Genomic DNA, 57,671 nt, shown 5'->3' with positions numbered 1-57,671 from the left:
CGCGACCAGCTTGCATAACGGTTCACGTTGAGCACCGACAGCTGATCGGAAATCCCCATCAGGCTGCCTACCTCGGCCGGAGAGAGCTTCTTGAGCAGGTCGATCAGCTCGGCCGAACGCGGTACGAAGGCGGGCGTGGTGTGCAGGTCGGTGGTCGGGGGCGTATCGTAGTCCAGAGACTTGGCGGGAGACAAAACAATCAGCATGAGGCGTTCATCCAATGATCAGGTTGGGACAGGGTGGCCGCCATCATACCGAAAGCGCGCCGCTTGCGCCGCAGGCCCCCGGCCGCCGCTGCCGAAGCGGCAATTTGAAAGGCAAAACAGTGGCTGTTGCCGCTTTGGAGCGACATCAAGGCCTCCTAAACTGCTGCATGGAATCCTGCCGTCCAGGGCCGCCCCATCGCACCGCCGTACTCCACCCCATCATTCCGAGACCGAGGACAGACCATGAAATGGTTCTACGACCTGCGCATCGCCCGTAAGCTGATGCTGACCTTTGCCGCCATCCTGCTGCTGACCGCCGTGCTGGGCGTGTTCTCCATCGTGCAGCTGTCGCGGGTCAACGATGCGTCCACCGAAATCGCCACCAATTCCCTGCCCAGCGTGCGTTATCCGCTGGAAGCCAAGGTGGCGCTGGCGCGCATCCGCTCCGTGCAACTGCAGCACATGCTGGCAGGCAACGAAGGCAGTGTGGAAAGCAATGAAAAGCTCATCGGCGACCTCTTCGGCGAACTCGGCAAGATCCTCGACAAGTACGCGCCGCTGGTCAACTCACCCGATGAAAAGACCAACTTCGACGCCCTCAAGGCCGACCTGGGCATCTTCACCAAGATCCACCAGGACATCGTCGCCCAGATCCGCGCGCAAAAGATCGACGATGCCCGCGAACTCCTGATCAAGCAGGCCACGCCCGTCTATCTGCGCCTGTTCGCCGAGCTCGACAAGGCCGTCAACATCAATGTCGAAGCCAGCGACCAGACCGACCAGGAAGCCCAGACCCGCTATGAAAACTCGCGCATCATGATCGCCTCCCTGCTGGCCGCCTGCATCGGCCTGGGCATGGTGCTGGCGATCTGGGTGGCACGTATCGTCTCGCGTCCGCTGCAGGACGCCATGCACGTGGCAGAGCGGGTGGCCGAGGGCGACCTGACGGTGGAGATCAAACCCGCCGGGGCCGACGAGACCGGCCACCTGATGCGCTCCCTCAAGGCCATGAACGACAGCCTGTTGCGCATCGTCACCCAGGTCCGCGAGGGGACCGACACCATCAACACCGCCTCGCGCGAGATCGCCACCGGCAACCTCGATCTGTCCACCCGTACCGAGCAGCAGGCCAGTTCGCTGGAAGAAACCGCCTCGGCCATGGAAGAGCTGACCTCCACCGTCAAGCAGAACGCCGACAATGCCCGCCAGGCCAACCAGCTGGCGCACTCCGCCTCGGACGTGGCCAGCCAGGGCGGCAGCGTGGTGTCGCAGGTGGTCGATACCATGGGTGCCATCAATGAATCTTCGCGCAAGATCGTGGAAATCATCAGCGTGATCGACGGCATCGCCTTCCAGACCAATATCCTGGCCCTGAATGCCGCGGTGGAAGCGGCTCGCGCCGGCGAGCAGGGGCGCGGCTTCGCCGTGGTGGCCTCGGAAGTGCGTTCGCTGGCGCAGCGATCGGCCGCCGCCGCCAAGGAAATCAAGATGCTCATCGATGATTCGGTGGCCAAGGTCGATACCGGTAGCAAGCTGGTCGAAACCGCCGGCAGCACCATGACCGAAGTGGTGGCCAGCGTGCGCCGCGTGACCGATATCGTGGGCGAGATCACCGCCGCCAGCTCCGAGCAGAGCGATGGCATCGAACAGGTCAACATCGCCATCACCCAGATGGACGAAGTGACCCAACAGAACGCGGCGCTGGTCGAACAGGCCGCTGCGGCTGCCGGCTCCCTGCAGGAACAGGCGACCCGGCTGACCGAACTGGTGAGCGTGTTCAAGCTGAAGCCGGACCTGAGCGGCCATGCTTCCCGCCCCGTCTCTGCCGCGTCCGCCGCCCGGTCGCCGGTCGCTGCCAGGCCACCCCGCCCGGTGCCGGCCGTGGCGGCCGCGCGCGCGCCCACCCCTGCACCCGCCTTGCCGGCGCGCAAACCGGAGCCGGCAGGTTCGCGCAGCAGCAAGGCCGCCCCCGGCAACGACTCGGATTGGGAGCAATTCTGACCGTCTCGCCGGAACAGGCAGAAAACGGCCTCAAGTTCGGCAGTCATCTTGCCGTTGATCAACACAAGTCGGTCGCGCAAACCCGGCACTTCAGCGGCGGTTCGTGGTCCATGTTGATAGCGGCAGCGCCGTGGTGCCGGGCCGGATGGCCCGGCCCGCTTGTATCTTGCATGCGGATGCTGCAGGCCCAACCCCGCCGGTCCACGGCAAGGAGGACGACATGAAACGAGACAAGGCCCTGATGGGCGAAATCCTGAAACAGCTGGCCTCCTTCGGCACGCTCTACGGCGATGTCGAGAAGATCCAGAGCGCCCTGCCCGGCCAGGTTGCGCCCGAAGTCATCCTGCACCACCTGCGCCTGCTGTACGATCGCGGCCTGGCGGCGGTGGACATGCATAATTTCTGGCGCGTCACCGATCAGGGGTATGATGCGCTCGAAGCTGGCGGCGAACTCTTCGGCAAGCAGGAAACGCCCCCGCCCGGCCAGCGTGGCATCGACAACTAGTTCTTCCATTCAATGAGCATTCCGGCAACACTCCCTCTCCCCTCCCCGCTGTCTTCCGATGCTGCCGCCGCCGCCCCCACCGGGCGCCAGCGGCTGGTGCTGGACACCAATGTCTGCCTGGACCTGTTCGTGTTCCGCGACCCGCGCTGGGCGGCCCTGCTGCAGGCGCTCGAAGACGGCAGCGTGGAGGCCTACACCCGCGAGGACTGCCGCAATGAATGGCTGGCGGTGCTGGACTATCCCCACCTGCCGGTCACACCCGAAAACAAACCGGCCATCTGCGCCCAATTCGACCGCCTGCTGCACTGCCTGCCGCTGGGCGAGGTCAATACCTTCGGCCTGCCCCTCTGCACTGACCGCGATGACCAGAAATTCCTGGAACTGGCCCTGCAATGCCGCGCCCACGTGCTGGTAAGCAAGGACAAGGCCGTGCTCAAGCTGGGCAAGCGCACGCTCAAGCGCGGCATGTTCGCCATTGTGCAGCCCCAGCACTGGACACCGGATGCCTTCCTTGCCGCACCCGCCTGAATCGCGGAGCGAATGCGGCTAGAATATCGGGCTTGCGATCATCACAAGAACGAGCCCGCTGCAATGAGCACCCCCACTATCGTCACCAAGCTGCCCAAGGTCGGCACCACCATCTTCACCGTCATGTCCGCACTGGCCTCCGAAAAGGGCGCAGTCAACCTGGGACAAGGCTTCCCCGACTTCCATTGCGACCCGACACTAGTCAATGCGGTCACCCAGGCCATGCAGGAAGGCCTGAACCAGTACCCGCCCATGGCGGGTGTGCTGCCACTGCGCGAAGCCATCGCCGACAAGGTCGAACAGCTCTACGGCCATCGTTATGATCCGGTCTCCGAGATCACCGTCACCGCCGGTGCCACCCAGGGCATCCTGACCTCGGTACTGTGCGCGGTGCATGCCGGCGATGAAGTCATCGTCATCGAACCGGTCTACGACTGCTATGTGCCGGCCATCGAACTGGCCGGCGGTGTACCGGTGTTCGTGCAGATGGAAGTGGGCGCGGCCGGCTACAGCATCCCCTGGGACAAGGTCAAGGCCGCAGTCACCTCCAAGACCCGCATGATCATGGTCAACACGCCCCACAACCCGACCGGCAGTGTCATGCGCGCCGCCGACGTGGCGGCTCTGGCCGATATCGTGCGCGGCACCGACATCCTGATCCTCTCCGACGAAGTCTACGAGCACATGGTCTACGACGGCCAGCCGCATGAGTCGCTGGCGCGTCACCCTGAACTGGCCGAGCGCAGCTTCATCAATTCCAGCTTCGGCAAGACCTACCACGTCACCGGCTGGAAGGTCGGCTACGTGGCCGCACCGGCCGCCCTCACGGCCGAATTCCGCAAGGTGCACCAGTTCAACGTGTTCACCGTCAATACCCCGGTGCAATACGGGCTGGCGGCCTACATGAAGGACCCGGCGCCCTACCTGGACCTGCCGGCCTTCTACCAGAAGAAGCGCGACCTGTTCCGCGCCGGCCTGGCCGCGACCCGCTTCGAACTGCTGCCCTCGCAAGGCACCTATTTCCAGTGCGTGAAGTACGGCGCCATCTCCGACCTGCCCGAAGCAGAGTTCTGCAAGTGGCTCACCACCGAGATCGGCGTGGCCGCCATCCCGGTCTCGGCCTTCTACAACACGCCACGCGAGTCCGGCATCGTGCGCTTCTGCTTCGCCAAGAAGGACGAGACGCTGCAACTGGCACTGGATCGCCTGACCAGGCTGTAAATCCTTTATATCGTTTATATCGTATCGTCATTTCCGCCAAGCCAGGCTCTGACTCACCCGAGAATCATCCGACACCTAACGAGGACATCCATGATCGACGTATACAGCTGGGCCACCCCCAACGGCCACAAGGTCCACATCATGCTGGAAGAATGCGGCCTGCCCTACACTGCCCACGCCATCGATATCGGCGCCGGCGACCAGTTCACGCCCGAGTTCCTGAAGATCTCGCCCAACAACAAGATCCCCGCCATCGTTGATCCCGATGGCCCGGATGGCCAGCCGATCTCGCTGTTCGAATCGGGTGCCATCCTGATCTACCTGGCCGGCAAGACCGGTCGCTTCCTTGGCGAAACCGCGCGCGAAAAGTATGAAGTGCTGCAGTGGGTGATGTTCCAGATGGGTGGCCTGGGGCCGATGCTGGGGCAGGCGCACCACTTCCGACTGTATGCGCCGGAACAGATCGAATACGCCGTCAATCGCTACACCAATGAAGCACGTCGCCTGTATCAGGTGATGGACAAGCAACTGGGTCAGCATGCCTACCTGGCAGGCGAGCAGTACACCATTGCCGATATCGCCTGCTTCCCCTGGACCCGTTCGCACAAGAACCAGGGCATCGACCTGGCGGACTTCCCCAACGTCAAGCGCTGGTTCGATGCCATCAGCGCCCGTCCGGCCGTACAGCGCGGCGTGACCGTGCTGGCCGACAAGCGCAAGCCGCTGCAGGATGACAAGGCTAAGGAACTGCTGTTCGGCAGCAGCCAGTACCAGAAACGCTGATCTGACCCTGCGGCCTGCTCAGCCGTTGCGGCCGCAGGCCACGGGCGCGAACTCGAAACGGTTGCGCCCTCTTTCCTTGGCCCGATACAGGGCATCGTCGCTGGCGCGCAGCACCTGCTCCTGACCGGCGCTGTCGGCCTGCATCAGGGCGATACCGATTGACAGCGTCACCTCCACCTCACGCCCTTCATGCCGCAGCGGCTGGCTGGCGAAGCAGGACTGCAGACGCGCCGCGAACTCGGCTGCCGCCTGCAGGTCCACGCCCGCCAGGATCACCGCAAATTCTTCCCCGCCCAGCCGGCCGGCGGCATCGGTCTTGCGCAACTGACTGCGCAGCACCTCCGCGAAACGCTTGAGCACCTGATCACCCACCGCATGTCCCAGGCTGTCGTTGATGCGCTTGAAATGATCCAGGTCGCACATCAGCACCGCTGCCGTGCCGGCGATACCGCGCTGGATACGGCTGTATTCCTCCTGCAGGCGCTGCATGAAATGACGGCGGTTGGGTAATTGCGTCAGGTAGTCGGTCAGGGCGAATTCCTGCAGTTCCAGCTCGATGGCCTTGCTCTGGCTGATGTCGCTGATGAAGCCATGCCACAGGATGGTGCCATCGGCCAGCCGGCGCGGCCGCGCCTGGCCGCGCAGCCAGCGCACGCACTGGCCCGGTGGCATGACCCGGAACTCCAGTACCCAGTGCGAGGCCCCGGCCAGCACCGCCTGGCGCGCTGCTTCGTAGAGCGGCATGTCTTCCGGATGGATCACGCTCTTGATCACCGCCGGCGACTCCAGCAGCTGCTGCGGCGTGAGGCCATAGGTCTCGCGCGCACCTTCGCTGACATAGGTGAAATAGCCGCGCCCGTCGGGCGGCACCTTGAACTGAAACACCATCCCGGGAATCTCGTGGGTCAGGTAATTCAGCATGCGGCTGCTCTTGGCCAGCTTTTCGGTGAGACTCTTGATCTCGGTAATGTCGGTGGTGGTACCGATCATGCGCAGCGCATTGCCCTGGGCATCGCGCGCCACTACCTTGCCGCGACTGCAGATCCACTTGTAGCTGCCATCACGGCAGCGGATGCGATGCTCGACCTGGTAACTGTCGGAGCGCGATTCGAAGTGCTGGCGCACGGTCTCCTGCACATAAGGCAGATCGTCCGGATGGATGCGCTGGTAGGCATCTTCCAGGTGACTGGAGAGTTCCCATTCCTCATAGCCGAGGATGGCTTTCCAGCCGCGCGAATAATACATCTCGCCGGTCACGGCATTGCGGTCCCAGATGCCGGTACCACTACCTTCGATGGCCAGGGCCATGCGTTCGTCGGCCACCCCGGGCGGCTCGCTCTTGACCCGCGCATGGACCGGCACCAGTGAGCGCTCGATGGCCAGCATGGCCATCGAGACCGCCGCTCCGACACTGTCGCGATAGGTTTGCTGACGCTGCAGCTCGTCGTCGTCGCTACCCTCCAGGCTGCTGCAGACCACCAGGATGCCGGCCACGTCACCGGCAAAGGAACGCAGCGGCAGCATCTCCCGCAGGCTCAGACCGTGCTGCTCTCCCAGTGCGGTAAAGCCGCTCCAGAACTGGGGCGTATCGGGGTCGTCCACTTCCAGCGCCGTGACCTCGTCCAGGAAGGCCGGCGACATGCGCGGCGCCGCCCCCACGCGCATGCGGCGCGCCTGGGCATCGAACAGGAAGATCGCCAATGCGCGCTGCGGATGGCAGCCGGAAAAGCCGCGGGCAATGCGGTCGAGCAGCTGGTCCAGCGGCGCGCCACGGGCGATGTAGGAGAGCGTGAGATTGTTGAAGGCGAGCGCCTTCCGTGCAAAGTCGCAATCGTGGTCGTGGTGGTGCTCGGCGGCAACGGCGGCCGCATCCATTCTTGGCGTTGGTTCTGACATCATGGGAAACATCTTCGGCAATGACATGGCGCTTGGACCGCCGGCCGCTGTGGCGACCCTGCGGAATCGCCGTATCGGTTCTTCACCTTAGCACCATACGCGAGCAAGTGGCACGGAAATCGGCCCTGCCCCGCCCATGCGATGCGCCAAGGCGACAAATGAAGTGAGCTTCTGCGAGAAAGAATGCAGCCCCGTACCAAAGGCGAGTGCTGCCGGGTGGCCCTGAACGCCCGCTCAGTAGCGCCGTACCAGGAATTCGGCCACGCACACGGGCTTGTCCGCACCTTCGCATTCCACTGTCACCAGCCAGGTCAGCTGCACCCCGCCGGCCACTTCCTCGACCGCCTGCAGCGCGATGATGCCGCGCACCCGGCGCCCTACCGGCAACGGCGCCGGGAAGCGTACCCGGTTCAGACCGTAGTTGAGCAGCATGCGTACATCCGGTCCCATTCCGATGGACTCAGACAGCATGCGCGGCAGCAAGGCCAGCGTCAGGAAGCCATGCGCCACCGTGCCGCCATATGGCAATTCGCGCGCCGCGCGCTGAACGTCGACGTGAATCCATTGATGATCGCCGGTGGCTTCGGCGAAACGATCCACCTGTTCCTGTGTAACCGTCATCCATGCACTGGTGGCCACTTCCTGGCCAGCCAGCGACTTCAGTTCTTCCAGGCTGGCGATGGTACGCATGCTGGCATTCTCCCTTGTTGTCCTCTGCGGATGCCGCGGCACGGCGCCCGGCTCACCCGTCCTGCCACACCACGCGGTTGCGGCCCTGCTGCTTGGCCTTGTAGAGACGGCGATCAGCCATCTCGATCAACTCGCTGATGTCCTGCTCCTGGTCCGGCACCACGCAGGCCGCGCCGACGCTGACGGTGAGCCAGGAACTCACATTGGAGCGGGCATGCGCCACTTGGTTCGCCTCGACCAGCTGGCATACCTTGTGGGCGATGGTCTGCGCCCCGGCCAGCGGCGTACGCGGCAGGATCATGGCGAATTCCTCGCCGCCGAAACGCGCCGACAGATCGGCCGGCCGCTGGATGCTGTTGTCCAGGATCTGCGCCACCCGCCGCAGGACCGCATCGCCGGCCACGTGGCCGTAGGTGTCGTTGAACAGCTTGAAGAAATCGACATCGATCAGCAGCAGCGACAGGTCCAGCCCGTCACGCCGCGCGCGCCGCCATTCGGCACCGAGGTAGTCATCGAAATAACGGCGGTTGGCGATACCGGTGAGACCATCGGTATTGGTCAGGCGCTGCAGCTCGAAATTGGTCTTCTGCAACTGCTGCTGACTCTCGCGCAGAGCGCGATAGGCGGCGTCACGCTGCAGCAGGTTGATGTAGGAGCGCGAGTGGTAACGCAGCCGCGCCACCAGTTCGATCACGTCCGGCAGCTTGACCATGTAGTCGTTGGCACCGCCGGCAAAGGCATCGCGCTTGATCTCCGGATCGTCGCGCGAGGACAGCACGATGATCGGCACATTGGCCAGGATCGCACTGGACCGGTACTGGCGCACCAACGTCATGCCATCCACACCGGGCATCACCAGGTCTTGCAGGATCACCGTCGGGCGAGTCTTTTCGGCCACCGCCAGCGCTTCTTCGGCACGGGTGCAGAAATGGAAATCGATATGCTCTTCCTTGAGCAGGGCGCGCCTGATCGCCTCGCCCACCATGGCCTGGTCATCGACCAGCAGCACCATGATCTTGTAGTCGTCGGTGGGCAGCGCTGGATTGCCCGGCTGGTTGCCGGGTTGGTTGTCGGTAGAGTGCACCGAGCTCATTTTCTCTTCCTTCTATTCGTCATGCTGACGCTACGATGGCTTGCAGCCGCGCTGCGATGCCGGTCACGGGTAACACCTCTACGGCGGCATTGAGGGCCACAGCCGCCTTGGGCATGCCATATACCGCGCAGCTTTTCTGGTCCTGGGCGATGGTGTGATGGCCGCTGTCGCGCAAAGCCTTCAGGCCAGCAGCGCCGTCGCGCCCCATGCCAGTGAGCAATACGCCGGTGGCCTTGCCTTGCCAGTGCCGGACGATGCTGTGGAAAAAACTGTCGACCGAAGGCCGGTAGACATCCGCCGGCGCGCCCTCGACATAGGCCAGGCGGCTGCCCTCCTTGAATACCAGATGGCGGTTGCTGCCGGCCAGCAGGACTTCACCGCGCCGCGGCAGGTCCCCTTCCCCGGCCAGCCGCACCCGCAGCAGCGACTGCTGCTGCAGCCATTGCGCCATGCCCGGCGCGAAGCCGGCATCGATGTGCTGCACGATCACGATGCTGGCGCCGAACTCGCGCGGCAACTGACCGAGCAAGGTGGCCAGCGCCGCCGGGCCGCCGGCCGAGGCCCCCACCGCCACCAGCGGCGCCAGGTCTTCGAAGGACACCGGCGGCAGCGGGCGCAGTCCGGGCCGCACCGGTGCGGCCACCTCCTCGGGGCTTAGGCGACCGAGGTTGTCGATCTTTTCGATCAGGGCAGCTGCGTCCCGTTTGCCGGCCGCACCGATGAGCGCCGGCGTCTGGGTGGCGTCGAGCGCGCCATAGCCCAGCGCCTCATAGATCTTGGCGGCACTGGTATCCATGTCGGACGTGACCACCAGAATGGGACAGGGCGTGTCCTGCATGATGCGGCGGGTGGCTTCCACGCCATCCACCTTGGGCATGAGCAAATCCATCAGCACCACATCCGGCAATTGCCAGGCACACATCTGCACCGCCTGCTCGCCGTCGCGGGCGATCCAGATCAGCTCATGCCGGCCGCTCTCGGCGATCACCCGGCGCAGCACTTCCACCATCATGGGAGTATCGTTGACGATCCCGATCTTCACGATGTCGCCTCTCCAATCAAATCCGTGACGGCCTGCAGCAGGCTCTCGTCGTGGAAACTGCTCTTGGTGAAATAATGATCGGCGCCGGCCTCCAGGCCGCGCTGCCGGTCTTCCTCACGATCCTTGTAGGACACGATCATCACCGGCAGCGACTGCAGCTGTGGTGCGCTGCGGATCAGGCTGACCAGTTCGATGCCATCCATGCGCGGCATGTCGATGTCGGTGATGACCAGGTCGAAGGCTTCGGCACGTACCGCGTTCCAGCCATCCATGCCATCCACCGCCACCGTGACCTGATAGCCGCGATTGGCCAGCAGCTTGCGCTCCAGCTCGCGCACGGTGAGCGAATCGTCCACCACCAGCACCTTCTTGCGCGTGGCCACGGCAGCCTGGGCGGCCTCGTCCTGGTCCACCGTCTGCAGGCGCCCGGAGGAGGTCAGCTTCTGCACCGTGCGCAGCATGTCGGCCACATCCAGAATCAGCAGTGGCGCCCCATCCTCCATCAGCGCCCCGGCCAGTACGTCGGGAATCTTGCCCAGACGCGCATCCAGCGGCTGTACCACCAGCATGCGCTCGCCCAGGAAGGCATCCACCGCCACCCCATAGCTGTGTTCCTGCTCACCGATGACCACCACGCACACGCTGCCATCCCGGGCCCGCCACTGGCCCTTCTGCAGCACCTGGTGGGCGCTGACCAGACCGATCTGGCGGCCGCCATGGCTGAAGTGCTGGTAGCCCTCCAGCGTCTGCAGGGCCTCGGCAGGCAGGCGCAGCGTCCGATTGACGTACGCCAGCGGGAATGCGTAAGGTTCACCGGCGATTTCCACCAGCAGGCTGCGGATCACCGACAAGGTCAGCGGCAGCTGCATCAGGAAGCGGCTGCCCTGGCCCGGCCGGGTGGTGATACGGATGGTGCCGCGCACCTGCTTGAGCATGTCGGCCACCACGTCCAGCCCTACGCCGCGTCCGGAAATCTCGGTCACCGTCTCGCGCAGGGTGAAGCTGGGCAGCAGCAGGAATTCCAACAGCTCGGCCTCGGACAGGCGCGCTGCGGTCTCCTGGTTGGACAGACCGCGCGCCACCACCGCCCGGCGCAGTTGCTCCAGATCGATGCCGGCGCCATCGTCAACCACTTCGATGAGCAGCATGCCGGCGCTGTGCCGGGCTTCCAGCCGCACCACGCCCTGTTCCGGCTTGCCGGCAGCGCGGCGGGTGGCGGCGTCTTCGACACCGTGATCCACGGCATTGCGCAACAGGTGGCCGATCGGGGCTTCCAGCTTTTCCAGGATATCGCGGTCGATCTGGGTCGCGCTGCCGCCGATGTCCAGCCGCACCGACTTGCCCAGGGCATGGCCGACATCGCGCACCATGCGCGCGAAACCGCCGGTGCCGTCGGCGAAGGGCCGCATGCGGCAGGCCAGGGCTTCGTCATAGAGTCGCTGGGACAGATTGACCGAACGCCGGTCGAAGGCTTCCAGTTCATTCAATTGCTCGCCCAGCAGGTGCTGGTTCTGCTGCATCAGCGTACGCAGCTCGGACAGCGCGGTATGGGCGAACTCATCCAGCTGGGCGGTGGACAGCTTTTGCTGCAACAGGTCCAGCGCCTGCATGGCCTCGCGCTGCACCCGTTTCATGCGCAACATGCTGGCCGAGAATGGCTTGAGCCGGCGCGACTCGACCAGCGACTCGCCGCTCAGGCTCAGCAGATGGTCCAGGCTCTCGGCACTGACTCGCACGGCACGTGCGCCGGTACCCGACAGCCCTGGTGCGGGCGCGACCGGAACAGCTTCAACTGCGACGGCAGCAGGCCGGAGCGGCTCGGCATGCGCCAAGACCTGCGTTGCCAGGCCAGGCTCGCGCTCGGTCGCGGGCACCAGCGCCGGCTCCACGGGCGCCGCCACTGGTGCAGCCGATGGCGCCGGCCAGGGCGCCGCTTCGCCACCGTTCATCACGGTCGGCAAGGCTTGCAGGAAGGCTTGCACCTCGCCGCTGCCGGCATGGTCGGCCCAGGCCTCATCGCCATCAGGCGGGGACGCGATGCGGCCCAGCAGGTCGGCGCCGCGCAGCAGCACGTCGATATGCTTCTTTTCCAGTTGCAGCTTGCCCTGTTGCGCCAGCACGAAACAATCCTCCAGCACGTGGGCCACCTTCACGGCGGTGTCCAGGCCGACGATGCGGGCCGCGCCCTTGAGCGAGTGGCCGGCACGCATGCAGGCCTCCAGGTGTTCGGCCGCGTCCGGCTGCTGCTCCAGCGCCAGCAGGCTGGCGTTGAGCTGGGCGATCTGGCTTTCCGCCTCAAAGCGGAACAGGTCCAGCATGGACATCTGGCTCAGGTCGGGCGTACTCATGTCATGCTCCGGTTGAGTACGTAGAACAGCAGTTCATGGTCCAGCAGGCCGATCTGCTGACCGCGCCACTCCACCATGCCACGGGTGTACTGGATCGCTGCATGGGCCAGCGTGGTCGGCACCGGTGCCAGCGCACCGGTGGCATAGCGGTGCACACCGGCCACCTGCTCCACCGGAAAGACCAGGGTCTGCCCCTCGTACGTGGTCACCAGCAGGGATGGCACGCCGGCGCCGGGCGTCGGTGTGGTCGGCAGATGCAGCAGCTGCGCCAGCGAGACGCAGATGCGCAAGGCGCCACGGATATTGAGTACGCCGCTGATGGCCGGATTGCGCTGATGCGGCAGGCTGTGCACAGCACGGTTCTCGGCCACTTCCTGCACCACGGCGGTGGCGATGGCCAGCCATTCGCCACCGACCCGTACCACCAGGGCAGAAGCCAGGGCGACCGCACTGTGCGGCGGCGGTGCGCTGGCCACTTCGGAATGCATCCACTCCTGCGCCACCTCGGGCGAGGCGGCGATGCGGTCCAGTTGCTGCCGGGCCGCGCTGGCATAGGTCGGGCAATTCAGGCAGCGCAGATGATGCTGCAGCTCCGGACAGCTGCCATCGCCCCGCACCCCGATGCGGTTCCAGCAGTCGTCGATGTGACCGTCCAGGCGCACAGGGTCGGAGCCGGAGCCTGGCCGTGCCGTCTCTTGCATGTCATCCTCGGCCATCGGTTCAGCCATGTGCCCCCTCCCGTGAGGAGTTCAGCCGTTCGGCGCGCAGGCGCATCCGTTCGGCGCCGGCGGCGTCGCCCTGAGCCTGCAGCAAGGCCGCCAGATGCAGCAGCGCCGGCTGGTGTTCGGGGTCCAGATAGAGTGCCTTGCGATAGCAGCGCTGGGCCAGCGCCTGGTCGCCCTCGGCATCATGGATCAGACCCTGCAGATAGAAGGCCGAAGCGCTCGGCCCCTGCTCCTGGAGCGCCTGTTCGCACAAGGCGCCGGCCGGCCCGAACTGGCCCTGGTCGGCCAACTGGCGGGCCCGCTCCAGCAGATCGGCGGCGGGCTGCGCGGGCGTGACGGGCACGGCAGCCGGTGCTGCCGGCCGCGCAGGCGCGGGCCGGCGCACGGGCAGTGCGGCAGAGGCCGGCGATGTGCCGGTCGTCGGTGCGACGCTCCGGTCCAGCAGCTGTGCCGCCCAGGCCGGCGCATGGGTCGCGCGCCGCACTGTGCTGCGCTTGCGAAAACCGAAGGCCAGCGCGATGCCCACCGATTCCATGCGCGGACTCAGCAGGATGCCGCCCTCGGCCGGGCCGACGAAGATCACGGCATGCGGCTTCATCAGGCTTTCCAGCAGGCGCACGACGCGTTGCTGCACGTCGCGCTCGAAATAGATCAGCACATTGCGGCAGAGGATGAAATCGTAAGGCGCCGCATGGCGCAGAAAATCGGGCGCCAGCAGGTTGCCGGCACCGAAGCGCACCTGCTCGCGCAGCGCGGGCTGCAACTGCCACTCCTGGCCGAGTTCTTCAAAATAACGATCGCGAAACGCCAGGTCATGGCCCCGGAAGGAATTGCGGCCATAGACGCCGGCCGCGGCAATCTCCAGCGAGCGGGTGCGGATATCGTAGGCATCGATGACGAACTGTCCCGGCATCACGCCGGCATCGACCAGGGCCATGACCAGCGAATAGGGCTCCTCGCCGGTGGAGCACGGCAGGCTGAGGATGCGCACCGGCAGCGTGGGCTGGGCCGCCAGGCGATCGCGCGCCATGCGCGCCACCGCCAGGATGGCTTCACGGTCGCGGAAGAACCAGGTTTCCGGCACCACCGCCAGTTCGATCAACGCCTGCAGCTCGGCGCCGGAGGTCTGGAGCAGGGAGAGGTACAGGCTGTCGTCACGGATGTCCAGCGCCGTCATGCGCTCGCGCACCACGCGCTCGATCAGGCTGGCACCGACGGTGGCCATGTCCAGGCCCATCGCAGCCTTGAGCTTGTCGGCGATGTGCGTCAGCGTCTTCATGCCGGCTCCGGCGGGTAGAGCAAGGCGCGGGTGGCCGGATCGAGCAGATCCTCGACCTGCACCCGCTGCAACAGGCCGCCCTGGTAAGGCATCACCGGTCCCAGGTAGGGCGCGCCGTCATTGCCGACCGCAGCCGCCTCGAAGCGCCGCGGATCACAGCGCAGGGTCTCGGTGGCCTGCTCCAGGATCAGCCCCAGCAGCCGTCCCGCACCGCCGGCACCGCGGTAATGCACCAGCACCAGGCGGGTGCTGACCCGGGCGGCGGCCGGCTGGCCCAGCGCCAGTCGCGACAGGTCGATCACCGGCACATGGCCATCGCCATGCGGCAGCAGGCCGGCCACCCAGGGCGGGGCACCGGGCAGGCGCTTGCAGGGCGAGAGCGGCAGCACCAGCGCCACCTCGGCGGTGGGCAGGGCATAGCGCTCGGCACCCAGCGAAAACAGCAGGAACAGGGACTGGCTCATGGTCTGGCGATCCGCCTCACGGCTCAGTCCATCACCTTGAAACGCGACACGCCATTGCGCAATTCGTTGGAAACCACATTGAGCTCCTCGATGGCCTGGCTGGATTGCTGCAGCGATTCCACGGTCTGCTGGGCCGCTTCGGACAGCTGCACCAGCGCCTGGTTGATCTGCTCGGCGCTGTTGGCCTGGGCCTGCATGCCTTCGTTGACGATCTGGAAGCGCGGTGCCAGCGCCTGCACCTGGGCGATGATCTGCGACAGCTGACCACCGGCATTCTGCACATCCTGCATGCCGCGCCGCACCTGGTCGGAGAACTTGTCCATGCCCATCACGCCGGCGGCCACGGCCGACTGGATTTCCTTGACCATGACTTCGATATCGTAGGTCGCCACAGCCGTCTGGTCGGCCAGGCGGCGGATTTCGGTGGCCACCACCGAGAAGCCGCGCCCGTGCTCGCCGGCCTTCTCGGCTTCGATGGCGGCGTTCAGCGAGAGCAGGTTGGTCTGGTCGGCGACCTTGGTGATGGTGGTGACGACCTGGTTGATGTTGCCGGCCTTCTCGTTGAGGATGGCCAGCTTGGCGCTGACCGAACCGGCCGCGTCCATCACGTTCTGCATGGTGTCTTCCATGCGGGTCAGGCCGGCCTGGCCATTGCCGGCCAGCGACGAGGTCTGGTCCGACACCACCGAGACTTCGTTCATGGTCCGCACCAGGTCACGCGAAGTGGCATAGATCTCGCGCGAGGTGGCGCCGATCTCGGTGGTGGTAGCGGCGGTCTCGGCGGCGGTGGCCTGCTGCTGGCGGGCGGTGGCGGCGATCTCGGTGACCGAGGTGGCGACCCGCGCCGAAGACTTCTGGGCCTGCGAGACCAGTGCGGTCAGTTCATCGGTCATGCGGTCGAAACCGCTGCCCAGCACACCGAACTCATCCTTGCGGTCCAGCGCGACGCGACGCGAAAAGTCACCCGAACGCATGATGTCGAGGATGCCCATGAGCTTCTGCAACGGCTCGTTGATGGCGCGCATCAGGAAGAAGCCGCATACCAGGGCCACCAGCACGGCCGCCATCAGCGACGTCAGCATGGCGAATTGGGCCGATGTCACGGCATCGTTGATGCGGCTGGCGGCATCATCGGCAATGCCCTTGTTCACTTCCACCATACGCTGGGTGAACTGGTAACCCAGGCGCCACTGCGGACGGATCTGCTCGTTGAACAGCTTGTCGATGGACGGCCGCTGGCTGAAGTCCATCTTCAGCACCTCGGTGACGAGGGCGCGGTATTTCTGGCGGGCCTCCTTGAATTGCTGGAACAGCTTGCGGTCGTCGTCGGCAAAGATGGTCTTTTCGTAGTCTTCCTGCAGACGGTCCAGCCGCTCGCCATTGCGGCGCAGGAGGGCCAGGTTGGCCTGGCGCTCCGTTTCATTGGTGTCGATCTGAGCGATCTGCTGGGTCATCAGCAGATTTTCGTACCAGGCGGCATTGATCATGGTGCTGTAGTACAGCCCAGGAGTGGAATCCTGCCGCAGCGCCGTGGCGCTCTTTTCAATGCGCCCCAGGTTGACGGCCGAAATGCCCGCCATCAAGGCCATCAGCAGCAGGATCAGCCCAAAGCTTCCCAGTATGCGTTGCTTGATCGTCCAGTTCTTCATGCGCAGGCTTTCCCTTCGGTGGAAACGGTCTCCCACCCGGCGTAAGCGGGCGAAAGTGGGAAAACCGCATCATGCTGTCTAGTAATAATTCGAGATTATCATTGAAACGTTTCAATATCACCATTATCCCTTGCTGCCGTCGATTTTGCTTCACTGCAATAAAAACGGCGCCCTGAGGCGCCGTGGAGCAGCTTGGCCACGCCGGGCGTTCAGACCGGCATGGGCTTGTTGTCCTGCAGATCGAGAAAACCCTTGATCAACCGATAGGCCTTCCAGATCCAGGCCAGGGCGAAGACCAGCACCGCCAGCGGGATGCCGATCACGGTCGCCCACAGCACGCCGCCGGCGAACAGCCAGAACAGATACCACCAGAACGAACGGATCTGCCAGCGGTGATGGGTATAAAGGAAGGTATCGCGGACCTCGCCGCGCTTGAGGTAATTGACGATCAGCGGCAGCCACGACAGCATGCCCAGCGAAAACACCAGGCAGGCGGCGTGGGCCAGGTACAGCCACCACACCAGGTCGCGGCCCGATTGCGTTTGCGAATCCAATACCAGTTCCTGGTTCATCGTGTCTCCTGAAGTGGGTATGTTGACTGGCCCTGGATTCAGGCCAGCAAGTTCAAGATGCCGTCCAGCCCAACGAAATTCAAGCCCACGCTGGCCTGGGCGCGCACCACCGGCTTGGCGCGGAAGGCCACCGACAGACCGGAGATGCCCATCATGCGCAGGTCGTTGGCACCGTCGCCCATGACGATGGCCTGGGCCGGCGCGGCGCCGATCTCGCGGCAGATGCGTTCGACCGTGGCACGCTTTTCATCCGCATTGACGATGCCGCCGACCACCTTGCCGGTCAGCTTGCCGTCGGCCACCTCCAGAGTATTGGCGTGGGTGTAATCCAGGCCCAGGCGTTGCTTCATGCGGTCGGTGAAGAAGGTGAAGCCGCCGGAGACCAGCAAGGTCTTCAGGCCGGCCGCCTGCACGGCCTTCAGCATGTGTTCCGCCCCGGGCGAGAGTTGCAGGCGCTCGTCATAGACGCGTTGCAGGGCGCCGGCATCCAGGCCCTTCAACAGCGCCACGCGACGGGTCAGGCTTTCGTTGAATTCGATCTCGCCGCGCATGGCGGCCTCGGTGATCTCGGCCACCTGGGGCTTGAGGCCCTGCATGTCGGCGATCTCGTCGATGCATTCGATGGTGATGAGGGTCGAATCCATGTCCATGGCGACCAGGCGGAAATCGGCCAGCTTGCGACCTTCCTCGATGAAGGCGTAGTCCAGGCGGGCTGTCAGGCAGGCGGCATCGATGCTGGCCTTGAGCGTATCGCTCAGGCTCACGCCGGCCACGCGCCAGGCGTCGGCGTCGGCCACGCGACTGGGATCGATGCGTTCGGCCCGACCACCGGCCAGGGCGGCAATGGCGTCGATGTCGGCAGGGGAGACAGCGTGTTGCTTGGGGGCTTGCAGGATCAGGTTCATGTTCTTCGGGTGATGTCGTTGATACGTGATTCGTTGGTAAGACGCAGGCAAGCCGCGATCAGCCGGTCAGCGCCTTCATGGTGGCCTTGACCTGCTGCACCCGCGCCGCCAGGTCGGGCATGCTGGCGGTGATGCGCAGCTTGTCCTGGCCGTTGAGCTTGACCTGCCGGTTCTTCTGCACCAGTTCGATGATGCGCATGGCATCGATGGGCGGATTGGGGACGAACTGCAGCAATGCCGCCTCGGAATGGGCATCGATCTTGATGATCCCCAGCGGCTTGGCGGCGATGCGCAGGCGATGCGTTTCGATGAGTGCCTTGGCCGGGTCGGGCAGCTTGCCGAAGCGGTCGATCAGTTCTTCCTGCAGGGCATCGATGGCGTCGGATTTCTCGCAGTTGGCGAAGCGCTTGTAGAGCGACAGACGCTCGTGCACGTCGCCGCAATAGTCATTGGGCAGCAAGGCCGGGGCGTGCAGGTTGATCTCGGTGGTGGTCGAGAGCGGCGCGGCCAGGTCGGGCTCGCGACCATCCTTCAGGGCGCGCACGGCTTCGTTCAACATGTCGGAATACATCTGGAAACCGATCTCGTGGATCTCGCCCGACTGGTGGTCGCCCAGCACTTCGCCGGCACCGCGGATTTCCAGGTCGTGCATGGCCAGGTAGAAGCCGCTGCCCAGTTCCTCCATCTGCTGGATCGCTTCCAGGCGCCGCTGCGCCTGCTTGGTCAGACCCTGCACATCTTGCACCAGCAAATAGGCATAGGCCTGGTGGTGGGAACGGCCGACCCGGCCGCGCAACTGGTGCAACTGCGCCAGGCCGAACTTGTCGGCGCGGTGCATGATGATGGTGTTGGCGGTGGGCACGTCGATGCCGGTCTCGATGATGGTGGTGCACAAGAGGATGTTGAAACGTTGCGCCACGAAGTCGCGCATCACCTTTTCCAGGTCGCGCTCGTGCATCTGGCCATGGGCCACGGCGATCCGCGCTTCGGGCAGCAAGGCTTCCAGCGCCGCCTTGCGGTTGGCGATGGTCTCCACTTCGTTGTGCAGGAAATAGACCTGGCCACCCCGCTTCAATTCGCGCAGGCAGGCTTCGCGGATCGTGGATTCGCTCTCGCCCCGCACGAAGGTCTTGATGGCCAGGCGCTTCTGCGGCGCCGTGGCGATGACCGAAAAATCACGCAGCCCTTCCAGCGCCATACCCAGCGTACGCGGGATGGGGGTGGCGGTGAGCGTCAATACATCAACCTCGGCGCGCAGGGACTTGAGCGCTTCCTTCTGGCGCACGCCGAAGCGGTGTTCCTCGTCGATGATGACCAGGCCCAGGCGCGAGAACTTGACTTCATCCGAGAGCAGCTTGTGGGTGCCGATGACGATGTCGATGGTGCCATCGCCCAGGCCCTTGATGGCTTGCGTGACTTCCTTGCCGGTACGGAAGCGCGACAGTTCGGCGATCTTCACCGGCCAGTTGGCGAAGCGGTCGGCGAAGGTGGTCGCATGCTGTTCGGCCAGCAACGTGGTCGGCGCCAGGATGGCCACCTGCTTGCCGCCCATCACTGCCACGAAGGCGGCGCGCAGGGCGACCTCGGTCTTGCCGAAGCCGACATCGCCGCAGATCAGGCGATCCATGGGCTTGCCGCCGGTCATGTCCTTGATGACGGCGTTGATGGCGGCGGCCTGGTCGGCCGTTTCCTCGAAACCGAAACTGTCTGCAAAGGCTTCATAGTCATGCGCCGAATACTGGAACGCATGCCCCTGCCGCAGCGCCCGACGGGCGTACAGGTTCAGCAATTCGGCGGCGGTATCGCGCACCTGCTGGGCAGCCTTGCGCTTGGCCTTTTCCCACTGGCCGGAGCCCAGCGCATGCAGCGGCGCATCTTCCGGCGAGGCGCCGGAATAGCGCGAAATGACGTGCAATTGCGAAACCGGCACGTAGAGCTTGGTCTCCTTGGCGTATTCCAGATGCAGGAATTCGGTCTCGCCCTCGCCCAGGTCCATGCTGACCAGACCCATGTAGCGGCCGATGCCGTGACTGCTGTGGACCACCGGGTCACCGATCTTCAGTTCCGACAGATCGCGCACCATGTATTCGACATCGGTGGCCGCCTGCTGCTTGCGGCTGCCCACGCGGCGGCCGCTGCCGGCATACAGTTCGGTCTCGGTCACCAGTGCCAGGCCATCGGCGGTGATGAAACCGGCCTGCAGCGGCGCCACACCCAGCATCAGCGGTTCGTCGCTGGCCAGGAAGGCCTCCCAGTCCTCACACAGCACCGGGTGCAGGTCGTATTCGGCGAAGTATTGCTGCAGGGTTTCGCGCCGGCCATTGGTCTCGGCACAGATCAGCACGCGTTCGGCACCCTTGAGCAAGAAGCTGCGCAGGTTCACCAGCGGATCATCGGCGCGGCGGTTGACAGCGATATTGGGGAGCGGCGCGGATATCGCCGAGGGGGCATCGTCGGTCTTGAGCACCCAACGGGCATGGGGCTTGAGGAGGGTGAAGAAATCTTCATCATCCAGATAGATGGCCTTGGGCTCCAGCACCGGACGCTCACGGTCGGCATTGAGGAAGGTCCAGCGCGAGCGGGTATCGCTCCAGAAGCGCTTGATGGACTGCTCGATGTCGCCCACGGTGGCGAACATGGCATTGGCCGGCAGGTACTGGAACAGCGTGGCCGTCTCGTCGAAGAACAGCGGCAGGTAATATTCGATGCCGGCCGAGGCGATGCCGTTGCCGATGTCCTTGTAAATGGCCGAGCGCGTGGGATCGCCCTCGAACACTTCGCGCCAGCGGTTGCGGAAGGCCAGGCGCGCCGCCTCGTCCATGGGGAATTCGCGGCCCGGCAGCAGGCGCACTTCCGGTACCGGATAGAGCGAGCGCTGGGTGTCGGCATCGAAGGTACGGATGGTTTCGATGGTGTCGCCGAACAGGTCCAGCCGGTACGGCAGCACCGAACCCATGGGGAAGATGTCGATCAGGCCGCCGCGCACCGAATATTCGCCCGGCGACATCACCTGCCCAACGTGGGTGTAACCGGCCAGGGTGAGCTGGGACTTGAGCTTGGCCTCGTCGAGCTTCTCACCCTGCTTGAAGAAGAAGGTATAGGCCGCCAGGAACTGCGGCGGCGCCATGCGCAGCAAGGCGGTCGTGGCCGGCACGATCAGCAGGTCGCACTGGCCGGACTGCACTTCATAGAGCGTGGCCAGGCGTTCGGAGACCAGGTCCTGATGCGGCGAGAAGGCGTCGTAGGGCAGCGTTTCCCAGTCCGGCAGCAGGTGGCAGCGCAGACGCTCGCCCTCCTTGGGCTGGAACCAGGGGATCTCGGAAAGCAGGCGCTGGGCGTCGGTGGCCCCGGCCACTACCACGGCCAGCATGCGGCCCTCGGCCTTGAGCGCCAGGGCGGCCTGGGCCAACAGGTAGGCATCGGCGGAACCGTGCACGGCGGGGGGCTGGAAACGGACGCCCGCTTTGGGCAAGGATTTTTTCGGATCGAAGGACATCAGGATCGGCGGATCGACTTGGTTCGGCTTGGTTCAGCTTGTTCGACAGGAGCACCAGCAGCGGCCGCCGCGCGTGCAGCGCCGCAAAATGCCGGCCGCTGGCAGGGGATTGGCATTAGAATTCAGCCTCTCATTATAAACGATGGCCCCAGCGCAGGCCGCCCCCGGCGGGCCGCGCGCGGGCCGGTCCGGCCCGCATGAAGCTTCCGCCCTCTCCCAGCACTGCCGCGCGGCATTACGCGCTGATCCCCGCCGCCGGGGTCGGCGCCCGCATGGGCGCGCAAGTCCCCAAGCAATACATGACACTGGCCGGCAAACCCATGCTGCTGCATGCGCTGGAAACCTTTGCCGCGCATGCGCGCATCGACCACAGTTTCGTGGTGGTCAGCCCCGAGGATGGCTGGATCGACGCCCTGCTCCCCCCCGCCCTGCTCGCGCACACCACGGTGCTGCGCGTGGGTGGGGCGACGCGGCAGGACAGCGTGTTCAATGGCTTGCAGGCGATCCGCCCCAAGGTGACCGACGGCGACTGGGTGCTGGTCCACGACGCCGCCCGCCCCGGCCTGGACGCCGTGCTGATCGACCGTCTGCTCGATGCGCTGGCCAATGATGAGGTTGGAGGCCTGCTGGCACTGCCGGTGGTGGATACCCTCAAACGCGGTGATGACCAGTCCCGCTCGCAGGACACCGTGCCGCGCGCTGGCCTGTGGGCGGCACAGACACCGCAGATGTTCCGCTACGCCCTGCTGCAGCATGCCCTGGAACAGGCGCGCCGGCAGGACCGTCTGGCCGCCATCACGGATGACGCCAGCGCCATCGAAATGCTGGGCCTGCGTCCGAGTCTGGTCGAGGGCAGCCCCCGCAATCTCAAGGTCACGCTGGCGCAGGACGCCGCGCTGGCCGAATTCTTCCTGAAAGGTCCGCACGCATGAGCACTGCCTTCCCCTTCCGCATTGGCCAGGGTTATGACTGTCACGCCCTGGTCGAAGGCCGCCCGCTGATCCTGGGCGGCGTCACCATCCCGCACAAGAAGGGCCTGTTGGGCCACTCCGACGCCGACGCCCTGCTGCACGCCATCACCGACGCCCTCTTCGGCGCGGCCGCGCTGGGCGACATCGGCCGCCACTTCCCCGACACCGACCCGCAATTCAAGGGCGCCGACTCACGCGTGCTGCTGCGCGAAGCCGGCAAGCGCCTGGACGCAGCGGGCTACGCGGTGGGTAACGTGGATGCCACCATCATTGCCCAGGCGCCCAAGATGGCGCCGCATATTGCGGCCATGGTGGCCCATGTGGCGGCCGATCTCGGGATTTCTGGTCAGCAAGTGAACATCAAGGCCAAAACCAATGAAAAAATGGGATTTTTGGGTCGTGAAGAAGGGATTGCGACCGAAGCGGTCGTGCTGATCTACCGGAAAAACGCCGAAAAAAACCTGTAGGAAAGTGCCCGACAGCCCCGCGTAGGACACTGACCGACAGCCGGAAAGCCGCACCAGACAAGGGATTGAGGGCAGCTTCCTGCACCATTTGCCGGCATGCATGGAAATCTAAAGCACCGAAAAAAACCATTAAAACTTTTAATTGAACTTTCGAGCCGAAAATGGCTTGCATTCTCGATTTAATGAGTATAATCGTCGCGTCGTTAGGATTCGAGCTGGTAGTGCGGTTCTTCGCTGTCATTCCTCCCGAGTAACGATAAAGAGCCGGGCGCAAGCCCCAATCAATTAAATTTAGGAGTCCGTAATGGCAACTGGTACCGTCAAGTGGTTCAACGATGCAAAAGGTTTTGGCTTCATCACCCCGGACGAAGGCGGCGAAGATCTGTTCGCTCACTTCTCGGCTATTCAATCGAATGGCTTCAAGTCGCTGAAGGAAAACCAACGCGTTTCCTTCGAAGTGACCACCGGCCCGAAGGGCAAGCAAGCTTCGAACATCGTTCCGGCTGCTTAAGCTTTTCAAGCTAGAAAAAATCCCCGACTCGTCGGGGATTTTTTTCGTCTGTCGCTTTTGCACGGCGCAGGCCCGCCCAAGAAAAATCCCCGCCCTCTTGCGAGTAGCGGGGATGTTCATTCTGACTGAAGCGGATCTGAATCAGATTTCTTCGTACAGCGGCAGCGTCAGGAATTCGGCAAAGGTCTCGGAGGTGGACATCTCTTCGAAGATCTTGGCGGCGCGGTCATAGGTCGGGCCGTCACCGGCGACCTGCTTCACCTTGGCCAGCTCTTCGGGGATCATTGCGCGCACCATGTCGGCCGTGACCTTGCGGCCATCTTCCAGATTGCCCTTGGCGCTGCGGATCCACTGCCACACCTGGGCACGGCTGATCTCGGCGGTGGCCGCATCTTCCATCAGGTTATGGATGGGCACGCAACCGTTGCCGGCCAGCCAGGCACCCAGATAGTGGATGCCGACGTTGATGTTGTAGCGCAGGCCGGCTTCGGTGATCGGGGTCTCCGGCTGGAAGTTCAGCAGGTCGGCCGCCTTCACGTCCACATCCGGACGCTGCTTCTCGAACTGGTTGGGCTTGTCGCCCAATACCGCCACGAATTCCTTCATCGAGGCCTCGACCAGGCCCGGGTGCGCAACCCAGCCGCCGTCGTAGCCGTCGGTAGCGTCACGACGCTTGTCGTTGATGATGCCCTGCATGGCGATGGCGTTCTTTTCCGGGTCGTTCTTGATCGGAATCAGCGCGCTCATGCCGCCGATGGCCGGCGCGCCGCGCTTGTGGCAGGTCTTCAGCAGCAGCAGTGCATACGCGCGCATGAAGGGCGACGTCATGGTGACCTTGGCGCGGTCGGCCAGGCAGAAGTCCTTGTCGTTCTTGAACTTCTTGATGCAGGAGAAGATGTAGTCCCAACGACCGGCATTCAGGCCGGCGCTGTGCTCGCGCAGTTCATAGAGGATTTCTTCCATCTCGAAGGCGGCGGTGATGGTTTCGATCAGCACGGTGGCCTTGATGGTGCCTTGCGGCAGACCGATCTCGTTCTGCGCCATGACGAAGATGTCGTTCCACAGACGCGCTTCCAGGTGCGACTCCATCTTGGGCAGGTAGAAGTACGGGCCGGCGCCACGGGCCAGCTGCTCCTTGGCGTTGTGGAACAGGAACAGGGCGAAGTCGAAGATGCCGCCGGAGATGCGCTTGCCGTCCAGGGTGACGTGCTTTTCATCCAGGTGCCAGCCACGCGGACGTACCACCAGGGTGGCGATCTTGTCGTTGAGCTTGTAGCTCTTGCCGTTGGATTCCAGCGAGATGGTGCGACGGATGGCGTCGTACAGGTTGATCTGGCCGCTGATCTGGTTATCCCAGACCGGCGAGTTGGAATCCTCGAAGTCGGTCATGTAGCTGTCGGCGCCCGAGTTGAAGGCGTTGATGACCATCTTGCGCTCCACCGGACCGGTGATTTCCACGCGACGGCACTTCAGCGCCTCGGGGATGGGCGCGATCTTCCAGTCGCCGGTACGGATGGATTCGGTTTCCTTCAGGAAGTCGGGGCGCTCGCCGGCATCCAGGCGCTTGACGCGCTCGGCGCGGGCGGCCAGCAGTTCCTGGCGACGGCCTTCGAAGGCGCGCGAGAGCTTGGCAACCAGCGACAGGGCGTCAAAGGTCAGGACGTTCTCGTAACCCGGCTTGATCTCGCCGGAGATTTCCATGCCGGTGGGCAGCTTCAATTGCGTCATGCTGGACTCCTCAAAAAGAAAAATGGACTAGGTGAGCTTGTTTATCTTGTTTTCATGATTGTGCCTGATGCGCGGTCGCTTTTTGCATCGCATCACGCACTTTATGTACGCAGTATATTTAAACAAAATGCCTATGAGTGGAAGCTTTTATCACTTTATCTTTGCGTTTTAGTCATAAGTGAGCAGATAATCACCAGGTAGTGATGATGCGGCCTGTGCCACACCCGGCGCGGCTTTGCCCCCGATCCCAGCCTCTTTCCAGGGACCCGCATGGACCAGTTCAAGCAGATTTCGACCTTTGCCGAGGTCGCCACCCGTGGCAGCCTCTCGGCCGCCGCCCGCGCCGAGGGCATCGCCCCGGCCATGATAGGCCGCCGGCTGGACGCGCTGGAAGAGCGCCTGGGCGTGAAACTGCTGCAGCGGACCACCCGCAAGATCGTCCTCACCAATGAGGGCGCCGCCTTCCTGGAGGACTGCCAGCGCATCCTGGCCGACCTGGAAGATGCCGAATCGGCCGTCTCCGAACGCAGCGCCCGCGCCAGCGGGCAATTGCTGATCTCGGCCCCGGCCGGATTCGGACGCCAGCACGTGGCGCCACTGGTCCCCTCCTTCCTGGCCGAGCACCGCGACGTCACGCTCACGCTGAACCTGAACGATCGCATTGCCGACGTCATCGGTGAAGGAATAGACGTCGCCATCCGCATCGCCACCCTGACCGACTCCAACCTGGTGAGCGTGAAGCTGGCGGACAACCACCGCGTGATCGTCGCCGCCCCTTCCTACCTGCGTCGCCACGGCACACCGCAGACTCCCGATGAACTGGTGCGCCACAATTGCCTGGCCATGAGCAGCGAAGGCAGCCAGCGCGGCTGGACCCTGAAGCAATCGGGCAAGGTCAGTGTCTACAAGGTCGGAGGCAACATGGTCTGCAATGACGGCGAGGTGCTACACAACTGGGCGCTGGCCGGTCGCGGACTGGCCTGGCGTTCGATGTGGGAAGTCGGCGCTGCCATCGAGGCCGGAGAACTGGTCACGGTGCTGGACAAATTCGCCGCTCCGGCCCCGTCCATCTACGCGGTCTTCGCCCAGCGGCGCCATCTGCCCTTGCGCATCCGCGCTTTCGTGGATTTCCTGCGGCATGCGTACGCCCAGCCGGATTACTGGAACAAGTCGGCCTGATACGACCTCTGGCCAGCAGCTAAACACCGGTCACCCCCTGCCCCGGACCGAAATGAGGAAAGTGTCCCCGCAGCACGGTTGCACCGGCGGCGGCTGCGGCTTCCCGCAACATGGCTCGACTGGCGCACGCCGGCTCAGGCGCGCTGCCGCCACGTCGTCAAGATCAGCCAGCAGGTGACGCCCTCGCGCTGCGAATGCCAGCGGTCTCACTTGTGGCCTCCCGCTCCGCCCCACCCGCCATTGCCGCGCGAGACCGGGCGCGGCTAAAAAAACGCACTCTCCTTCAGCGCTTCGTCCACCTCACCGGGTGAGGTGGTGGCTAGCCCTCTTGTGCAAAGGTGCTGCGGCCCTAAGGGTTGCCGATCGCACGGCATACCTGATCACCTACCGGATTGCCTACCGGATTACCTACCAGATTACGTCTCGGATTTCCTACCGGCTCGTCCGACGATCGCCCCCATCCCGCCGAAAGAGCAACAAGACGGCATGGCATCCGTCAGTCGGAAGCCCACACCAAGCTGCCTGGTTGTGCTCGCTTGCAGATTTCTTCTGATCGCCCTACACCCCAGTACCCAAGCGGCTTACAGCCCGGTCACGCAGTCATCAAATGTCAGCACTTTTGACTTTTCCGGCGCTACGCTGGCGACCTCGAATAAACAAATTCAACGCTACGACGAGGGGGAGTCATGGGTAGGCAATGCGATGCCATGGAAGCAGCGTAGGGAAATGCATACCACGCTTGCTGCCGCGATTTTTCCCGCGGCGCAAATTCATCTCAACACTTTTTTATAGATATCGCTACCGATATGTTTTTTGCGCAAGAAGATAGCCTCGGGCTGGTCGAGCATGAGGAAGGCCTGCAGTTCAGAGCGATCTGCACCTATGAACGGCTGTACCAGGCCGGACTCGTGCCAGGGCAGTTCCTCGCCGTGACCGCGCCGGACTGGAACAATGACGACGCCCAGGAGTTCCTCCTGGTTCGCTTCCTGCACGTCACCACGCAGCGCGAGGGCATGCTCGACACCTGTGCGCTGCATGGCCGGGTGATCGGCCACTGCCGCTTCGATAAGCGTACTGCGGATCTGTTCTACTACGCCGGGCTGCCGGCCTATGGCGCACCGATGCTGGCGCCTGCCTGCGCCTGCCACGCGCTGCCCGAAGTCCTCCTGCAGACCATACTGGCCTTGCCTGGCCACAGCTTCGAACTGGGCCACGTGCGCTGGAGCGAACATATCGGCCCCCAGCCGCAGCGAGTGTCGGTGGTGATGAACCTCGACGAAATCGTCGGCAAGCGTACCGCCATGTTCGGCAAGACCCGCCTGGGCAAATCCAACGTGGTCAAGCTGCTCATGCAGGGTGTGCTCGAGGCCACCGCAAAGACCCGCCATGTCGGCCAGCTGGTGTTCGACGTCAATGGTGAATACGCCCACAACAATCCCCAGGACGGCAACTTCTCCATTGCCGCAGCCTATCCCGAGCGGGTGGTGGTCTACCACCTCTCGTCGCACGCACGCGGCAAGGCTGAATTCCTGCGCTATAACTTCTTCGACATCCCCGATCGTGCACTGGCCATCTTTTCCGAGCTGCTCGCGCCCGCGATTCTGGAGACTCCCGAGGTGCGCAACTTCCTGATGATCCGCCTGCCGGAAATGGCGGCGCTCAGACAGGGCAGTTCGGAAGCCAGGATCATCGCCTTCCGCAAGCTCTGCCTGTACTGGACACTACTGCAGGATGCAGGCTTCGAGGCGGGAGAAAATGTCCGCACCGAAATCACCGATTGTGGCGTGGCCAACGCAGGCTTCAGCCAGGGATTGCGCATGGCGGCCTGGCAGGCGATCCGATCCAAGGTAGCCCCGCCGCTGCCCGCCGACTTCGACGAGATGAACGAGGAAATCCGCGTGATCTCGATCTTCGCGCTCAAGTATCCGAACGACCCCAATCTGCGCACCAACCGCGGCGAAGTGTTCGACGATGAAGATCGCACGATACAGCGACTGCTGTGCCAGACCAATAGCGTTGGCCCCTTCTTCCTGCGCGAATGTCAGCAGTTCCACTCGCCGCACGCTACCGATTTCGTGCATACCACCTTGCGCGCCTTGAACGAAGGCAAGACCGTCATCATCGATCTGGGCTCGGCCAATGAACGCATCATGCGCTATTTCTCGCGCGTCATCTCCATGGCCATATTCGTGCAGCAGGAGCGCAAATTCATTACCAATGCCATGGGCAAGTTCTTCGTCCAGATCTATTTCGAAGAAGCGCACATGATCTTCCCCGTCGAGGCGGCCGGCAAGCACAGCACAGACATCTACGCACGCTTTGCCAAGGAGGGTGCCAAGTTCGGTATCGGCATCATCTATTGCACCCAATCCCCGACCTCGATCAGTTATTCCCTGCTGACGCAGACCGAGAATTTCTTCGTCGGCCATCTCTCCAGCCGCACCGATGTCGATGTGCTGGCCTCGGTGCAAAGTCTGTTCTCTCCCGTCAAGCACGACATCATGCAATGCCGCCTCCCCGGCTTCATGCGCGTCCTGACCCATTCCCGCCGCTTCGTCTTGCCCGTCCAGACCAAGCGTTTCGACCCACGAGAAAGGAGATGAGCCCGTGATGAAGTAAATCGCCAATCCAGAAGCAAGCCCGCGACTACGCTAAAAAAGCAAGGCGCTTGCGCGCACGGCCTCCCTCCCCCCTGGCTCCCCACCAGGGCCGGGGCAGGACGACGGGACCGCCCATGCCCGAGCGCATCGATCTTCGCTACCGATTCATCCATTTAACGGTGAGTGCCGCTTCCCCCCTCTTTCAACCGGCACCACCTTTTTTTCAAGGAAGATAACCATGCTCTATCCCCCCCGCCCGGTACGCAAGGCGCGCCGCCGGCCGGCTGCGCAAAGCGGCTTCACCATTGTCGAACTGTCGGTGGCCGTCGCCATCGCCGGCGTGCTGCTGGTTGCAGCCATTGCGCTGGTGCAGGTGGTACTGCGGCAAACGCGGACCAATGACCTGGTCAGCAGCATCCCGCGTACGCTGACCCAGATCGACAAGATGTACGCGCGTGCTACCAACTTCGGCACGCTGGACACCCAGATTGCCATCGGCTTTGGCGCCTTCGACGGGGCGTTCGATATCACCGGCCCTGCCAACGCCCGAGTGGCCACCCATCGATTTGGCTATCGGACGCTGGCCCGAAGGGCAACCAGTTTTCGCAGCGCCGACGATGGCGCAGCGTATGCGGTGATGTACGCCGGCATTCCCCGTGCTGCCTGCGCGGATGTGGTGACCTCCGCTGCCGCTTCCGGTGTACTCGGCTTGATCGTTGCACCGGAAACTGGTGTCGTTGGCACCCCTGCATTTGGCGAAGCTCAGGCAGAGGGCCTCACGATCGGCATGTTCGATGCGACTCGTGCTGTTCCGCCTGCAGGTATCCGGGTGAAAGGTACTGAGCGCAACGGCGCGCTAGACGTGGAGGGAATGGCCGGCAGCAATGCATGCGGCACCAATAGCGACACCGTGACCATCGCCATGGTCAACTGGAAGTAATCTCCACTCGGCACCGATCTTGCCCTGGCGGGATGCCCTGCCAGGGCGATCGCAGATCCCCATGAAAACCCATCAATCCGGCTATACGCTGGTGGAACTTTCCGTGGTCGTGGCCCTGGCCGGCATGATCGTGCTGGGCAGCATCGCCGGCACCACCACGCTGCTCCATCAGCAAAGACTCAACGAACTCTCCGCGCAGAATGCCGACGCCATCAAGCGCATCAACGAGACCTATGCCCAGCTACCCAGCTATGCCGGTCTGTCCTTGCGGCAGGCGGTGTCCTTCGGCGCATTCAACCAGTTCACCATCACCGAGCGCGCCACCGATGACGTGACCGTCACCCATCCATTCGGCGGCGCCGTCGGCGTAGCACCGGCCAGGGGCGACGCGCCGCTGGCCTGGGGCTTGTATCTCAACGCCATCCCGGCGGCGCACTGCATCGACCTGTTGTACCAGGCCGCACCGATGGCCGACGGCCTCGTGGTCTTTCCCAATGGAATGGACGCACCCAACAACTGGACCGCCAATATCGCCGTCGATATCAACATCCCTGCGATCAACATCGCCACCGGCTTGAGCGGCCCTGCTCCGCGCATCGCCAAGAACCTGACGGAGGATCTGGCGCCCGCCGCGCTCGTGGCGGCGTGCAGTGAGGCGGGCAACACCCTGGGCGTGCTGCTACTGAAATCCAAACTACCATGAACCTCTTTCCCCTTCTCCGGCAGGCCGGCACAAGCCACAGCCGCGGCCGATCCGGCCACGCCCCTTTGCAACCGCGGCGCCAGCATGGTTTCACGCTGGTGGAGCTGGCCGTCTCGATGGCCATCGCCGCCATCCTGGTGGTGTCCTCGATGGCGGTGCTGCGCCAGCAACTGGACCGGACCCAGGTGGCCTCGTCGTCCTATTTTCTGCAGCAGACGATGCTGGCCGTGCAGAATTTCTTCGTCAACGACAACGGCACCGCGCCGATCGACAACAGGGCATTGGCCAACGGCGCCGCCGTGGCCCGCCAGTATGTCGGCATCGGAGCCGGCGGCGCGACCGTGATCACCAACACCTGGGGCGGACGGATGTTCGTGGGGCCGTTGTTCCCCGGTCGAAGTACCGACTGGGTATTGCAGGCATCCGGCCTGCCCATGCGCCTGTGCCAGGACATCGTGCAGAGCCTGGAGTCGACCTTGAACGGTGCCGGGATGCGGCATGGCATGGCCGGCGCGGCCACTCCCGGTGCGGATCTGACTACGCCGGCGCTGGGCTCGGTTGCACTGGATCCCGACGGTGCGTTGAGCACAGTCCTTCCCACCGTCCATCTGCTCAAGACCAATCCCTATGCACCGATCAATCCCGCTGCGTTGACCAGTCTGTGTGAAACCAACCAGCCTTACTTCAACCTCTTCCTCACAGGCAACAACCATGCTCTCTAAGGAGAGCGTCCAACTATGAAAAAACTCACGACCTATCTGATACCTGCTGGCCTTCGCTCCAGCCACCCTCGCCAATGGTTGCCTCCGCTCGTCCTGCTGGCGACCTGCCTCCCCGCGCACGCCCAGCAGGCGGCTGAGCCGGAACCGGACATCGCGGCGCCGCCACCGGTCAGTCAGAGGGCCTCGGCCTGGATACCCAAGGCAGAGCCGCTCGCGCCCGAGCTGTCCGACGAGATCGGACTGTCCGCACTGGGCCAGCAACCCGATCCCGGCGTGCAGCAATGGCAGGTGCGACGCACCGATGTCTCGGTGCGCCGGCTGTTGCAACGCTGGAGCGGCGAGGCCGGCTAGCAGCTGCTGTGGGACGTCCCTCGCGACTTCCCCGTCGAGACCGAGCTGCAGCTGTCGGGTCGCATCGAGCAGGTGGTCAGCGCAGTGGTGGAGTCGCTGGCCACCACCGACTATCCGGTGCAGGCACGCATCAACAGCGAGCTGCGCATTATCCGAATCAGCCGCTATCTGGAAGGCAAGGCCCGTTGAGGCCCATCAAGGTTACCTATGAATATCGAACAACCCATCCCCCCTCTGCACCAGTCCCGCCAGCCGGACGCACCAAGTGCGCCGCGTGGCCGCCGTTATCCGCATTCCCTTCCCCTGCTGGTGGCCACCAGCATGCTGTGCTCGGCGTGCAGCACCTGGCAGCAGGCCGACCAGACGCTGGACAAGGTCTTCAACCAAACCGCCAGCTCGCGCGCCGAGCTGACCTCGGCCCAGCCGCGCCCGGCCTATGCGGTCAAGGATTCGCGCCTGGTCATCGCCACCCGTTCCATGCCGCTCTCGCGCGAGGCCGCGCTACCGGATGCCATGCGCCAGGTGGCCTTCCGCTTCCCGGGACGCTACTCCATGGCCACCATCGTCGAGCGCATCGCCAGCGAAACCGGCGTCCCCATGCTGCTCACTCCCGATGCCCTGATGCCGGCCTCGCGCTTCACCGTCGGCGCCAACGGTGGCCAGGCGGCTGCCGCAGCACCGGCTGCGGGCGCGACAGCACAAGGTGGCGCCAGCGAGAAGAGCGCCTTCGGCGAAAAAGGCCTGAGCGACCTCAGCTTCAGCAATCAGGCCTATGGCAACACCTACGAACTCAATTACGCCGGATCGTTTGCCGGCCTGCTGGATTACGTCGCCGTGCGCGCCGGCCTGCAATGGAAATACGAGGATGACCGCATTCTCTTCTATCGCGTCAGCACCCGCACCTTCACGATCAAGACCTTGAGTTCTCCCTTCAAGTACACCGCGACCCTGTCGGCCTCCACCGACAGCAGTGGCGGCGGTGGTGGCGGCGGTGGTGCGGGCGGCGGCAGTTCGGCCACCATGGACTTCGAATCCGACTTCTGGGGCGGCATCGAAAAGACCCTGGGCTCGCTGGTGTCGGGCGGCGGCAAGTTCTCGGTCGATCCCAAATCCGGCGTGATCACCGTCACCGATGCCGCCGAGCCGATGAAGGTGGTGGAAACCTATATCGAGCATGTCAACAAGGGACTCTTGCGCCAGGTCAGTCTGGAAATCCAGGTGCTGTCGGTGCAGTTGAACGACGAATTCTCGGCTGGCATCGACTGGAACGTGGTGCGCAACAACTTCGTCAGCTCCAGCCCTTCGGCGCTCTTGCCCAGCCAGTCCGGCAGCCCCTTCACCATCGGCTACCGCAACGGCAGTGGCAACACCGCGCTGATCAAGCTGCTCAAGACCTTCGGCCGGGTCTCGACCACCTATTCAGGGGTGGCGGTGACCTCCAACCGGGTTTCGGTCCCGCTGATGGTGGTCAACCAGCAGGCCTATCTGAAGCAGACCCAGGCGGCGGTGGTCACCGGCGGCCAGGTGGGTAGTGTCTCCACCACCGGGCCCAGCCTGACACCGGGACAGATCAGTACCGGCATGTCGCTGGCCTTCCTGCCGGTGGTGCTCGATTCCAATCAGGTGCTGCTGCAGACCTTCATCAACATTTCCAGCCTCAAGGGCCTGCCCTCGTTCAGTTCGGCCGGACAGACCATCCAGCTGCCCAACGTGAGTGCCTTCACCGTGGGCCAGCGCATGGTGGTGCCCACGGGCGAGACCCTGGTCATGCTCGGCTACGACCAGGCCCAGGCCAATTCCAGCAACAGCGGCAGCGTCGATGGCCTGGAGGCCAGCAAGACCGCGTCCAATGTCCGCCAATCCTTCGTGATTCTGATTACCCCACGGCTGAGCGATGTCTAACAATCTACACAACAACAAGCCGGGCCGCAGCAGCAGGCCGATGGAGGATCAAAGTCGTATCTTCCAGAAGGGCAAGGTGACCCTGGTGGCCGGTCTGCGCTGGGTGCCGCTGAACAAGGGCGAACGCAACAAGCTCTTCAGCGCGGCCCGCATCGAAGGCGAGCAGAGCTATTGCATCACCTCCGATGGCACGCAGATCGGTTTCTTCTCGTCCACCGCTGGCAGTCGCGGCAAGGGCCGCGGCGCAGTGGCCTCGCTGGCGCTGCTGCTGAGCCAGAACTATTCGCACGGCGGCGAGGAAATCTTCGCCTTCCATGTCGATGCCCAGCGCAGCTGCCTGGTGGTCTTGCGCGACGGCCAGCCGGTGCCGGGTTTTGACGTCATCGGCAGCCCGGCGGCGGTGACCGAGCGCATCAACACCTTCCTGCAGCTGACCGATACCGGCTCGGTACGCCGGGTAGGCGCGCTCGATCTGCTGGGCAATGTGGAAGAGATCGACTGGGATCTGGTGCTCGATGAAGTCAGTGCCAAGGTCCGTCTGAAGAGGATCCCAGACTTCCGGCAGATACTCGCGGTACTGGCCGTATCGGTGGTGGCGGTGGTGGCCGGATTCGGCGCGGTCACCTACAAACTGGCCCAGGACAGGAAGCTCGCCGAAGAACAGGCCCGCATCGCCAACGATCCCAACATCGTCTACGAACGCAAGGTCGACGGCGATCTGGCCGCCGTCACCGGTACCGGCCAGGACAGCCTGCGACGCATGATCGGTGGCCTCAAGCAGATCCCGCTGCAGATCAATGGCTGGCGGCTGAGCAAGGTGGAATGTACGCCGGCCCTGTGCAACGCCTCCTGGATCCGCAGCTACGGCAACTTCGCCGAGTTCGGCAGTGCGCTGCCGCCCTCGGCGATGGGTCAGCCGCAATTCGACGTCTTCAAGCCCGAGGACCTCACCAGCGCCAGGCTGGTGACCCAGCATCGTCTCGAAGCGGCGGCGACCGGCCCGACCTCCACCGCCCCCGCTGCATCCTCAGCCGCACCATCGGCTGCCCCGGCGGTCAGGCCGGCAGGACCGAAACTGATACGCACCGCCCTGCCGCTGCGCAGCGACGTGTCGTCGAAGTTCTTCAGCACCCTGCAAGACCTCTCGATGATGGACATCAAGGTCAAGGTGGAGCCGGCGCAGCTGTTCGCCGGACAAGGTGATGTCAAGCAGCTGGTGCGCCCGGTGGTCAACGCCGCCTGGACCATCGAGGGGCCGCTGTGGACCCTGGAAGACATCGTGCTGGAAGACTACGTGGCCCTCGATACCTTCACCGTCGAATTCGATACCGACAAGGCCGCTGCCTCCCTGGAAAAGACCCACTACAAGCTCTCAGGAAAATATTATGCAAAAGGTAAAGACTTCTAAACTGCCGCTGATGCTGGCGTTGACAGCCTCGCTGCTGGGCGCGGCGCAAGCCGCCCACGGCGAGGACGCGCCGGCGCAGGCCGATGCGAGCGCCAACCACCTCGGCCAGGGCGCCACCATGGGCGACATGATCAAGCTCGCCAAACAGGCCGGCGAACGCGAACTCGCCGCCCGCCTCAACCCGGGCAGCAAAAATCCCGCCAAGGATCCGAATGCCGCCCCCGTGGTCGAGAAAAATCCGGTTCTGCTGGCCCTGTACGGCATCGACCGCCACTACAAGGCCGAACTCGACGTCAACGGCCAGTCACGGGTGGTGCAAGTGCCGGGGCCGCTGCGCAAGATGGGACCGTGGAAATACATCGCCCTGATGGAAGAAGGCGTGCTGCTGACCAAGAGCCCGCCGGAGGCCGGCAAGTCCGGCGGTGCCCGCCGTGGCACGACGGTGCAGGCCTGCCAGCAGCATGAGACCTGCCTGTTCCTGTCGGTGCCCAAGGGCAGCGACGATTCGCGCTCGCTGGTCCCGCCGGATGCCCAGGCCCGCCATCTGGCCGGCCAATTGCCGGGCGCGGTCGCCGGCCGCGCGGCGGCGCTGGAATTCGGCGGCAAGCCCCAGGTTCCGGGCGAGCGCATCAACATGGTCAATACGAGACCGGCCTCGCGTTGATGATCAGCATGAGCAGCACCAACACGCTCCCCGACAAAGCCCAGTCCAGCGGCCTGGAGATGGCCCATCTCCGGCGCGCCGAAGAGCTGCCGCAGTACCGCAGCGTGCTGGAAATGTGGCCGGCTGAAAAGAACCGCGCCTTCAACCGCGAGCGCATCGCCGTGCTCAACACCGAGACGGGTCTCATTGCCGTGGTCGCCACCCGCGGCGTGAACCTCTCGGCGGAGTGGTTCCATATCCTCGACCGGCTCAAGCGCGAGGACAAGATGCCGCGCATGTTCTTCACGGCCGAGCCTATCGTCTTTGAAATCCTGGAATATCACGTCGCCGCCACGCACGAGGAAAGCGCCACCAAGGCGGTGTCGGGAATCGACCTGATCATCGCCGAATCCAAGCCCCTGAACCACTTCGCCGACATGGTCGGGCGCACCATCGAGATCGGCGCCAGCGACGCCCATCTCGAAGTACGCGGCGAGCATGCCGTGCTCAATGCCCGCGTGGGGGGCGTGATGCGGCGCATCGGCAGCTATCCGGCGCAGATCGTCATCGATGCCGTCAGCGCGGCCTTTACCGTGCTGGCCGAGGAATTGTCACGCTCGGACGCGGCCTTCAACGCCCGCCTGCCGCAGCAGGCCATGATCCCGATCCGCAACAAGGAAAGGGCTTTCACACTGCGCTACCAGAGCCACCCGTCGGTGGGCGGTTTCGATGTGGTGCTGCGGATCCTGCATTCCAGCGCCAGCTCCTCCGGCAAGGTCAAGACCCTGCCCGAACTGGGCTACCTGCCCAGTCAGGTGGAACAGCTGGACATGGCCATGCAGTCGGCCTGGGGCGGCGTGTTCGTGGCCGGCGTGACAGGGTCGGGCAAGACCACCACGCTCAATTCCATGCTCTCGCTGATGACCACGGGTGGCGAGCGCAAGATCATTTCCATCGAAGATCCGGTGGAATACATCGTGCCGGGGGTGACCCATCTCTCGGTGCAACGGACCAATGCAATCGGCGTGGAAAACCCCTTCCTCAACGCCATGCGCGCCTTCCTGCGGCTCGACCCAGACATCGGCATGTTCGGCGAGGTGCGCGATCCGCTCTCCGGTGAAATCGCCCAGGCCGCCATCGAAACCGGCCACAAGATCTTCACCACCGTGCATGCCACGTCGGCGCTGGGCATCGTCTCGCGCCTGACGTCCAGGATGGTGGGGCTGGACCGGCATGCGGTCTGCAATCCGGAATTCCTCTCCATCCTGGTCTATCAGGCGCTGCTGCCGAGGAACTGCCCGCACTGCAAGATGCCCGCCCGGGAGCGCCTGCCCGCCGAGGAACTGGCTGCCTACGAGACCTTCTTCGGCCTCGACGTCGACCAGATCATGTGCGCCAGCGACGCCGGCTGCCCCCACTGCCGCATCCCCGGCGTGGACTACAGCGCACTGGCCCACGCCGGCACCAGCGGCGTGTGCGTGGCCGCCGAGGTGATTACACCCGACAACGACCTGTTGCGCCTGCTGCTGGCCGGGCGCGACCTGGATGCACGCGACCACTACTACGCCACCCGCGTAGCCGGCTTCGGGGAAGCGGACATGCAGGGCAAGGCCGCCTGGGGCCACGCCCTCTACGGCGTCGCCCGGGGTCAGGTCGACCCCTATTACTTCAAGAGTACCTTTGGTCATCCCAAAGGCTTCCGCCAGATCGTACAGAAGGGAAACCAATGAATCTATTTGAACGCCTGCAACTGAGCATCGCCAAGCGCCAGCTCCGCGCACGCCGGGCCGAGTTCTATTTCGACCTGGCGATGTCGTTGGAAGACCGGGTGCCGCTGTTCTCCACCTTCAAGAAATATGAGAAGCGCGCCCGCAAGCGCGACCGTGGCATGGCCCTGCTCTATCGCCATATCCTCAAGAATTCCATCAACGGCTCACTGGCTACGGCCTTGGAGGGGGTCGCTCCCGCCTCGGAACTGATGATGCTCGATGCCGCCCAGACCGCTGGCGATTTCAGCGTGGCCGAGGGTCTGCGCTTTCTGGCGGGGACCGTGGAAAAGACCGAACGCATGACCGCTGCCATCAAGGGCGCGGTGATGTATCCGCTGTTCCTGATCTCGCTGTTCTACGCCATCCTGATGGGATTTTCGTTCTACGCCATTCCGGTGCTGGAATCGATCATGCCGGTCAACGACTGGCCGGCCTCGGGCAAGGCGCTGGCCTTCGTCGCCGACAGCGTGCGGCAATACGGGCTGCTGATGATCGCGGTCAACGCCGCCCTGTTCCTGGCCTTCCTGTATTCGCTGGCCCACTGGTCCGGCGCCAGCCGCCGGCCGTTCGACAAGCGCCTGCCCTATAGCGTCTACCGCGACTATGCCGGTGCCATGCTGATCGTGTCGCTGGCCTCGCTGATGCGCTCGGGGATCTCGCTGCGCTCCTCGCTGGAGCAGGCGGTGCGCTATTCCACCCCGTGGATGCGCTGGCACGTGCGCGGCATCCTGCGCGGCATCAGCTCGGCCAATGCCGAAAACTTCGGTGCCGCCTTTGGCACCGGCGTGCTCAACCAGGATCTGGAAGACCGCATCATGGATGCCTCCGAGCGCCGAGATCCGGTGGAAGCCTTCGTCAAGATCGGCACCGGCTCCATCGACCGCATCGCCACCTCCATCGAAAAATCGTCTGCCCGTCTCAACAGCGTGATGCTCCTGCTCTGCGGCTTCGCGCTGGCCTCCATGCTGCTGGGCTTCATGGCCACCACGCAGCAGTTGCAGAGTGCCGTGCAAAAGAAAACTCAACAAACTTCCCAGAGGAACTGATGACTACCCTGCTTCGTCGCATCTCCCTGCGCCTGTCACGCTTACCCCGGCGCAGTCCCCCCCTCGATCCGCGGCGCAGTCCCGGGCCGGGCCGCCAGCGCGGCTTCGCCCTTGGCCATGCGCTGGTGACCACGGCCCTGCTGGGCGGCGTGGGTGCCGTCGGCACCGACTGGGCCTTGCAGCAGCGCCAGGCCGCCGTACTGGAGGCGCAGAACGCGATCTATGCGCGCCTCAACAATGGCGTGGGCGCCTACATGACGCTGTACTATCCGCGCCTCATCGACCGTCGCACCTACCCGGACAGCTGCGCTACGGCGAGCTATCCTGTGCCCGCCAGCCCCGACAAGGCATGCCGTTTCAGCGCGCCCTTCATCGATGCTGCCGGCGCCAGCAAGATCCACGAGGTCGGCAACATCCTGCAGCCCACACTGGCCGACCTGCAGGCGCTCGGTCTGGTGGACCCGCAGATTCCCCCGGCGCCGCTGCTGCCGATCCACGCCAAGGTGGTCACCGCCAGCGGCACCGGCGGCGCCACTGACAAGCATGACAACGTCTACGGCATCATCGTCAGGCGCACGCCCGCAGGCAGCGACGTCAATCTCGATTCGCTGGTCTTCAACGTGCAACCTTATGCGCTGGTGCATGCCGACATGTCGGCGCTGCTGCGCATGTCCAACGGCGCCGGTGCGACCTCGGGCGTGCCGGATCGCGACACCACCACGAGCAGCATCAATCCCAATTTCGACCTGAAAGCCTATGGCGGCGCCTGGACCGTTCCCAATCCGGTGCAGGAGACCGTCAAGGACATCGGCACCCGGGGCATGCACGGCATCATGGCCTGGCGCAATGGCTACGAGGCTGCCGCCGCGCTGGAACTGTTCCGCCGCGACGGCTCGCTCAAACCGACGGCGGACTGGGATTTCGCCAACCATTCCATCACCAACCTCAATGAACTGAAGGCCAAGAACGTCGCCACCGACACCTTGACCACCCAGACCCTGACCACCCATGGCGCCGTCCACATCAACGGCACACTGGAGGTCAAGGACACGCTGAGCGCATTGGGCGATCTGGTGGTCAAGGGCGCCACCGATCTGCAGTCGCTGGTGGTGCGTGGACCCGCCTCCTTCCTGGGACCGGTGACGATGGAGAAATCGCTGGCGGTGTCCGGCGAGCTCAACGCCAGCGGTGGTATGCGCACGTCCAACATCAACGTCGAGAACGGTGCCCAGTTGTCGGGTAGCGGCTCCCGCTTCCTGGCCAACGGCGGCTTTGTCGCCCAGGGAGGAAGCTGCGCGCAGAATCTTGCCCTGGCGCAGGACAACAGCGGCCGCCTGATGATGTGTGCCTCCGGCAGCTGGCAGCCGGCCACCAACAATGTCTATGGCCTGCTCCAGGTCAACGCCGGTGACAGCTGCAGCCCGGAAGGTGCCGCAGCCTACCTGCCCAACGGCCTGATGGCGATCTGCAAGGCTGGCACCTGGCAACCGGCCACCCTGGGCACCCAGGTATCGGGCCAGGCCTGCAGCGCAGCCGGCATGATGGCCGCCGAAATCACTGCGCAAGGCGTGGCCAATCTGCTGGTCTGCCAGGCCTCGGGCGGCGGCGGCCTGACCTGGTCGCCCAGCATCTACGCCCGTCCGAAGATGGAGACGGCCCGCGAAGGCGCCAACTGCGAGCTTGACCAGATCAATGCCATGGCACGCAACAGCGACAGCCCCCAATCGGGTGTACTGATGTGTACGTTGAATACCAGCGGCGGCGCGCAGTGGCAGGTTCCGTTCAAGACCTTCAAGGAAGACTCCATCGACACCAACGAATATCTGGCCGTCGATTTCGGCTGGAAGGACTGGCACCGCAACGTGCTGGGTTCGTGGTGGTGGGGCCAGACGATCATAGGACCGATCACCCTGAACCACTGGAAGAACGGTGTCGTCATCAAGAGCTGGAACAACAGCACCTCCATGTTGGGCGACGACAACGGCCTGTACGTCAAGTCAGCAGCGGCCGGTGGCCGCTACCCGAACGACAACTACAGCTTTGCTGAGTTCAACTTCGCCTACAAGACGCCCATGAACCCTGATGAATGGACCACGCCCGTGTTCAGGAGGCCCACCTCCGCCTGCACCAATTGCTATACCGAAGATGACCTGCCCTGGGGTACCGATGCCGGCCCCAACCGGCGATCCATACGGTTCACGCCGTATTACCTGCAGTTCTCCTTCTATAACGAGTACGGCAGCGACAACGGCACCGTGCATTACTACCAGCTCGTCATGTTCAAGAAGAAACGCCATACCTACCTGACGACGGAATAAGCAATGCGCGCTGTCGACATGATCTTGATCCCGCTGTTCCTGATGCTGGCCTATGGCGGACCGTTCCTGCTGGGCTGCCTGTTCTTCCGGCTGCGGCGCGCGCGCCGCAGTAGCGCCCCGGCAATCCCGACCGTCCCGGTCGCCCGCCGCCGCCGACGGCGGTCGGGCGCACTACAGCTGCTCGCCGCAGCGACCTTGTTGCTGGCCTTTGGACTGGGCCACTTCAAGGTACTGAGCTACCCCGGCGCCATCATGCTGTCGATGGTACTGGGGGCGCCGGTGTTCTTCCTCAGTGCCGCGCTGGTGGTCAAGGCGCGCCCTCCTGCGCCGGAAGAAGGACGCTGAATGCATCGGATCAGCAAACATCTGGTGCGGGTCGCCACGCTGGCGGCCGCCTTGTGCGGCCCCGGTGTGCAGGCGGCCGATCTGTGCTTCGAACAGGCGGGGACACGCTACGGCGTGTCCCCGCTGATCCTGAAAGCCATCGCCCAACAGGAGTCGGGCATGAACCCCAGAGCCCTGCATCGCAATCGCAACGGTACGCGCGATATCGGCATCATGCAGATCAATTCCAGCTGGCTGGGCTTTCTGGCCCGTTACCACATCAACGAAAGCGACCTGCTCGACGCCTGCACCAACATCCATGTGGGTGCGTGGATACTCGCCTCCAATTTCCAGCGCCTGGGCGTGAGCTGGGAGGCCCTGGGCGCGTACAACGCCGTCAGCCCCGACAAGCGCGCCCGCTACGCCACCCAGGTCATCGGCCGCCTGCGCCACCTGCTCAGGGATGCCATGTAGCAGTGACGCGCCGGGGGCATTTCTTTTCCCTCCTTTCAAGGAATACCCTATGTTCGACATCGAATCGGCCCGGGCGCTGCTCGCCGATCACCATTTCCTCATCGCCATGGCAGCGGCGGGCGGGCTCTGCGTCGGCAGTTTTCTCAACGTGGTGATCTATCGGCTGCCGCTGATCATCGAAGCGGCCTATGCTGAGGACCATCCCTACGAAACTACTTATCGCAGGATCGCGCAGGCACGGCAGACACACCAGGCCGAGCAAAAGCCCAAGGCGCGGCTGACGCTGGCCTCGCCGGGATCACATTGCCCCACCTGCAAACGCCCGGTACGCCCCAGAGAAAACATTCCCGTCCTGAGCTACCTGCTCCTGGGCGGCCGCTGCGCCGGCTGCGGGACGCCTATCCCGATGCGCTATCCACTGATCGAACTGGGCAGCGGCATACTCTCGGCCGTCAGCGCCTGGCACTTCGGCCCGACACTGCAACTGGCGGGCGCATTGCTGCTGCTGTGGACACTGACGGCACTCATCTTCATCGACATCGATCACAGGCTCCTGCCTGACTGCATCACCCTGCCGCTGCTCTGGCTGGGCCTGTTGCTGAACTCCGCCGCTGTCTTCGTTCCCCTGTATGACGCCGTCTGGGGCGCTGTCACCGGCTATATGGTGCTGTGGAGCGTGTACTGGCTATACCGCATTTACACCGGCAAGGACGGCATGGGCTACGGCGACTTCAAGCTGCTGGCCGCCCTCGGCGCCTGGTTGGGCTGGTCGGGACTGCTGCCCATGCTCATTCTGGCCTCGCTCGGCGCAGCGATGGGCGGCGTATGGAAGACCTTCATGGCCGAACGCGCCCATACCAGGGCTAAAGCCGAAGCCAAGGCCAAGGTCAAGGCCTATGTCGATGCCATTGAGCGGCCCCGTGCGGGCTACGGCGTCACGCTCAGCCATGTCTACGACGACATCGAGGACGATACCAGCGACCAGACCATCGCCTTCGGCCCCTACCTTGCGATCGCAGGGGCAGCGGCGCTGTTCTATGAGACGGCGCGGTGGGTCGCCCCCTGATGTCGACCTGGATTGCTCACGCTCCTGGCTGAGCAATACCGCCGTCAGAAAAATCCAGATAGCAATCTCCCTGATCTGCCACCCTACCCTATGGAAAAACGCATCCTTGCTTTTCTGCGGCCGTTTCTGGAAGTCACGTGCACGCGCTTCAATCCCCCACAACGCGGGCCACGCCGATATGCGCGGCACAACGCTCCGGACCGCATCCTCACCGCAAATCTGCAGTGGTTCATCGGAGGTTGCCTGGCTGCCGGCTTGACGCTTTTTCTGGTGCGGGGACTATTTATTTCTCCCGCAAGATTTCTCACCATCACCTTGTTCCTGGGGCCGTTTTTCTTTGCATGTCTCCGCCAGGAAATTCGCCGCCGCCAGGGCATAGGCCAGGGTTCTTCGGCGCGCCCTCGCAGCTACTTTTCGCAAACGCTTTGGTACTCGCTGGGCTTTGCATGGATTAAGTTTTTCTTCTTTCCTTCTTCCTAGCGGCGAAGAGAAAAACTTGGTCAACCCGGTGGTTGGCTCTGCCTACCGAACCTGCCTTCGCGTCATCGCCACCAGAAGATTTCAATCCCACGTCCATTCGATGGATATCTCAGTACGATGCACCCCCAAAGACCTCCTCGGCCGCGCGCCAGCGCATCATCGCGCCGTCCCTCCCGATTCTGCGGACGGCCTTCGCATCCGCTTCGGGAGGGCTGCTCGCATGAATACTGACATTGATCATCCCGTAGGGCGTCAATCAGTGGAACGGGATCGACAGATTGGTGATCGGGCTATTTGTGTTGATCCCCTGCTACCTTTTTTATGGGCTTATTTTTCTTCGTGAGAGAAGGGCCCATCTATGAGGCGTCAACTTTGTTGTTCCTCCGGACCACATCTGCAAGCAACGGCCCCGTCAGGGACCGTCGCACAATGCGGTTCAGCGCGCCAGCGTGGGCCCGGCCGGGGTCACATCGATCTCGCGCCGGGCCACGGCTTCGCCCTCGTTGAGCCGGAATACGCTGACCATCTGCATCAGCTGGCCGGCCTGGTTCTGCATCGAGGCGGCAGCGGCGGCCGCTTCTTCCACCAGCGCGGCATTCTGCTGGGTGACCTGGTCCATCTGGGTGATGGCCAGGTTGATCTGTTCGATGCCGTTGGTCTGCTCGGCGCTGGCGGCGCTGATCTCGGCCACGATGTCGGTCACGCGGCGTACGCTGCTGACGACTTCCTGCATGGTGTTGCCGGCCTGCTCGACCAGGCGGCTGCCGTCGTCGACCTTTTCCACCGAATCATTGATCAGTTCCTTGATTTCCTTGGCGGCCGAGGCCGAGCGCTGGGCCAGGGAACGCACTTCCGAGGCCACCACGGCAAAGCCCCGCCCCTGCTCGCCGGCACGGGCGGCTTCCACGGCGGCGTTCAAGGCCAGGATGTTGGTCTGGAAGGCGATGCCGTCGATGACGCTGATGATTTCCACGATCTTGCGCGAAGAGGCGTTGATGGCACCCATGGTGTCGACCACCTGGTTGACCACGCCGCCGCCCTGCTCGGCCACGGCCGAGGCGGAATGGGCCAACTGGCTGGCCTGGCGGGCGTTGTCGGCATTCTGGCGCACGGTGGAAATCAGTTCTTCCATGGCCGAGGCGGTTTCTTCCAGCGAGCTGGCCTGCTGCTCGGTGCGCGAGGACAGGTCGAGGTTACCAGCGGCGATTTCGGAGGAGGCGGTGCTGATGGTATCGGTACCGGTGCGCACATTGGAGACGATGCCACGCAGACTGTCGTTCATGTCCCGCAGCGATTGCAGCAGCTGCCCGGTTTCGTCGCGGGTGTTGACCTGCACCTGGGCCGAGAGATCGCCCTCGGCGACCTTGCGCGATACCGTCACCGCCGTCTGCAGCGGCTTGGTGATGCCCAGCGTCAGATAACGCGCCAGGACGATGCCCAGCAGCAGGATGAGGCCTTCCAGTACCAGAATCAGCACCCGGCTCTGGGCGGCGATGACGTCGATCTCCTTGGCGGTTTCATCGATGTCCTTGCGCTGCACGTCCACCATCTCGCGCATCAGCTGCTGGTAACGGGCCGCAGCCGGCACGAAGGTCTTGTCCAGCAGCTGCATGGCCTCGTCCAACTTGCCCTCGGCCTTGAGCTTGACGATCTGGTCGCGCGAGGACAGGTAGATCTTGCGTTGCTCGCCGATCTTCTGGAACAGTTCCTTTTCTTGCGGGGTCACCAGCAGCTTCTCCACTCCCTTCTGGTATTCGGTGGAACTGCGGGTCGATTCAGCCGCCTCGGCCGCGAAATAAGGCCCCAGCGAGGGGTCGCTGCTCTTGGCGATGGCCAGCGTGCGGCGGATGCCGGCGCTCAGGTTGGTGTACCAGTCACCCATCAGACGTTCGGTCTTGAGCGGATCATTCATCATCTCGCGGGTGGCGGCCGAGACCTGTTCCAGTCGCCACAGACTCATTCCCGCTACCACCACGGAAAAAGCCAGGATGACGGCAAAGCCGAGCGTGAGGCGTTTGCCAATATTCATATTGCCTAAGATGTTCATGTGAGATCCGTCCCGTGCGGGCCGCCGGAGAGGCGCCCGATTTTCGTTAGCTTGCTTTCATTATTTTTTTGACCACGACAGCCCCACTGCCGCTGCCTTGCACTATGGCACGGGGGATCGGGCGGGACAAGCGAGCAAAACGCCGAACAAGCGGACAATGCGGCCTCACTTCCCACGTGGGGCCCAGGATCGCCAGGATCGCCTCAGCCGCCGGGAATAGCGCCGGCGCGCTCCAGCAAAGCGGCCATGGCCGGCCCGAAGCGCGGATCGGACAGCAGCCCCACATTGAAGCGTGACCAGGGCACGGTCTGTTCGGGATCGACATGGAAAATGCTGCCCGGGGCCAACACGATGTGACGCGCCATCAAACCCTGTGCCAACAGCTTGGCATCGGGGAAAGCCGGGAATCTGGCCCACAAGTACATGGATTGCTGCGGCGCGCAGAACAGTTGTGCTCCCAGTTGCTGCAACTGATGGCAGGCGGCTTCGGTGGCCTGGGTCAGGCGATCGCGCAGGCGCGCGGTGTGCCGGCTGAAATGGCCGTCGGAGAGGATCACGTCCAGGGTCCGCTCGCAATATTCTGAACTGCTCATGTGCACCAGCATCTTGATGTCGGCCAGGTCGCTGGCCAGGTCGCGGTGGCAGGCGATGAAGCCGACCCGCAGGGCCGCCGAGACCGACTTGGAAAAGCTGCCGATATAGAGCGTACGGCGCAGCTGGTCCAGGGTGGCGATGCGGGCAGCGGTGGCCGGTTTGAAGTCGGCGAAAGCGTCATTCTCGACGATGAGGGCATCGTAGCGGTCGGCCAGTTGCAGGATCTTGTGCGCCTTGTGGGGCGAGGTGTCCGAGGCGGTGGGATTGTGTGCCAGCGACTGCGTGAAGAACAGGGGCGGCTTGCCGGGCTGCTTGAGCTCGCGCTCCAGCGCCTCCAGGTCGGGGCCGTCGGCCAGGCGCGGGATGCCGACGATGCGCGCGCCCGACAGCTTGAGCTTGCCATACAGCATGTAGTAGCCCGGCTCGTCCACCAGCACCCGGTCGCCGGGGCGGATGAAGTTGCGGATCACGATATCCAGCGCCTGGTTGGCGCCGTGGGTCAGGACGATCTGAGCGGTGCCGGCCTCGATGCCGTGCTGCGCCAGCTTCTGCACCAGATGCTGGCGCAGCGGCAGGTAGCCGAAGCGGCTGCCGTAGCCGAACAGTGCGCCCATGCCGGTGCGCACCACCTTCTGGTGGAACTTGTCCAGACGCACGTCGTGCAGCCACTCCACAGGGGGGAAGCCATCGCCCAGGCGCAGATGGCCGGGGTCGTGCTTCAACTGCTCGCGCATGAGCCAGACCACGTCCATGGCGCGGCTCAGGCTGCCCTCTTCCTCTTCCTTGGGGCGCGGGGGCGCCACGCAGACGAAGAAACCGGCGCCGCGCCGTGGTTCCACCACGCCTTGCGCGGTCAGCTCGTCGAAGACATTGACGATGGTGTTCTTGGCGCAGCCATGCCGGAGCGCCATCTCACGAATGGAGGGCAGCCGGCTGCCGGGCGGGTGTACGCCCTCGGCGATCTGGCGCCGGATCAGTTGCACCAGGGTGTTGGTAAGCGTGGGTGCTGCGGCCATCGGGTCTATCTCCGGGTGGGCCCATCGCGGGTCCGGGGTGAAGAAATCTGCGCAGGCTTGCTGCAATGCAAAGGGATTGTCCTGGGTACAGTTCATCTGCTGTTGGGGCCAACTGTACCCATCATCAATGGTACAGACTTGCTATCCTGCCTGCGCTGCCCGGGGAAGGCAAGGCTGCCCGGGCCGACGATACCAACGACAACCAGTGAGACAAACGCATGCACAATGACGCCCTCCCGGGTGCGGCCCCGGATTCCCGCCTGCCCGGCTTCCGTTCCCTTTCTCCCGCAGAGCGGCTGGCCGAGGTGAGCCGGCTGGCGCAGCTGGACGACGCTGAGCAAGCCCTGCTGGGCCAGCCCGGCGGCCTGCCGCTGGCGACCGCCAACGGCATGATCGAAAACGTGGTCGGCACCTTCCAGCTGCCGCTGGGCGTGGCCGGCTACTTCCAGCTGAACGGCCGCGACGTGCTGGTGCCGATGGCGGTGGAAGAACCCTCGGTGGTGGCCGCCGCCTCCTTCATGGCCAAGCTGGTGCGCGCCTGCGGCGGCTTCCAGACCTCCAGCAGCACGCCGCTGATGCGGGCGCAGATCCAGCTGATCGGCGTGAGTGACCCGCACGGAGCGCGGCTGGCCATCCTCAAGGAACGCCAGGCCATCATCGACATCGCCAACAGCCGCGACCAGTTGCTCAACCAGCTGGGGGGCGGTTGCCGCGACATCGAGGTGCATGTCTTCCCGGATACCCGGCGCGGCGCCATGGTGGTAACCCACCTGATCGTGGATGTGCGCGACGCCATGGGCGCCAATACGGTCAATACCATGGCCGAGGCGGTGGCCGGGCATATCGAGCAGATCACCGGTGGCCGGGTGCGGCTGCGCATCCTCTCCAACCTGGCCGACCTGCGCCTGGCGCGGGCGCGGGTGAAGGTCTCGGCCAAGGTGCTGGCGACCGAGCAGTACAGCGGCGAGGAAGTCATCAACGGCATCGTCGATGCCTATGAATTCGCCGCCGTCGATCCTTACCGGGCGGCCACCCACAACAAGGGCATCATGAACGGCATCGACCCGGTGATCGTGGCCACCGGCAACGACTGGCGGGCGGTGGAAGCCGGCGCCCATGCCTATGCCTGCCGCCATGGACGCTACACTTCGCTGACCCATTGGGAAATCGCTGCCGACGGCGACCTGGTGGGTACGCTGGAAATCCCCATGCCGGTAGGCCTGGTGGGGGGGGCCACCAAGACCCATCCGGCGGCGCGGGCGGCGCTGAAGATCCTGCGCGTGCAAAGCGCCCAGGAACTGGCCGAAGTCGCGGTGGCCGTGGGCCTGGCGCAGAACATGGCGGCCCTGCGCGCCCTGGCCACCGAAGGCATACAACGCGGCCACATGGCGCTGCATGCCCGTAACATCGCACTGGCGGCCGGTGCCGAAGCGGCGGAAATGGACTGGCTGGTGCAGCAGATGGTCGCCAGCCATGACGTACGGGTGGACTATGCCCGCCAGCTGCTGGCGCAACGCCGCCAGGGCTGAACTGAACTGCAGTGACCACGAGCCGCCATCAGGCGGCCGATAAAAACGAGGAGACAAGAGCATGAGCAAATCAACCAAGCTGCGCCTGCTGGCAGCGACCTGCGCCGTCATCGGCGCCTTCGGCCTGAGCAGCCCGGCTGGGGCCCAGATATCCAACGATGCGGTACGCATCGGTTTCATCACCGACATGTCCGGTCCCTACGCCGATACCGATGGCCTGGGCGGCCTGGAGGCGATCCGCATGGCAGTGGCCGACTACGGCGGCAAGGTGCTGGGCAAACCCATCGAGGTGATCTCGGCGGACCACCAGAACAAGGCCGACATCGCCGCCACCCGGGCCCGCGAATGGGCCGATGAGCGCGGGCTGGACATGCTGATCGGCGGCGTGAACTCGGCCACGGCGCTGTCCATGAACAAGGTGATGGCCGAGAAGAAACGGGTCTACATCAACATCGGTGCTGGCACCGCGCGCCTGACCAACGAGGAATGCACGCCCTATACCGTCCACTACGAATACGACACCGTGGCCCTGGCCAAGGGGACCGCCAGCGCAGTGATCAAGCAGGGCGGCAAGTCCTGGTTCTTCCTGGTGGCCGACTATGCCTTCGGCCATTCGCTGGCCAACGATACCAGTGCCGTGGTCAAGGCCAGTGGCGGCACGGTAGTGGGCTCGATCAAGCATCCGCCGCAATCCTCGGACCTGTCGTCCTTCCTGCTGCAGGCCCAGGCCTCCAAGGCGCAGATCCTGGGACTGGCCAATGCCGGGGAGGACACCGTCAATTCGATCAAGGCCGCCAAGGAGTTCGGCGTGACCAAGACCATGAAGCTGGTGGGCCTGCTGATGGTGATCAACGACATCCACGCCCTGGGCCTGGCCAATGCGGAAGGGCTGATGATGACCGACAGCTGGTACTGGGACAAGGACGAGCCCTCGCGCAAGTTCTCCGAGCGCTTCTTCCAGAAGATGAAGAAGATGCCCAGTACCCATCAGGCCGCGGCCTATTCGGCCACCATGACCTACCTGAAGGCGGTGGAAGCGATTGGCACCGATGACTCGACCAAGGTGATGGCGCAGTTGAAGAAGACCCGCATCGATGACTTCTACAACAAGGGCTATATCCGCGCCGATGGCCGCAATATCCACGACATGTACCTGTACCAGGTGAAATCGCCGGCCGAATCGAAGAAGCCCTGGGATTACCTGAAGCTGCTGGAGACCATCCCCGGCGAGCAGGCCTTCACCACGGTGGCCGAATCGAAGTGCAGCCTGCTCAAACAATGAGGCAGCGGAAATCCGCCCTTGCCGGCAGGGGCGGGCGTTGCTGAAACACTGCCACCAGGGGCTGAAGGGACCCTGAGCCGGCGTTGACCGGAATGTCGAGCACGACAGCACGGCGAGGCCCGCGGGATGGGCCTCGCCGCTTTTTTAGCTTCACATTTGCAACAGGAATTGTGAAGAAAGGCTGACCAATTATGCGGACCTTGCCGTCAAGGCCTGGCCACGCTTGCCTAAGTCGCCGCTTGCGCCTACTCTTGCAAGCCCGTCTCCCAGCGGACCGTACGCCGACCATTGGCCCCGGTCCTGGCGTGGCGGGCACAATATCGCGCGCGGTCATCCGTCAGCGACGACACAGCGTCCGGCCATGCTTGCCGGCCAGGATGCGAAGACACGGCATACGCTGCCCTACCGATACGCCAAGGAGTCCCCTTTGAGTCAGCCTCAAGCCAACCGCCCTGCTCTGCCCCCTGCACCACCCGTTGCAGGGTTCACCCGCTACCAGAAGACCGTGACCGGTCTGCTGGCCTTCCTGCAGTTCGCCGTCATCCTCGACTTCATGCTGATGTCGCCGCTGGGTGCGATGATCATGCCGGACATGCACATCTCGCCCCAGCAGTTCGGCCTGGTGGTCTCGGCCTATGCCTTCAGCGCCGGGGCCTCGGGCCTGCTCACAGCCGGCTTTGCCGACCGCTTCGACCGCAAGCGCCTGCTGCTGTTCTTCTACAGCGGCTTCGTGATGGGCACCGTATGGTGCGGCCTGGCGCAAAGCTTCGAGAGCCTGCTGATGGCGCGCATCGTCACCGGCCTGTTCGGCGGCGTGATCGGTTCCATCACGCTGGCCATCGCCACCGACCTGTTCGCGCCCCATCTGCGGGGACGGGTCATGGGCGTGATCCAGACCTCGTTCGCTGCCAGCCAGGTACTGGGCATCCCGATCGGGCTGTACCTGTCCAATACCTGGAACTGGCATGTGCCTTTCCTCGCCATGGCGGCGCTGGGCGCAGTCGGCGGGCTGGTGGTGGCGATCAGGATGCAGCCGGTCGATGGTCACCTCAGGCTCAGGCAGGAACACAGCGCCTGGATGCACCTGTATCACACCGTGGCCGAACCGCGCTACCTGACCGCCTTCGCCACCACGGCCCTGCTGATGACCGGCGGCTTCATGCTCATGCCCTTCAGCAGCGCCTACCTGGTCGGCAATCTGGGCATCGACCTGCACCACCTGCCCACGGTCTACCTGGTCACCGGGCTGTGCACCATTGCCTTCGGCCCGCTGATCGGACGCGCCGCCGACAAGGTCGGCAAGTTCCGCGTGTTCTGCTTCGGCGCGGTGCTGTCCATCATCATGGTGCTGATCTACACCCACCTGGGGCCGGTGACGGTGCCCATGATCGTGCTGATCAATGCCGTGCTGTTCCTCGGCATCTTTTCCCGCATGATTCCGTTCCAGGCGCTGGTGTCCTCGGTGCCGTCGCCGCAGCAGCGGGGCTCCTTCAATGCGGTGAGCGCGTCCATCCAGCAACTCTCGGGCGGGCTGGCCTCGGTGGTGGCCGGTCACATCGTCACGCTCGGGCCGAACGGGCAATTGCAGCACTTCGATGTGGTCGGTTTCGTGATCGTGGGCAGCACCCTGCTGGCTTCGCTGCTGGTCTGGCGGCTCGACCGCGATGTGCGGGTGCGTGCGGCGGCCGCAGCAGCAATGGCGGCAGCGCCTGCCGCCACGGCGGGACCGCTGAACTCCTGAGGTCGCCGGCGCGGGCGGCGATAGGCGTCAGCCGTCGCGTCCGGCGTAGCCGGCCAGGATGCGGATGATTTCCCGCCCCTGCACGTCGGAACGGCAATAGTGATCCACCAGCAGGCGGACGTCCTGGTCACTCTCCTGCGGCAACACCTCGGGCTCGCTGCCGGTCAGCAGCCAGTTGAGGTCGACCGCCAGTTCGCGGTGCAACTGCAGGAGCAATTCGCCGCCGGGCATGGCCTTGCCGGCTTCCAGCCAGCTGATGTGCCCGGTGGAGGTGTGCAGGCGCTGTCCCAGCTCGCGCTGGCTCAGGCCGTTGGCGAGCCGTATTTCCTTGATCCGGCCGCCGATTTCTTCGCTGAACATATCCTCTCCTCTGTACCGGTGAGCCCGTGCGGGCTCCCGTATCCCTTGCCGGCCTGCCACGGCAGCCCGGCATGACCCTGGGCGCCGTCTTCAGCCGCCCCTGGCGACCAGGAAGCTGGCCACCATCATCACCAGCGATTTGCCGCGTTCTGTTGCGCGGACATAATCCCGGATGAGGGCCTTGACGTGGAAGCCATGACGCGGCGGCAATTCTTCCTCCCTGCCGCTCAGCAGCCAGTTGATGTTGACGTCGAACTCGCGATGCAGGGTACGCAGGAAGCGCCCGCCCGGCATGCTGTTACCCAGTTCCACGCAACTGATGTAGGCGCCCGAGGTACCCAGGCGGGCCGCGAAGTCGCGCTGGTTCAGGCCGCTGGTCAGGCGGATCGCCTTGAGCCGCTCGCCGATGGCTTCCTTGGCGCCGGCAGCCGGCCTGGCGGGAACATTGTCGATCTCTGGTTTCATCCCATCATCCTCCGAAGGGGTAGGCCGACGCATGTCCCCAGTCAGGCGCAAGCCTGACGTAGGCGTCGGCAATGTGCAGGTGGCAGTCGGCGCAGGAGCCCGAGTTGAAGAAATCGAACTGCTCGCTCTGCATGAAAATCTGCTGCAGGGTCAGCACGCCATCGCTGAATTCCAGCCTGCGGTTGGGGTTCACCAGGGCATCCAGCGCCCCCTCCCGCAACAGGATCTGACCACCGCTACGCAGCACCAGCAGCAGATCGATGCCCAGACTGCGCACGTCCTTGATGGTTTCGATAGGAATCTTGCGCAGGGCCGTCCCGGCCTGGCCCACGTCGATCGTATAAGTGGTCTTGCCCACCAGGGCTTCTTCGATGGTGCTTGCTGCATCTGACATCGCGCATCCTCATTCGGTCTTCTGAATACGGATTTCCAGGGCTTCGGTGCCGCTCTGGCGCGCTGCCGGGACCGGTTCGATGCGCTGCCGGATGCGTGCCGCCGGCACGCCGATGGACAGCAGGTGGTTACGCACGGCGACCACGCGATAGAAGGCCATGCGGTTGGACTCCGACAGGCCTTCCACTGCGGTGGAGGTGATCATGAAGTTCTGGTCGGGATGGGCAGTCCAGTCGAAATGGCTGATGAAGGTATCGGTCATGCGCTTGGCTTCGGGCGCATTGAGGTCCACCGTGCCAGGACGGAAACGCACGATCAGCACGCTGGGACGCAGCGCCAGCGCTTCCACGCCCTTGGTCAGGTTGCCGGCCGTGCCGCTGGCGTCGAGCACGCGGTCGGATTCGCCCTCCTGGGCCAGGTTGGCTTCCGGAGTGGACTTCAGATTGTTGCCGCGTTCCTTCTGGTTGGGCTTCTCCACCTTGGCCAGGCCGGACGCCTTGAAGCGCAGGTCGCTCTCGCGCAGCTTTTCCTTCAGCTCGGCGACATCGGCCTTGTAGCGGATCTCGTTTTCGTTGAGCGTCTGCCGCAAACGTTCGATCTGGGCATGCAGCTCGTCGGCGCTGGGCACCACCGGCTTTTCTTCCTTGTCGCCCGCATGCGCCTTCTCAGAGGCCTGGCCCTGCGCTTCGATCTTGGCGGTCTTGCTCTCATAGGCCTCGTCGCGCGCCTTCATCGAGAAGTACATCACCGCCATGGCCAGGATGGCGATGAGCAAGAGCAGGTACATCACCATATTGACCATCGAGTCGACGTAGCCGGGCCAGAAGTTTTGCTCATCCGAATCAGCGGAATTGGCTGCCATTTTATTCTCCTAAGTCTTGATTGAAATTCACCGGACCGCCCTGCGACAGGTCCGTGGGACTGGTTGTCGCAGCAGGCCGCCTGTGACGGCGGCCCGCTGCGCTTGCATGTCATCGATGCTGCATCAGGTTCACACTCCGAAAATGGTCGGTACGTTGTTGGGGTGGTAGGGCAGGTTCTGCAGATACAGGCTATAGGTGGTGGTCCCCGGGCCGGCACCATCGAGGTCGATCACCAGCTTGGTCGAGGTCCCCTTGAAGGACGAGGCCGTGACGTAGCTGTCGAGGTTGGCGCGGGTCACCGTCTGTCCGAAGATGGATACCTTTTCCTGTCCCAGGAAGAAGTCGGTGACGGTGGCGGCCAGCCTGGACGTGTTGGGATTGCCGTAGGCGCCCACCACCAGCGTGTCCTTGCCGGCGCCGGTCTGGATGATGGTATCGACGCCACCGGCCGTGACGCCCAGCGGAATCACATCGTCACCGGCACCACCATTGATGTTCTGCAGGTTCTGCGGCAGCCAGTACCAGCCCAGCAACTGATCCTTGGTGCGCGTGATCTGGCCATTGTTGATCCCATCGGTGATGTTGGTGGCCGCAATGGCCACATCGCGGTACAGGCCGGGGGCGAGGATGTTGGCCGGTGCGCTGAGCGAGAAATCGCCCGCCGCGAACTGACCGAAGGCCATGATGCGGTTGCCCATGACGACGGTGATCGCATAGTTGTCACCGCTGCCGGCCTTGCCGACGGTGCCGCTGAAGGTCAGGTTCTGCTCCGGCGGCGGCAGGCCGTTGGCGTTGGTCGGCAGTTCGGTGATCACGGCGTACTGCGTGGGTGAATCATTGAGGGCCTGGGCCACCCCCGATTCTCCGCTGACCCGCAGATTGCTCAGCGTGGGCAGGACGGTGCCGGGCACCGAGGTGAACGTGATATCGCGCGCATTCACCGTATTGCCGGCCATGTCGATGAACTTGGGCGTGATGACGTGGTCGCCGGCCGCCAGGCTGGCCTCGACCGTCACACCCAGCGTCACATTGGCGCGTCCGACATCGCCGTCCGTGAGGATACGGCTGCCCAGCAGCTTGCTGCCCTCGTAGAGAGCCAGCATGTCGCCGGTGCTGGCCTGCCTGCCGTCGTAGCTGATGTTGATGGTCGGCATCGAGCTGGGATTGTTCGTCGTCACCTGATAGAGGAACTGGATGTTGCCGACGTCGAAGCTGGCGGACGGCCCACGCGGCTTGTTTTCGAACAGGTCGGCGCCCGGCGTCGTGAAGGTGCCCGAGGCATTGAGCGACAACTTGCCGGGACTGGGGATGCTCAACGAGAAGTTGCCGCTGCGCACACCACTGCCGCCCTGACTCCCCATGAGGAAGATGTCGCCCGAATTGATGCCGGCGAACGAGACGACGCTGCGCAGGCTACTGGAGGTGGTATTGGCGTCGCCCGTGATGTTGCTGCCTCCCCAGTCCATGGAAATGGCCCGGATGGTGGGAAGGAAGGCCCTTGCGTCCATACCGAAGTTCAGCAGCCCGGTGAGGTCGGCCGATTCGCCCGGCGACAGATTGTGCCGGTTGGTGGCACCCAGGATATCGGGTACCGCGAACGTGCGGTAACTGGTCTGCACCGAGGGCACCAGGACAGCGCCGATCGCCGCGGGCACCGTCAGGTCCACCCCCATGCTCAGCGAAGTGGCGCTGGAGTTGCCCGCCTTGTCGCTGAGGGTGACGGTAGCGATGCGATCGCCACCGGTGGGGGTACTGTTCTGCAACTGCACGGCCTTGAGGATGGCGCGCGCCTCCAGATCGTTGAGGATCGCGCCCGAGCTCTTTCTGATGGTCAGCGTCTGATTGCCACTGTCATAGCCATAGCTCAGTCCGCCGACGCCACCGACGATCTTGCCGTCCGTGGTGGCCAGGCCGGTGTTCAATGCAATGGGAGCGTCCAGCACCAGCTTGTCTCTGGCCAGATCCAGCTGCGCCCCGCTCATCCTGACTGCGATGGTGCTGATGCCGGAGGCGGGCCAGAGCGCAAAGTCTCCTGCGAAGAGGCCATCGCCGGCGACGATTTCGGCCGCGCTGAACAGCTTGCGCGAGATCCTCTGGACGCCGTTGCGGCCGGGGTCGGTATCCAGGGTCGGCGGCTGGGTATCCACCACCAGGCTGGCCGTGGACGCCGCAGCCACCTCTCCGCTGCTGCCGACCAGGCTGAACCTGGCGGTGCGCGTTCCATCCTGCAGTTCCGCCCCGGCCAGCTTGATGGCCTGGACGATGGCCTGCACCTCGGCCCCGGTCAGCACTGCACCGCTGGTCTTGCGCACGGTAAGCGTACGGCTGGCGCTGTCATAGCCGTAGTTCAGGCCGCTGACGCCGCCCACGGTCTTGCCGTCGGCGGCGGCCTGGTTGCGATCCAGGTTCAACGTCGTATCGAGCAGCAAGCGGTCGTTGCCGGGAATGAACCCGGCTCCGCCCAGGGTCACCCGGATGGCGCTGATCTGGGTGGACGTCGGCACACCCACGGCCGTATCGAAGGGGACGCCGGCAGCCATCCGGGCCAGGTCGGTCACATATTGCGTGGAGCTGGTCTGCAACCCGGCGGTGGCCGGGTCCAGGTCCAGCATGAGGCCGTCGCTGCTCACGCTGAGCGTGGCCTGCATGCTGGGGCCGACCAGTCCGGCATCATCACGCAGGGAAATGGTGATGATGCGCGTACCGACCGAGGGGGACAGGTTCTGCAGCTTGATGCTTTCGACGATGGCCTCGACTTCGGCCGCCGTGAAAGTGCCGCCGCGGGTCTTGTTGATGCTCAGGGTCCGGGTGGCGGTGGTATAGACATAGCTGATGTCGGCCACGCCACCCACGGTCTTGCCGCTGACCGGTACCAGGTTGGCATCCAGCGCCACCAGGGCATCCAGCAGCAAGCGATCGTTGCTCAGGTCCAGCCCGGCTCCGCTGAAGACGACGTCGATGGCCGAAGCCGTGGTCTTGGTCGGCGGCGCCACGCTGGGCGCGAAGGCCACGCCCAGGCGCAGTTCGCTGGCCAGGCCCAGCCGCGTGCTGGCGGCCTGCATGCCCTCGGTGGCGATATCCATGTCCAGCAGTGGCGGCGGCGTGGTATCGACCAGTACGCTGAGCTTGCCCTTGGGGCTGACGTTGCCGGCCACGTCGGTCTGCTCGGCAGTGTAGCTCCAGGGGGTGTCGCTGGCGGCGTTGGCATTGACCATCGCCACCCCGGCCAGGGGCTGTTCAGAGGCGCTGTTGCCGCCATTCTGATGGCGGTCGGTCAGGACCTGCGCCGCCGACTGGTTCAGGGCATTCCAGGTCGGCACGTTTTCCGGCTGGCCGGCAAAGACGCCGCCCACGCCCGCTTCGCGACCCGGGCGATAACATCACCAATGACGGCAGCTTCAACGTCAGCGGACTGGAAGCCGGCGCCACCTGGCAGTTCAGCAGCGACAGCGGCACCACCTGAACCACCGGCAGCGGTACCGCCTTCAAGCTCAAGGGCGTGCCAGAGCGATGTGGCCGGCAACCTGGGTGCCAACAGCAACGAATTCCGCTTCACTCTCGACGCCACCCTCCCGGAACGCCCGGTCACCTGGCAGTACAGCACCGACAATGGCAGCACCTGGACCAACGGCAGCGGCAGCAACGTCAAGCTCAAGGGCGCCATCGATGGCGGCGGCGCGAGCGACGGTGCCAAGAGCGCGCTGCTGCGCCAGGTGGATGCGGCCGGCAATATCGGTCCGGCCAGCGACCCTGTCGGTTTCAGGCTCGATACCACGGCGCCGGGCAAGCTCGGTGTCGGGCTGGCCACCAACACCGGCGACCCCAAGGATGCCATCACCAGCGACGGCACCCTCAACATCACCGGACTGGATGCCGATGCGACCTGGCAATACAGCACCGACAACGGCACCACCTGGACCAGCGGCAGCGGCACCAGTGTCAAGCTCAGCGGCGACGGCGACAAGAAGGTGGTGGTGCGCCAGACCGATGCCGCCGGCAACGACGGCGTCAAGAGCGATGCCGTCGAGTTCACGCTGGATACCGTAGCGCTGGCGCCGGTCATCCGCCTGAACAATCCGGCCGGCACCACCGGCACCGGTGCCAGCATCACCACGGCCAGCAGCTTCGTGCTGAGCGGCGTGGCGGAGAAGGGCGCCCAGGTGGTCGTCAAGCGCAGCGACGGCGTGACCATGGCCACGCTGAGCGCTTCCACCAGTGACGGCAGCTGGTCGCTTACCTGGGTGCGGTCTTCCAGTTGTTCACGCTGGGTATTCAGGTCTTCTTGCACCTTGGTCATGTCCACCAGGGCTTCCTGGAAGTATTTGTTGCGCTTGTTGTTGATCTGGGCGCGGATGTCGGCCACATTGCGCTGCAGA

The 57,671-nt window shown here is 64.2% G+C and carries 52 protein-coding genes (1 of these 52 running past the window's edge); 30 read left to right on the top strand and 22 right to left on the bottom strand.

Going from position 1 to position 57,671, the window contains the following annotated elements; translation table 11 throughout:
• Together yaaA and VE092_RS22310 are read right to left on the bottom strand one after the other, a co-directional pair.
• Window positions 1-206 carry the beginning of a peroxide stress protein YaaA gene (gene yaaA, locus VE092_RS22315; protein ID WP_324880098.1) on the bottom strand. It extends 571 nt beyond the left edge of the window, so 206 of the gene's 777 nt are visible here — the first part of the coding sequence; the start codon lies at window positions 204-206; the stop codon falls past the left edge of the window.
• Window positions 200-352 (bottom strand): hypothetical protein, encoded by a 153-nt coding sequence (locus tag VE092_RS22310; protein WP_324880097.1) that lies wholly within the window; start codon window positions 350-352, stop codon window positions 200-202. The genes yaaA and VE092_RS22310 overlap by 7 nt, the downstream gene beginning before the upstream one ends.
• A 97-nt stretch (window positions 353-449) precedes the next feature.
• Between VE092_RS22310 and VE092_RS22305 the strand changes: the two genes are divergently transcribed.
• From VE092_RS22305 to VE092_RS22285, 5 genes are all read left to right on the top strand, one after another.
• Window positions 450-2,207 carry a methyl-accepting chemotaxis protein gene (locus VE092_RS22305; RefSeq protein WP_324880096.1) on the top strand — a complete coding sequence of 586 codons (1,758 nt, stop codon included), beginning with the start codon at window positions 450-452 and terminating at the stop codon, window positions 2,205-2,207.
• A 220-nt stretch (window positions 2,208-2,427) separates the two neighbouring features.
• Window positions 2,428-2,712 carry a hypothetical protein gene (locus VE092_RS22300; protein WP_324880095.1) on the top strand — a complete coding sequence of 95 codons (285 nt, stop codon included), beginning with the start codon at window positions 2,428-2,430 and terminating at the stop codon, window positions 2,710-2,712.
• A gap of 12 nt (window positions 2,713-2,724) precedes the next feature.
• Window positions 2,725-3,240: a putative toxin-antitoxin system toxin component, PIN family gene (locus VE092_RS22295; protein ID WP_324880094.1), complete on the top strand. Its 516-nt coding sequence runs from the start codon at window positions 2,725-2,727 to the stop codon at window positions 3,238-3,240.
• A 63-nt stretch (window positions 3,241-3,303) separates the two neighbouring features.
• Entirely contained in the window at window positions 3,304-4,461 is a 1,158-nt protein-coding gene (locus VE092_RS22290) for a pyridoxal phosphate-dependent aminotransferase (protein WP_324880093.1), read from the top strand.
• A 90-nt stretch (window positions 4,462-4,551) separates the two neighbouring features.
• Window positions 4,552-5,244: a glutathione binding-like protein gene (locus VE092_RS22285; protein WP_324880092.1), complete on the top strand. Its 693-nt coding sequence runs from the start codon at window positions 4,552-4,554 to the stop codon at window positions 5,242-5,244.
• Between the two features lie 18 nt (window positions 5,245-5,262).
• On the opposite strand, the gene VE092_RS22280 is transcribed toward VE092_RS22285, so the two are convergent.
• From VE092_RS22280 to mfd, 12 genes are all read right to left on the bottom strand, one after another.
• Window positions 5,263-7,143, bottom strand: coding sequence for a diguanylate cyclase (locus tag VE092_RS22280; protein ID WP_324880091.1), 1,881 nt, complete (start codon window positions 7,141-7,143; stop codon window positions 5,263-5,265).
• A 231-nt stretch (window positions 7,144-7,374) separates the two neighbouring features.
• Window positions 7,375-7,830 (bottom strand): MaoC family dehydratase, encoded by a 456-nt coding sequence (locus VE092_RS22275; protein WP_324880090.1) that lies wholly within the window; start codon window positions 7,828-7,830, stop codon window positions 7,375-7,377.
• Between the two features lie 52 nt (window positions 7,831-7,882).
• Complete coding sequence (locus tag VE092_RS22270; protein ID WP_324880089.1) at window positions 7,883-8,923, bottom strand: diguanylate cyclase; 1,041 nt, start codon at window positions 8,921-8,923, stop codon at window positions 7,883-7,885.
• A 19-nt stretch (window positions 8,924-8,942) separates the two neighbouring features.
• Window positions 8,943-9,965, bottom strand: a complete 1,023-nt coding sequence (locus VE092_RS22265) for a chemotaxis response regulator protein-glutamate methylesterase (protein ID WP_324880088.1) — start codon at window positions 9,963-9,965, stop codon at window positions 8,943-8,945.
• Window positions 9,962-12,313, bottom strand: a complete 2,352-nt coding sequence (locus VE092_RS22260) for a hybrid sensor histidine kinase/response regulator (RefSeq protein WP_324880087.1) — start codon at window positions 12,311-12,313, stop codon at window positions 9,962-9,964. Before VE092_RS22260 ends, VE092_RS22265 begins: the two co-directional genes overlap by 4 nt.
• Window positions 12,310-13,041, bottom strand: coding sequence for a chemotaxis protein CheW (locus VE092_RS22255; RefSeq protein WP_324880086.1), 732 nt, complete (start codon window positions 13,039-13,041; stop codon window positions 12,310-12,312). The genes VE092_RS22260 and VE092_RS22255 overlap by 4 nt, the downstream gene beginning before the upstream one ends.
• The gene (locus VE092_RS22250; RefSeq protein WP_324880085.1) at window positions 13,034-14,317 is read right to left on the bottom strand and encodes a CheR family methyltransferase; all 1,284 of its coding nucleotides are present in this window, start codon (window positions 14,315-14,317) and stop codon (window positions 13,034-13,036) included. Before VE092_RS22250 ends, VE092_RS22255 begins: the two co-directional genes overlap by 8 nt.
• Complete coding sequence (locus VE092_RS22245; protein ID WP_324880084.1) at window positions 14,314-14,781, bottom strand: chemotaxis protein CheW; 468 nt, start codon at window positions 14,779-14,781, stop codon at window positions 14,314-14,316. Before VE092_RS22245 ends, VE092_RS22250 begins: the two co-directional genes overlap by 4 nt.
• Window positions 14,782-14,804: 23 nt before the next feature.
• Window positions 14,805-16,430: a methyl-accepting chemotaxis protein gene (locus VE092_RS22240; protein ID WP_324880083.1), complete on the bottom strand. Its 1,626-nt coding sequence runs from the start codon at window positions 16,428-16,430 to the stop codon at window positions 14,805-14,807.
• Between the two features lie 209 nt (window positions 16,431-16,639).
• Window positions 16,640-17,002, bottom strand: a complete 363-nt coding sequence (locus tag VE092_RS22235) for a hypothetical protein (RefSeq protein ID WP_324880082.1) — start codon at window positions 17,000-17,002, stop codon at window positions 16,640-16,642.
• Window positions 17,003-17,040: 38 nt separating this feature from the next.
• Window positions 17,041-17,907 (bottom strand): phosphoserine phosphatase SerB, encoded by an 867-nt coding sequence (gene serB, locus VE092_RS22230; protein WP_324880081.1) that lies wholly within the window; start codon window positions 17,905-17,907, stop codon window positions 17,041-17,043.
• A gap of 58 nt (window positions 17,908-17,965) precedes the next feature.
• On the bottom strand, window positions 17,966-21,403 hold the full coding sequence (gene mfd / locus VE092_RS22225) for a transcription-repair coupling factor (RefSeq protein ID WP_324880080.1): 3,438 nt from the start codon (window positions 21,401-21,403) through the stop codon (window positions 17,966-17,968).
• Window positions 21,404-21,600: 197 nt separating this feature from the next.
• Between mfd and ispD the strand changes: the two genes are divergently transcribed.
• The 3 genes from ispD (at window position 21,601) to VE092_RS22210 (ending at window position 23,352) form a co-directional block, all read left to right on the top strand.
• Window positions 21,601-22,335 carry a 2-C-methyl-D-erythritol 4-phosphate cytidylyltransferase gene (gene ispD / locus VE092_RS22220; protein ID WP_324880079.1) on the top strand — a complete coding sequence of 245 codons (735 nt, stop codon included), beginning with the start codon at window positions 21,601-21,603 and terminating at the stop codon, window positions 22,333-22,335.
• Window positions 22,332-22,841, top strand: a complete 510-nt coding sequence (ispF, locus tag VE092_RS22215; protein ID WP_324880078.1) for a 2-C-methyl-D-erythritol 2,4-cyclodiphosphate synthase — start codon at window positions 22,332-22,334, stop codon at window positions 22,839-22,841. The genes ispD and ispF overlap by 4 nt, the downstream gene beginning before the upstream one ends.
• 304 nt (window positions 22,842-23,145) lie before the next feature.
• On the top strand, window positions 23,146-23,352 hold the full coding sequence (locus VE092_RS22210) for a cold-shock protein (RefSeq protein ID WP_006464465.1): 207 nt from the start codon (window positions 23,146-23,148) through the stop codon (window positions 23,350-23,352).
• A gap of 141 nt (window positions 23,353-23,493) precedes the next feature.
• Here the strand turns inward: VE092_RS22210 and aceB are convergent, their stop codons facing one another.
• A complete protein-coding gene (gene aceB / locus VE092_RS22205; RefSeq protein ID WP_324880077.1) occupies window positions 23,494-25,080 on the bottom strand; it encodes a malate synthase A in 1,587 nt (528 codons plus the stop codon).
• Between the two features lie 270 nt (window positions 25,081-25,350).
• Between aceB and VE092_RS22200 the strand changes: the two genes are divergently transcribed.
• The 18 genes from VE092_RS22200 (at window position 25,351) to VE092_RS22115 (ending at window position 43,005) form a co-directional block, all read left to right on the top strand.
• A complete protein-coding gene (locus VE092_RS22200) occupies window positions 25,351-26,259 on the top strand; it encodes a LysR family transcriptional regulator (RefSeq protein WP_324880076.1) in 909 nt (302 codons plus the stop codon).
• A gap of 486 nt (window positions 26,260-26,745) precedes the next feature.
• Complete coding sequence (locus VE092_RS22195) at window positions 26,746-27,051, top strand: hypothetical protein (RefSeq protein ID WP_324880075.1); 306 nt, start codon at window positions 26,746-26,748, stop codon at window positions 27,049-27,051.
• A 14-nt stretch (window positions 27,052-27,065) separates the two neighbouring features.
• A complete protein-coding gene (locus VE092_RS22190; protein ID WP_324880074.1) occupies window positions 27,066-28,862 on the top strand; it encodes an ATP-binding protein in 1,797 nt (598 codons plus the stop codon).
• Window positions 28,863-29,097: 235 nt separating this feature from the next.
• On the top strand, window positions 29,098-29,799 hold the full coding sequence (locus VE092_RS22185; protein WP_324880073.1) for a prepilin-type N-terminal cleavage/methylation domain-containing protein: 702 nt from the start codon (window positions 29,098-29,100) through the stop codon (window positions 29,797-29,799).
• Window positions 29,800-29,860: 61 nt separating this feature from the next.
• Window positions 29,861-30,502 carry a prepilin-type N-terminal cleavage/methylation domain-containing protein gene (locus tag VE092_RS22180; protein ID WP_324880072.1) on the top strand — a complete coding sequence of 214 codons (642 nt, stop codon included), beginning with the start codon at window positions 29,861-29,863 and terminating at the stop codon, window positions 30,500-30,502.
• Between the two features lie 65 nt (window positions 30,503-30,567).
• Window positions 30,568-31,224: a type II secretion system protein gene (locus VE092_RS22175; protein WP_324880071.1), complete on the top strand. Its 657-nt coding sequence runs from the start codon at window positions 30,568-30,570 to the stop codon at window positions 31,222-31,224.
• Between the two features lie 15 nt (window positions 31,225-31,239).
• A complete protein-coding gene (locus tag VE092_RS22170; RefSeq protein WP_324880070.1) occupies window positions 31,240-31,575 on the top strand; it encodes a hypothetical protein in 336 nt (111 codons plus the stop codon).
• Window positions 31,576-31,578: 3 nt separating this feature from the next.
• Window positions 31,579-31,764 (top strand): TcpQ domain-containing protein, encoded by a 186-nt coding sequence (locus VE092_RS22165; RefSeq protein WP_324880140.1) that lies wholly within the window; start codon window positions 31,579-31,581, stop codon window positions 31,762-31,764.
• Between the two features lie 18 nt (window positions 31,765-31,782).
• Window positions 31,783-33,477: a secretin N-terminal domain-containing protein gene (locus tag VE092_RS22160; protein ID WP_324880069.1), complete on the top strand. Its 1,695-nt coding sequence runs from the start codon at window positions 31,783-31,785 to the stop codon at window positions 33,475-33,477.
• Window positions 33,478-33,517: 40 nt separating this feature from the next.
• Window positions 33,518-34,885 (top strand): type 4b pilus protein PilO2, encoded by a 1,368-nt coding sequence (pilO2, locus tag VE092_RS22155; protein WP_324880068.1) that lies wholly within the window; start codon window positions 33,518-33,520, stop codon window positions 34,883-34,885.
• Window positions 34,863-35,549: a hypothetical protein gene (locus VE092_RS22150; RefSeq protein ID WP_324880067.1), complete on the top strand. Its 687-nt coding sequence runs from the start codon at window positions 34,863-34,865 to the stop codon at window positions 35,547-35,549. Before pilO2 ends, VE092_RS22150 begins: the two co-directional genes overlap by 23 nt.
• A gap of 8 nt (window positions 35,550-35,557) precedes the next feature.
• A complete protein-coding gene (locus VE092_RS22145) occupies window positions 35,558-37,258 on the top strand; it encodes a GspE/PulE family protein (RefSeq protein WP_324880066.1) in 1,701 nt (566 codons plus the stop codon).
• Window positions 37,255-38,343 carry a hypothetical protein gene (locus VE092_RS22140; protein WP_324880065.1) on the top strand — a complete coding sequence of 363 codons (1,089 nt, stop codon included), beginning with the start codon at window positions 37,255-37,257 and terminating at the stop codon, window positions 38,341-38,343. The genes VE092_RS22145 and VE092_RS22140 overlap by 4 nt, the downstream gene beginning before the upstream one ends.
• Window positions 38,343-40,661 carry a polymer-forming cytoskeletal protein gene (locus tag VE092_RS22135; protein WP_324880064.1) on the top strand — a complete coding sequence of 773 codons (2,319 nt, stop codon included), beginning with the start codon at window positions 38,343-38,345 and terminating at the stop codon, window positions 40,659-40,661. Before VE092_RS22140 ends, VE092_RS22135 begins: the two co-directional genes overlap by 1 nt.
• 3 nt (window positions 40,662-40,664) lie before the next feature.
• Window positions 40,665-41,006 carry a hypothetical protein gene (locus tag VE092_RS22130; RefSeq protein ID WP_324880063.1) on the top strand — a complete coding sequence of 114 codons (342 nt, stop codon included), beginning with the start codon at window positions 40,665-40,667 and terminating at the stop codon, window positions 41,004-41,006.
• On the top strand, window positions 41,007-41,459 hold the full coding sequence (locus VE092_RS22125) for a lytic transglycosylase domain-containing protein (RefSeq protein ID WP_324880062.1): 453 nt from the start codon (window positions 41,007-41,009) through the stop codon (window positions 41,457-41,459).
• A gap of 49 nt (window positions 41,460-41,508) precedes the next feature.
• Window positions 41,509-42,525: a prepilin peptidase gene (locus VE092_RS22120; protein WP_324880061.1), complete on the top strand. Its 1,017-nt coding sequence runs from the start codon at window positions 41,509-41,511 to the stop codon at window positions 42,523-42,525.
• Window positions 42,526-42,615: 90 nt separating this feature from the next.
• Window positions 42,616-43,005: a hypothetical protein gene (locus VE092_RS22115; protein ID WP_324880060.1), complete on the top strand. Its 390-nt coding sequence runs from the start codon at window positions 42,616-42,618 to the stop codon at window positions 43,003-43,005.
• Window positions 43,006-43,441: 436 nt separating this feature from the next.
• Here VE092_RS22115 and VE092_RS22110 read toward each other — a convergent pair whose 3' ends face one another.
• Together VE092_RS22110 and VE092_RS22105 are read right to left on the bottom strand one after the other, a co-directional pair.
• The gene (locus tag VE092_RS22110) at window positions 43,442-45,052 is read right to left on the bottom strand and encodes a methyl-accepting chemotaxis protein (protein WP_324880059.1); all 1,611 of its coding nucleotides are present in this window, start codon (window positions 45,050-45,052) and stop codon (window positions 43,442-43,444) included.
• A gap of 203 nt (window positions 45,053-45,255) precedes the next feature.
• Window positions 45,256-46,662, bottom strand: a complete 1,407-nt coding sequence (locus tag VE092_RS22105; RefSeq protein WP_324880058.1) for a PLP-dependent aminotransferase family protein — start codon at window positions 46,660-46,662, stop codon at window positions 45,256-45,258.
• Between the two features lie 218 nt (window positions 46,663-46,880).
• Here VE092_RS22105 and VE092_RS22100 point away from each other — a divergent pair, with 218 nt between their 5' ends.
• The 3 genes from VE092_RS22100 (at window position 46,881) to VE092_RS22090 (ending at window position 51,214) form a co-directional block, all read left to right on the top strand.
• Window positions 46,881-48,191, top strand: a complete 1,311-nt coding sequence (locus VE092_RS22100) for a hydroxymethylglutaryl-CoA reductase, degradative (RefSeq protein WP_324880057.1) — start codon at window positions 46,881-46,883, stop codon at window positions 48,189-48,191.
• A 61-nt stretch (window positions 48,192-48,252) separates the two neighbouring features.
• Entirely contained in the window at window positions 48,253-49,473 is a 1,221-nt protein-coding gene (locus VE092_RS22095; RefSeq protein WP_324880056.1) for an ABC transporter substrate-binding protein, read from the top strand.
• Window positions 49,474-49,900: 427 nt separating this feature from the next.
• The gene (locus VE092_RS22090) at window positions 49,901-51,214 is read left to right on the top strand and encodes an MFS transporter (protein ID WP_324880055.1); all 1,314 of its coding nucleotides are present in this window, start codon (window positions 49,901-49,903) and stop codon (window positions 51,212-51,214) included.
• A 27-nt stretch (window positions 51,215-51,241) separates the two neighbouring features.
• Here VE092_RS22090 and VE092_RS22085 read toward each other — a convergent pair whose 3' ends face one another.
• From VE092_RS22085 to VE092_RS22065, 5 genes are all read right to left on the bottom strand, one after another.
• A complete protein-coding gene (locus VE092_RS22085; protein ID WP_324880054.1) occupies window positions 51,242-51,574 on the bottom strand; it encodes a helix-turn-helix transcriptional regulator in 333 nt (110 codons plus the stop codon).
• 90 nt (window positions 51,575-51,664) lie between these two features.
• Window positions 51,665-52,039 (bottom strand): helix-turn-helix transcriptional regulator, encoded by a 375-nt coding sequence (locus VE092_RS22080; RefSeq protein ID WP_324880053.1) that lies wholly within the window; start codon window positions 52,037-52,039, stop codon window positions 51,665-51,667.
• 4 nt (window positions 52,040-52,043) lie between these two features.
• Complete coding sequence (locus VE092_RS22075; RefSeq protein WP_324880052.1) at window positions 52,044-52,433, bottom strand: hypothetical protein; 390 nt, start codon at window positions 52,431-52,433, stop codon at window positions 52,044-52,046.
• Between the two features lie 9 nt (window positions 52,434-52,442).
• The gene (locus tag VE092_RS22070) at window positions 52,443-53,294 is read right to left on the bottom strand and encodes a vesicle formation protein (protein WP_324880051.1); all 852 of its coding nucleotides are present in this window, start codon (window positions 53,292-53,294) and stop codon (window positions 52,443-52,445) included.
• 129 nt (window positions 53,295-53,423) lie between these two features.
• On the bottom strand, window positions 53,424-56,648 hold the full coding sequence (locus VE092_RS22065) for a hypothetical protein (RefSeq protein WP_324880050.1): 3,225 nt from the start codon (window positions 56,646-56,648) through the stop codon (window positions 53,424-53,426).
• 159 nt (window positions 56,649-56,807) lie between these two features.
• Here VE092_RS22065 and VE092_RS22060 point away from each other — a divergent pair.
• The coding region (locus tag VE092_RS22060) for a hypothetical protein (protein ID WP_324880049.1) at window positions 56,808-57,671 on the top strand (864 nt) is incomplete at its 3' end.

This window comes from Herbaspirillum sp. (assembly GCF_035644555.1).
GTDB lineage: Bacteria > Pseudomonadota > Gammaproteobacteria > Burkholderiales > Burkholderiaceae_D > Herbaspirillum.
This window is presented reverse-complemented; position numbering and strand designations above follow the sequence as displayed.

Bases quoted from the DNA above. Each gene is read 5' to 3' on its own strand.
- VE092_RS22310 (WP_324880097.1), bottom strand. From the start codon at position 352: ATGTCGCTCCAAAGCGGCAACAGCCACTGTTTTGCCTTTCAAATTGCC.
- VE092_RS22305 (WP_324880096.1), top strand. From the start codon at position 450: ATGAAATGGTTCTACGACCTGCGCATCGCCCGTAAGCTGATGCTGACC.
- VE092_RS22300 (WP_324880095.1), top strand. From the start codon at position 2,428: ATGAAACGAGACAAGGCCCTGATGGGCGAAATCCTGAAACAGCTGGCC.
- VE092_RS22295 (WP_324880094.1), top strand. From the start codon at position 2,725: ATGAGCATTCCGGCAACACTCCCTCTCCCCTCCCCGCTGTCTTCCGAT.
- VE092_RS22290 (WP_324880093.1), top strand. From the start codon at position 3,304: ATGAGCACCCCCACTATCGTCACCAAGCTGCCCAAGGTCGGCACCACC.
- VE092_RS22285 (WP_324880092.1), top strand. From the start codon at position 4,552: ATGATCGACGTATACAGCTGGGCCACCCCCAACGGCCACAAGGTCCAC.
- VE092_RS22280 (WP_324880091.1), bottom strand. From the start codon at position 7,143: ATGATGTCAGAACCAACGCCAAGAATGGATGCGGCCGCCGTTGCCGCC.
- VE092_RS22275 (WP_324880090.1), bottom strand. From the start codon at position 7,830: ATGCGTACCATCGCCAGCCTGGAAGAACTGAAGTCGCTGGCTGGCCAG.
- VE092_RS22270 (WP_324880089.1), bottom strand. From the start codon at position 8,923: ATGAGCTCGGTGCACTCTACCGACAACCAACCCGGCAACCAGCCGGGC.
- VE092_RS22260 (WP_324880087.1), bottom strand. From the start codon at position 12,313: ATGAGTACGCCCGACCTGAGCCAGATGTCCATGCTGGACCTGTTCCGC.
- VE092_RS22255 (WP_324880086.1), bottom strand. From the start codon at position 13,041: ATGGCTGAACCGATGGCCGAGGATGACATGCAAGAGACGGCACGGCCA.
- VE092_RS22250 (WP_324880085.1), bottom strand. From the start codon at position 14,317: ATGAAGACGCTGACGCACATCGCCGACAAGCTCAAGGCTGCGATGGGC.
- VE092_RS22245 (WP_324880084.1), bottom strand. From the start codon at position 14,781: ATGAGCCAGTCCCTGTTCCTGCTGTTTTCGCTGGGTGCCGAGCGCTAT.
- VE092_RS22240 (WP_324880083.1), bottom strand. From the start codon at position 16,430: ATGAAGAACTGGACGATCAAGCAACGCATACTGGGAAGCTTTGGGCTG.
- VE092_RS22235 (WP_324880082.1), bottom strand. From the start codon at position 17,002: ATGAACCAGGAACTGGTATTGGATTCGCAAACGCAATCGGGCCGCGAC.
- serB (WP_324880081.1), bottom strand. From the start codon at position 17,907: ATGAACCTGATCCTGCAAGCCCCCAAGCAACACGCTGTCTCCCCTGCC.
- mfd (WP_324880080.1), bottom strand. From the start codon at position 21,403: ATGTCCTTCGATCCGAAAAAATCCTTGCCCAAAGCGGGCGTCCGTTTC.
- ispD (WP_324880079.1), top strand. From the start codon at position 21,601: ATGAAGCTTCCGCCCTCTCCCAGCACTGCCGCGCGGCATTACGCGCTG.
- ispF (WP_324880078.1), top strand. From the start codon at position 22,332: ATGAGCACTGCCTTCCCCTTCCGCATTGGCCAGGGTTATGACTGTCAC.
- VE092_RS22210 (WP_006464465.1), top strand. From the start codon at position 23,146: ATGGCAACTGGTACCGTCAAGTGGTTCAACGATGCAAAAGGTTTTGGC.
- aceB (WP_324880077.1), bottom strand. From the start codon at position 25,080: ATGACGCAATTGAAGCTGCCCACCGGCATGGAAATCTCCGGCGAGATC.
- VE092_RS22200 (WP_324880076.1), top strand. From the start codon at position 25,351: ATGGACCAGTTCAAGCAGATTTCGACCTTTGCCGAGGTCGCCACCCGT.
- VE092_RS22195 (WP_324880075.1), top strand. From the start codon at position 26,746: ATGGCATCCGTCAGTCGGAAGCCCACACCAAGCTGCCTGGTTGTGCTC.
- VE092_RS22190 (WP_324880074.1), top strand. From the start codon at position 27,066: ATGTTTTTTGCGCAAGAAGATAGCCTCGGGCTGGTCGAGCATGAGGAA.
- VE092_RS22185 (WP_324880073.1), top strand. From the start codon at position 29,098: ATGCTCTATCCCCCCCGCCCGGTACGCAAGGCGCGCCGCCGGCCGGCT.
- VE092_RS22180 (WP_324880072.1), top strand. From the start codon at position 29,861: ATGAAAACCCATCAATCCGGCTATACGCTGGTGGAACTTTCCGTGGTC.
- VE092_RS22170 (WP_324880070.1), top strand. From the start codon at position 31,240: ATGAAAAAACTCACGACCTATCTGATACCTGCTGGCCTTCGCTCCAGC.
- VE092_RS22160 (WP_324880069.1), top strand. From the start codon at position 31,783: ATGAATATCGAACAACCCATCCCCCCTCTGCACCAGTCCCGCCAGCCG.
- pilO2 (WP_324880068.1), top strand. From the start codon at position 33,518: ATGGAGGATCAAAGTCGTATCTTCCAGAAGGGCAAGGTGACCCTGGTG.
- VE092_RS22150 (WP_324880067.1), top strand. From the start codon at position 34,863: ATGCAAAAGGTAAAGACTTCTAAACTGCCGCTGATGCTGGCGTTGACA.
- VE092_RS22145 (WP_324880066.1), top strand. From the start codon at position 35,558: ATGAGCAGCACCAACACGCTCCCCGACAAAGCCCAGTCCAGCGGCCTG.
- VE092_RS22140 (WP_324880065.1), top strand. From the start codon at position 37,255: ATGAATCTATTTGAACGCCTGCAACTGAGCATCGCCAAGCGCCAGCTC.
- VE092_RS22135 (WP_324880064.1), top strand. From the start codon at position 38,343: ATGACTACCCTGCTTCGTCGCATCTCCCTGCGCCTGTCACGCTTACCC.
- VE092_RS22130 (WP_324880063.1), top strand. From the start codon at position 40,665: ATGCGCGCTGTCGACATGATCTTGATCCCGCTGTTCCTGATGCTGGCC.
- VE092_RS22125 (WP_324880062.1), top strand. From the start codon at position 41,007: ATGCATCGGATCAGCAAACATCTGGTGCGGGTCGCCACGCTGGCGGCC.
- VE092_RS22120 (WP_324880061.1), top strand. From the start codon at position 41,509: ATGTTCGACATCGAATCGGCCCGGGCGCTGCTCGCCGATCACCATTTC.
- VE092_RS22115 (WP_324880060.1), top strand. From the start codon at position 42,616: ATGGAAAAACGCATCCTTGCTTTTCTGCGGCCGTTTCTGGAAGTCACG.
- VE092_RS22110 (WP_324880059.1), bottom strand. From the start codon at position 45,052: ATGAACATCTTAGGCAATATGAATATTGGCAAACGCCTCACGCTCGGC.
- VE092_RS22105 (WP_324880058.1), bottom strand. From the start codon at position 46,662: ATGGCCGCAGCACCCACGCTTACCAACACCCTGGTGCAACTGATCCGG.
- VE092_RS22100 (WP_324880057.1), top strand. From the start codon at position 46,881: ATGCACAATGACGCCCTCCCGGGTGCGGCCCCGGATTCCCGCCTGCCC.
- VE092_RS22095 (WP_324880056.1), top strand. From the start codon at position 48,253: ATGAGCAAATCAACCAAGCTGCGCCTGCTGGCAGCGACCTGCGCCGTC.
- VE092_RS22085 (WP_324880054.1), bottom strand. From the start codon at position 51,574: ATGTTCAGCGAAGAAATCGGCGGCCGGATCAAGGAAATACGGCTCGCC.
- VE092_RS22080 (WP_324880053.1), bottom strand. From the start codon at position 52,039: ATGAAACCAGAGATCGACAATGTTCCCGCCAGGCCGGCTGCCGGCGCC.
- VE092_RS22075 (WP_324880052.1), bottom strand. From the start codon at position 52,433: ATGTCAGATGCAGCAAGCACCATCGAAGAAGCCCTGGTGGGCAAGACC.
- VE092_RS22070 (WP_324880051.1), bottom strand. From the start codon at position 53,294: ATGGCAGCCAATTCCGCTGATTCGGATGAGCAAAACTTCTGGCCCGGC.